The organism is Aequorivita vladivostokensis, assembly GCF_000952855.1.
GTDB lineage: Bacteria > Bacteroidota > Bacteroidia > Flavobacteriales > Flavobacteriaceae > Aequorivita > Aequorivita vladivostokensis.
This window is the reverse complement of sequence record NZ_JSVU01000005.1, coordinates 115,094-172,764: the sequence shown is the minus strand read 5'-3', so window position 1 is coordinate 172,764 and position 57,671 is coordinate 115,094. Positions and strand designations below refer to the sequence as shown.

The window sequence follows — 57,671 nt, the reverse complement described above, 5'->3', positions numbered from 1 at the left end:
TAACCATCGCCACCACGCGCCCGGAAACCATTTTGGGTGACACCGCGATCTGCATAAATCCAAATGACGAGCGTTTTGCTCACCTGCGCGGCAAAAAAGCCATCGTTCCGGTTTGCAATCGTGTAATTCCAATCATTGAAGACGAATATGTTGATGTGGAATTCGGAACAGGGTGTCTAAAAGTTACACCTGCCCACGATGAGAATGATAAAATGCTGGGCGATAAGCACAATCTTGAAATTGTAGATATCCTGAATGATGACGGAACCCTAAACAGTTTCGGTCTGCATTACGAAGGAAAAGATCGTTTTGTGGTTCGCAAGGAAATTGTAAAGGAACTTGAAGCAATGGGCGTGGTTTCAAAAATTGAAAGCCATATGCACAAGGTTGGGACCAGTGAAAGAACCGGCGCTGTGATAGAACCAAAACTGAGCGATCAGTGGTTTCTTAAAATGAAGGAGCTTGCGCAACCTGCTTTGGATGCCGTGCTTGAAAAAGATGTAAACTTAGTTCCCGAAAAGTTCGTTAACACCTATCGCCACTGGATGGAAAACGTACGCGATTGGAACATCTCCCGTCAATTGTGGTGGGGACAGCAAATTCCTGCCTATTTCTATGGCGACGGAAAAGAGGATTTTGTTGTTGCGGAAACTATTGAAGAAGCGGTAAAATTAGCGCAAGAAAAAACAGGCAATGACCAATTAAATGCTACCGACTTAACCCAAGATCCGGACGCTTTGGACACCTGGTTTTCATCTTGGTTATGGCCTATTTCAGTATTTAATGGAATTTTAGAGCCAGACAACAAAGAAATAAATTACTATTACCCAACCAATGACCTCGTTACCGCGCCCGAAATTCTTTTCTTTTGGGTTGCCCGAATGATTATCGCAGGTTATGAATACCGAAATGAAAAACCGTTTACAAATGTGTACCTAACGGGAATCGTGCGCGATAAGCAGCGTAGAAAGATGAGCAAATCGCTGGGTAACTCGCCAGATCCAATTGATTTGATGGATACCTACGGAGCCGATGGCGTTCGTGTGGGGATGCTTTTGAGCTCACCTGCGGGGAATGATTTAATGTTTGACGAAGACCTTTGCAAACAGGGGAGTGCCTTTGTGAACAAAATCTGGAACGCTTACCGTTTGATTGATGGCTGGGAAGTTGATTTGGAAAAGGAGCAATCGCAAAGCGACATCATTGCCCTAAAATGGTACCGCAGCAAATTCCAAAAAACGCTTGCCGAGATTGAAGACTATTACAGCAAATACCGCATCAGCGATGCCTTAATGGCAACCTATAAATTGGTTTGGGACGATTTCTGTTCGTGGCTTTTGGAAATGGTAAAACCGCCTTTCGGAGAAAAAATTTCAGAAAAAACTTATTTGGAAGTGATTTCAGTTTTGGAAGATAATTTGAAAATATTGCACCCTTTTGTGCCATTCATTTCAGAAGAAATTTGGCAACACATTACCCAGCGCGACATTTCCGAAGCTTTGATAATTTCAGAATGGCCAAAACAGGAAGCTTTTGATGAAAAAATAATAAAGGATTTCGAATTTGCTTCCGAAGTAATCTCAGGGATCAGAACCATTCGGAAAGAGAAGAATATTTCCTTTAAAGATACGATCGAACTTTCGGTGTTGAACAACGACAATGCTTCCAAGGAATTTGATGCCGTAATTTCAAAACTCGGCAATATTTCAGCATTGAATTACATCTCAGAAAAACTTGACGGGGCATTGACTTTCCGTGTAAAGAGCAACGAATATTTTATACCGATTGCTGGGGCGATTAACGTTGAAGAAGAAATGGCAAAGCTTTCCGAAGAATTGAAATACACCGAAGGTTTCCTAAAAAGTGTGCAAGGTAAACTGAAGAACGAACGCTTTGTGAGCGGCGCGCCGGAGCAAGTAGTAGCTTTGGAAAGACAGAAAGAGGCGGATGCGCTTGCAAAGATTGAAACTTTGAAGGCAAGTTTGGCGGGACTGAAGTAAACTCTGAAGACGTTAAAATCTCTTAATTTATTCTAAATCCAGGTTAATTTATTCATTTTCAACTGCATTTGAGTGTAACTTGCCTCAAAACATAACAATCATGGACCAAGCAAAGTATGAACAAATGCAGTCGATGCTCCACAAATTGGAGGACATTAAAAACAGCCAAAAAAGCATCATCGACAAGATTAACCACGTGATTACCGACTTATTTCAACATCCCGATAAAGACCTTGAAAAAGCAATGGAGGGCGCACATGAACGCGCTTCAGAAAATGTGGAAAAGATTAGGGAGGCTATTGAGGAGTACGAGATAAAATTCAACAAAGCCCAGCAGGCCTGATTACTTTCGGTATAAAAAGTATTGATTAACGGCCTCAATGTAGAGTTGTTTGGCCTCGTCCTCGGTAAGACCGCGCGTTTGGAAAAGTGCGTTGGTCTTAAATGCCGAGATATGCGGCTTTCCGCCACTGGGAATATCGGCATCATTCGTTGCCCGTTTGTAGTAGGCGTATAACCGCAATAGTACATCTGCGGGAAAAGGTTCCGTGTGCTCATTGATGCTCTTCACGGCATTTCTAAATGCTATATCAAGCTCTTCTGAAGTCATTATTTTTCGGCAATTATTGAAATTCCACCTTTAACTTTTTGGTTTAAGGCTACTTTAATTTTTGCATCCAGCGGCAGAAAGATATCCACGCGCGATCCAAATTTTATAAAACCACTGTCAGAAGCCTGTTCTACCTCTTGGCCCGCTTCGGCGTAATTTACGATTCGTTTGGCCATGGCGCCGGCAATCTGTCTGAAAAGCACATCTCCAAACGTTTCGTTATTTACCACTACCGTGGTGCGTTCGTTTTCCTCGGAAGATTTTGGGTGCCACGCTACCAAGAATTTACCCGGGTGATATTTGCTATAAACCACCTTTCCGCCAACGGGATAGCGGGTTACGTGAACATTTATTGGACTCATAAAAACTGATACCTGCAATCTCTTATCGTTGAAATATTCCTTTTCAAAAACTTCTTCAATCACTACCACTTTTCCATCAACGGAAGATAGGACCCGCTCCGGATGCACCAAAAAGTTTCGCTTTGGATTTCTGAAAAATTGGAGTACCAACAGCAAAAGAATAATCAACGAAATAATAATTCCTCCGCGAATGGTTGGGTTTTCAACAAACACATTCGCCAAAAGACTAAGCGCGATAACGATTACGAGCGCAATAAATATAATTTTGAATCCTTCTTTATGAAACATTGTCAACAATTAATAAAAATGCATAAACAAATGGGCTGGCGTAAATAATGCTGTCAAGCCTGTCATATAAGCCACCGTGGCCCGGCATAATAATTCCACTGTCCTTGACTCCTGCCTGCCTTTTGAATTTTGATTGAATCAAATCGCCGATGGTGCCAAATATAGACACAATAACTGCCATGACTATCCAAACCCATAGTGGATACTTTTCAGCATCCAGCGGATTGTAACCTTCCAGTACTTTAAAGATAATAAATCCTGCCAAAAGAGCGCCAGCCAATCCGCCCACAAAACCTTCAACGGTCTTTTTGGGAGAAATGCGCTCCAGCAGTTTATGTTTTCCAAATTTTGAACCGATGAGGTAGGCAAAAGTATCATTGCTCCAAACCAATATAAAAACCGCAATAATTATTTCTGGCATAAACTCGCCGTCTATATTCATTACAGGAATAAGAGTGAGAAAAACAAAGCCACTAATAATGTAGAATATCACGGTAATGTATTTTTTCTTCTCAAACATTGGGATTTTGCTTGTCCACAATACGTCTTTCAACAAAAAAAGATTGACGAAGCCACTTAAGATCAAAAGAAGATAAACAGCATTATCGGCAAAAACGTCATAGCTCAGAAAGTAAAAGGCGGCCGCAAGTAGAAAATAGGCAAGATAGCTGGTAAGGTGCACCAGTTTTAAATATTCGCTTAAAGTAATGATTGCCAAAACAAAGAAGAGCCCCATAAACCATTCGCGCGAAGTAAACATTGCAAAAATGATAATCGAAATGTATAATACGCCCGAAAGGGTCCGTACGAGAATTTCCTTCATATTATAAGTCTTCCAGTAGCAACAAATATAGGTTTTTTGTGCTACTTCCATAACTCATAAAATCCTTTTCTTTTTCGGTTTCAAAGTCTTGAATGGTAGTAATGTTACTGGGAATGGAACCGGAACTTTGGTTTTTAATAATCCGCAAACCTTCACTAATGGTATCCACAATTTGGCTGGTGGTAGCAAAAATAATAACATTGAAGGGAAGCTCCTTCAACTTCTTTTCCTTTATTTGGTTTGACGAAAGTAATATGGAGCCGTTATTCGAGACCAAGGATTCGCACGTGGAAAGGAAAAATTTTGAGTCTGTGTTTTTGGTGAAGTTTAGATTGAAGCCGTCAAATTTTTTGGTAAGCATATCGTTCACGCAAAAAACGTCCTGTTCATACCAATCATTCTCAAGCATTATATTATCAAAAGCCTCGGTAACCTCTTCCCAATTTTCACAGTAAATAAATTTGCCCCCGTTGTTCTTAAAATTATAGGTGAATTTTTCGTCAATGGGAAGTTTTTGTTCTGGGTAATAACTGCTGTGTTCGGCTTTTTCGGCACGTTTGGCCTTCTCTTCCGATTTTTTGTAATTAGGGTTTAAAAGTCTTTTGAATAGACTCATTAATAATGAATTGAGGAGTTCATATTTGCGTTAAACTTCAAATATATAAAATCTATACTGAAGTATTGTTACGGGCCAAACAAAGTTTAAGCACGAAACCAAAAATGGCAACATTAGCTAGTTGCCACTCTGGGTGCCTCTTCTGGTTTTTCGAAAGGGCGGTCGCCAAATATCTTCTGGAGATTGTCCTTAAATATCACTTCTTTTTCAAGAAGAACATTTGCCAATTCGGTCAATTTGTCCTTGTTTTCTTCCAAAAGCTTCACGGCGCGTTGGTACTGTCCTTCAATTAACGCTGAAATTTCCTTATCGATCAGTTCGGCAGTTTTCTCACTATACGGTTTTGAAAAGTTATACTCAGACTGTCCGCTACTATCATAATAGGTAAGGTTTCCTATTTTTTCATTTAGGCCATAGATGGTCACCATTGCGCGGGCTTGCTTTGTCACTTTTTCCAGGTCGCTCAATGCTCCGGTTGAAATACGGTTGAAAATCACCTTTTCCGCAGCGCGTCCCCCAAGGGCGGCACACATTTCGTCAAGCATCTGCTCTGGGTGGATAATTAATCTTTCTTCGGGTAAATACCACGCAGCTCCCAGCGACTGTCCACGAGGCACTATAGTAACCTTTACCAAAGGCGCAGCGTGCTCAAGCATCCAGCTAACGGTTGCATGTCCCGCTTCGTGAAACGCAATGGCTCGCTTCTCGTCCATGGTCATTATCTTGTTCTTCTTTTCCAGACCGCCAACAATTCTATCCACGGCATCTAAAAAGTCTTGCTTTCCAACAGATTTTTTACCGTTTCGGGCGGCAATCAGAGCTGCTTCGTTACAAACGTTTGCAATATCAGCTCCAGAGAAGCCCGGAGTTTGTTTTGAAAGAAAGTCTGTATCTAAATCATCATCTTTTTTTATCGGGCGCAAATGCACTTCAAAAATTTCCTTACGCTCACGTACGTCTGGTAGATCTACATAAATCTGCCTATCGAAACGACCGGCTCGCATTAAAGCTTTGTCCAATACATCGGCACGGTTGGTGGCGGCAAGTACAATAACATTAGTATTTGTTCCAAAGCCGTCCATTTCTGTAAGCAGCTGGTTCAGTGTGTTTTCACGCTCGTCATTACTTCCCGAGAAATTATTTTTTCCACGGGCACGGCCAATGGCGTCAATTTCATCAATAAAAATAATTGCGGGTGATTTGTCTTTCGCCTGTTTAAAAAGATCGCGTACTCGGGAAGCACCCACGCCCACAAACATTTCAACGAAATCTGAACCGGAAAGTGAGAAGAACGGTACTTTAGCTTCGCCAGCAACGGCCTTCGCCAAAAGTGTTTTACCCGTACCGGGAGGTCCTACCAACAGTGCTCCTTTTGGGATTTTACCCCCAAGGGAGGTGTATTTCTCAGGTTGCTTTAAGAAATCCACAATTTCTTGAACTTCTTCTTTGGCGCCCTCAAGTCCGGCAACATCCTTAAATGAAGTTTTTACATCTGTTTTTTCGTCAAAAAGCTTGGCTTTTGATTTTCCTATATTGAAAAGTTGTCCTCCAGCGCCACCTCCAGCACCTGAAGACATTCTTCGCATGATGAAAATCCAAATAGCGATAATAATTACGAAGGGCAGGATGCCCATTAAGATATCACCCCAAACATTATTGTCTGTTTCAAAATTTAGCGGAGTAGATAATCCATTTTCTGTTTTAATCTGCTGAAAATCCTCTTGGAAAAGCTGTAGGTCGCCAAATTCAAACTGATAATCGGGATCGTTCGGCCCTGGTTCCAAAAAGGAAGGGGCATTGGTTTTGCTGGAATGGATTTCCTTTTTTTTGGCTTCATCGGTAAGATATACCTTCGCAATTTTCTTATTGATGACATCCACTTTTTCAACGTCCCCATTTCTCAGAAACTCTTCAAACTTTGCTTGATTCGTTTTCTCGGGTTGCGACCAACTTCCACCCCCAAAGATTTGGATACCGAAAAACAATAGAATTATTGCCGCGTAAATCCAGTAATAGCTAGGTTTCGGTCTTTTCGATTCGTTCTTTTTATTTTTATTTTCTTCGGCCATAAGGCAATTTTCTTTTTTTAATGTGTTGTTTCTATTTTAACCGATTTTGCATCGCCCCAAAGCCCCTCAATATCATAAAACTCGCGAATGTGCTTTTGGAAAACATGCACTACCACGTGCACATAGTCCATAAGTATCCACTCCGCGTTGTCGCTGCCCTCAACGTGCCACGGTTTTTCCTTAAGTGCTTTGCTTACTGATTTCTGAACGGAATTTACAATGGCATTCACCTGGGTATTACTGGTACCATTGCATATTATAAAATAGTCACAAACGGTATTTTCTATATCTCTTAGGTCAAGAATTTCTATATCATTTCCCTTAACATCTTCAATCCCTCGTATTATTTGAGCAATAAGTTGATCTGTTCCTGCTTGTTTTTTCTGCATTAATTATTTTTCTTTTCTATTGTGCAAAGTTATTACTTTTTTGTTTCTTGAAGCGCCTTAAAAGGCGTAATACTAAACATAATTATCGTTTTGAAGATAATCAAACTTAATGCCATCGATTCTACCAATACGTACTTAAAGCAATTGGCAAAAGAAACGCAATTGCCAAACCCCAGTGTTGTGGTGGCCAAAAGACAATTTGCGGGGCGTGGCCAAATGGGGAATGGGTGGCTCTCCAAGGAAGGCCAAAGCCTTACGTTTAGTGTGTTTCAAGCTTTTGATAAGCTACATATAGAAATGCAATTTGGGGTTTCTATGGCAGTTTCTTTAGCTCTATTGAAGACGCTTCAAAGTCTAAATGTGCCCAAATTAAGTATTAAATGGCCAAACGACATATTGTCAGCCAATAAAAAAATTGGCGGTATTTTAATAGAGAACGTATTGACGGGAAACACTGTTAAATATGCGATTATAGGAGTGGGAATCAATGTGAATGAAACCGACTTCCACGAACTGCCACAGGCTAGTTCAATGAAGCTTGAAACAGGTGAGACATTCCAGCTCGAAGAATTGCAGGATGTACTTCTGAGAAATATGCTCGAAAAACTAAAAAAACTCTCAACTTTCGATTTTTCAGAAATGAAATTCAACTACGAGGAAAATTTATTCCAAAAGGGAAAGGTTTCAGTATTTGAAACTTCCGAAAATTCACTTTTCAACGGAATAATAAAAGGCGTGTCTAATATCGGCGAGCTTTTGGTGGATACCGAAAATGAAGGCTTACGAAAATTTCAGTTGAAAGAAGTAAAACTAATTTATTGAAATTGAAAACGAAATAAAAAACTTTCCCTTCACTCACACTTGCGGGAGAAAGCTGAAGTTTGTTTAAACTTGCTCCAAATTGGATGCCAACGTATCTATAAATTTTGAAATAGGCCCTTTTACCATCATTGCCATCATCGCGTTGAATTCGCCTTCAAAAAGGAGTTCCACGGTTGAAGAATTTTCGGAAACCTCTTCAATATTTCCTGTTAACGTAAACGGAATTTTATCGCTGATTGCGCCCAAAACTACTTTGTTTGGCTTTTCAACTTCTTTTACTTCCAACGCTATTTCGGGCATGCCCTTTAAGGCAAATACAAAAGCATTTTCTCTGATCACTTCAAATTTGCTGATGTTCTCGGGCATCAATGTTTCGAAATTCCTTACATCGGCCAAAAAATCACAAAGTTCTGCTGCGGATTTTTGGGTGGTTACTTTTTTGCTGTTTAGTTTCATTTATGAGTTTATGAGTTTATGAGTTTAGAAGTTTATGAGTTTAGATGTGCTGGATACTGCGACTGAACACTGCGACTGAACACTGAACATTATTGCCCCCAAACAGCAGGATTCTCCCGCCATTCAGAAAGTAATTCAGCTTCTTCAGAATTGATATATTTAGATTTTTCGGCCTCTTCCAGCAAAATTTCATAATTGCTCAAAGTGTTTAACGCAACATTCGCCTTTTTGAAATTTTCTTCAGAAATATTAAAACCGTAGCTAAATATCGCAAGCATTCCCTTAACGTTGGCACCTGCTTCCTTTAAGGCCTCGACGGCCAACAGACTGCTTTTGCCAGTACTTATAAGGTCTTCCACAACAACAACATTTGTATTTTTTTCCAAATGGCCCTCAATTTTATTTTGGCGGCCATGACCCTTTGCCTCGGGACGCACGTAGCAAAACGGCACGTTCAAATAATCGGCAACCAAAGCGCCAATTCCTATCGCACCCGTGGCCACACCGGCAATCATTTCGGGCTTTCCGTAGAGTTCCTCAATTTGTCTGGCGAGGTTCTCACGGATGTAATTCCGAATCATAGGGTAGGAAAGGGTGATGCGATTGTCGCAGTAAATTGGAGATTTCCATCCCGATGCCCACGTAAAAGGGTTTTGTGGTTGCAATTTAATTGCATTAATTTGCAATAGTAAGGCAGCGGTTTTTTGCGCCGTTTCTTTGTTTAATATCATTGTACAAATGTATAAAGTTTTTGTAAAAGATATTCCCATTATTCTTTCAACGGAAAAAAATATTGGGGAGCATTACACTACCATTCCTTTAAAACAGGCGCGTTTTAAGAAGTTGGTAAAAAAAATAAACAACGGCGAGCTGCTCTATGTGAATCTTTATCACAAAAATGCGGAAAAACTTGAGCGTTTTCTTCGAAAAAAAATAAAAGTCGTGGAAGCCGCTGGTGGACTGGTCTATAACAGCAAGAAGGAAATACTTTTTATACGAAGAAATAAAAAGTGGGACCTCCCAAAAGGCAAAATAGAAAAAGGAGAAACCCATCGAGAGGCAGCCGTTCGCGAGGTTATCGAAGAAACAGGGGTGAAGGATCTCGAAATCCGCGATTTTTTGATGACTACGTACCATGTTTTTACCCGCAATGATAAATTCCGGCTAAAAATAACCTACTGGTACGAAATGTTCAGCGATTATGATGGGCCGCTAATTCCCGAGCCTGAAGAGGGCATTAAAAAAGTTAAATGGAAAGATTTTGAAAAATCCCAAAGGGCCCTGCAGGATTCCTATGAAAATATTAAGTTGCTTTTTCCGAAAGAATATTTAACCACCCACCCGAACGATCGGATACCGAAGGTGTGATTTTTCGTAATAGGGCGATTGCTTGTGTATCCAGTCCAGCTGCGCATACCAATTATTCATAAATGCAGGATCGCTCATCTTTTTGCGTTCAAATTCTTTTTTGATTTCGGGGTTTTCGTTCAGAAAATTTTCAGCCATATCTTCCCACACATAGGGAGAAAAACCTTCTTTTTGTTGAAGGATTGCGTCGAAAAAGTTCCAATTGAAAAATGAATCGGGAGCTGAAGGTTCCAAAGTTTCCAAAAGATAACGAACCCCGGGCTGCTGGGTTTTCACCAAAATATCACCTTCTTTTACTGAAACATTTTCCGTGCTTTTTCTTACTTCTGTTTTAAAATGAAGGTAATGTCCCTCGAACGGATTTTTCACCGTTTCAAAATTTTTGGTGTGATAAACTTCTGCAGTAATTGTAGTGTCCTTTGAAAATTCTGAAAATTCAATATCGTTCAATTTCAAAAGTTCGATAATATTCCAATACCCTTTCGGAACAATATATGCCGCAGGAATCGTTACGGAATCCGTCGCCTTAAAATGATTATAATAGGTTACATCTTTGATAAAAGGTTTGTCGCGGAAATATTTCAAACGGTCCGCCCCCGTAATGGTGCTCGGCACCATTTTCCCCTCGTAACCTTTGAATTTTAATGTTGAAGTTTTTGAGGAATCCACTTCCCAAGAAATTGGGTAGTAGCTTCCAACTTTATATTTTTCCACCGCATTTTTCCGAAGGTTTTTTATTGTTGAGGCATCCGCATCGGCAATTTTTATAAAACTTTTCATCAATTGATATGTACCTTCGACCCTTTGTTTATAGGGCTTTAGCATATGCGTTTCCGCCGTGAGTCCCAAAGTATTGAATAGCGTAGTGTAACCAGAGGCATAGCGCGGCGAGTCCATAAATTGGGCAAAGCCCTTTTCCGGCATTTGGTTGAACACGTTTACATAGGGCGTCATGTCACAGCTTTTTTGCTGAAGCGAATCCTCCAATTGCGGCATAAACGAAGTGTGAAGATAGTTGCCCAAGCCTCCGCCCAATTTGTCATGCTGCGTAAAAAGATGGGTTAGCACATATTGATAATCGGCGCCGTTGCTCACGTGGTTGTCAATAAACAAATCTGGGTTTAGCCAATGAAATATTTCAGCAAAAGCCCGAGCATTTTTTGTGTCATTTTTTATAAAATCACGGTTTAAATCATAATTTCTCGCATTGCCACGAAAACCATACTCTTCGGGGCCGTTTTGATTGGTGCGGCTGGTGCTGTTTCTATTTAAAGCGCCACCAATATTGTAAATGGGAATGGTTGCTATGATTGTATTTTTTGGCGCGGGGATTTTATTCTCGGCAAAATCGCGAAAAAGCAGCATCGTGGCGTCAATGCCGTCGGGCTCGCCGGGATGGATGCCGTTATTTATTAACAGCAAGTTTTTATCGTTTTTCTGATATTTTTGAGTTTTAAGGTTTTTCTGGTCATTTTCGGGATTGAAAACCACAACATGCAACGGATGGCCACTGTCCGTATGGCCAATTTCAAATATCGAGATAGTCGGAAATTCAGCCGCCAGAGTCTTGTAAAAGTGAATGGTTTGTGAATATGTTGCGGTTTGTTTTCCATTCGATTTTTCAAAAGGGATGGTATATTGTGCGTGTATAGTTACAAGTGGAATTAGTATAAATCCAAGTAAAAGGTTCTTCATAAATTTTGTTTTAGGCAAATATATAATACAATGTCTGAGGTTATTTAAGAAAAAAGCCATTAAAATGTCAGGTTAAATGTTAAATCTCTATTTATGCTATAGATTAAATATTTGATAATGAGGTACTTAGATGGTGTTATTGAGAATTTTTCCCTTTCGAACGAACCCAAGCTTGTAGTTGTTGAATGTATTCACTAACTTTGGTACAATTATTAATAATTTAAAAACCTAAAAACATGAAAAAAATTACATTATCGTTAAGTATGTTGCTTATCAGTTTCGCAGCATTGTCACAATCTTTTGAAGCTGTATCAAACAGTGTTGCAACTCAAACAAACAGAGATATATCTGCTGTTTTATGGGATCAGCCTTCAGTAGGTGGAAGTGGTATTATTTCTGATTATTCAAGTTTAGAAGACATCGGAGTTTATTCAACTGATGATTTTGAATTGACCGCTAATAATTCCATCTCTACTATTACAGTTTACGGTTTTCAGAATGCCGGAACATTATCAACATTAATAACTGGATTTGATGTGTATATATATGCCAATTCTGCTACAAACACGCCAGATAGCAACCCATCCATTCCTGGTACTGGACTTCTTGAAATCGTTAACCTTGATCCTACTCCAGGTGGTGCACTTACCATTACTGAGGATGCAGGTAGCGTTACTTTCAGTGTAGATGTAACAGCTGCTAACGGAGGTACTTTCAGCTTGCCTGCAGGTAACTATTGGTTAGTCGCTTTTCCACGTTTAAATATTGCCCCAGTTTCTGATGGTACCAACAGATGGAATTGGTACGATGCGGGTGTTCCTGGAAACGGTATAAATGAGGCTCACTTAATTGATCCAGATGATGTTTTTGGAGCTGGAGCAACCGAGTGGACTTCTCTTACTGATTTAGGTGTAACTTTTGCTAGTGTTGCATTTACAATAGAAGGTGACGTTCTTGGTGTTAATGAGAACATTGCTAATTTAGTTTCTGTTTTCCCTAATCCTGCAACTAGTATTATCAACATTAAGAAAGCGTCTACAATAGATGTTTCTAGCGTTGATCTATTTGATGTATTGGGTAAAAAAGTTGGAGCTTCGTACAACAGTAACAATGGAACTGTAGATGTTTCTGGTCTTGCTCAAGGTGTATATGTATTGAGAGTAAATACAAATGCTGGAACACTTACTCAAAAAATTGTTAAGCAATAATAAGTACCTTATTAATTGAATATCGAAAAGGCTCCAATTAAAATTGGGGCTTTTTTTTATTCTGAAATTAAATACATTCGGCAATAGTAGTTTGTTTCATACTATCCATTGGTTCAAAAGAAAATCCCCCAGACAAAATAGATGTCTGGGGGATTTTCCTTTTTAATAATATAGAGTTTCTCTAACCGTTCATCGAGATAAGAAACTCTTCATTGTTCTTGGTCTGCTTGATACGATCATTGATGAACTCCATAGCTTCCACTGGGTTCATGTCAGCAAGATACTTCCTAAGTACCCACATGCGCTGTATTACGTTTTCATCAAGCAACAAATCGTCGCGACGCGTACTTGAAGAGGTAAGGTCAATTGCAGGGAAGATTCTTCGGTTTGAAATCTTTCTATCCAACTGAAGCTCCATATTTCCTGTTCCCTTAAATTCCTCAAAAATAACCTCGTCCATTTTAGAGCCGGTTTCAGTCAACGCTGTAGCGATGATACTTAACGAACCGCCATTTTCAATATTACGCGCGGCACCGAAGAAACGCTTCGGTTTGTGAAGCGCATTGGCATCCACACCACCACTCAATATCTTACCACTGGCAGGTTGCACGGTGTTATAAGCTCGCGCCAATCGCGTGATGGAGTCCAAGAGAATCACCACATCGTGGCCACATTCCACCAAACGCTTTGCTTTGTCGATTACGATATTGGCAACGCGAACGTGCTCGCTGGCTTCTTTGTCGAAGGTTGAAGCTACCACTTCGCCACGAACGTTTCGTTGCATATCGGTAACTTCCTCTGGACGTTCATCAATCAAAAGGACAATTTGGTAAACTTCAGGATGGTTTGCCGCTATTGCGTTTGCAATATCTTTCAGCAACATGGTTTTACCCGTTTTTGGTTGCGAAACAATCATACCCCGTTGTCCTTTTCCGATAGGAGCAAAAAGGTCAATAATACGGGTGGAAATGGTGCTTTGCTTATCGGCAAGGTTGAATTTTTCCTGTGGGAAAAGCGGCGTTAAATGTTCAAAGGAAACCCGATCGCGAACCACATTAGGGTTCAGGCCGTTAATTTTGTTCACCTTTATTAAAGGGAAATATTTTTCACCTTCTTTTGGCGGACGCACTTCGCCCAAAACCGTATCTCCGGTCTTTAACCCGAAAAGTCGAATCTGCGATTGCGATACATAAATATCATCGGGAGAGGAAAGGTAGTTGTAGTCGCTGGAGCGCAGAAAGCCGTAGCCGTCCTGCATAATGTCCAGCACGCCTTCGCTTTCAATGATGCCGTCAAACTCATAGTCCGGTTCACGGTAACGGTTGCGGGAGTCTTTGTTTCCGTTGCTTTTGTTGTCGTGTACGTTGCCGTCCTTCTGTTTGTGGTTTTGATGTTTTTGGCGGTTGTCAGAATTGTTGCTGTCGTTGCGCTGGTTTTTCTGACGGTTGTCGTTGCTGCTGGAGCTAGACTTTTGGTGTTGCGGTTTTTTATCGCTCTCTTTCTTATCCTTCCTGTCCTTATCGTTTCTATCGTTACTGGAACGCTTGTCATCCGCAGGTTTCTTCTTATCATCATCACTTTTCTTGTCGCGATGTTGTTTCTGAGGCTGGTTTTTCTTGTTTTTAGATTCCGTTTTGTGTGGACGGGGTTTCTGTTCTTTGGCAGGATTTTCATTTGAAGAAGCGCTTTTTTCTTCTTTCTTGGTTTCGGGTGCCGATTCCTCGGCTTTAATCACTGCTTTAACCGCTTTTGGGTTAGTAGCTTGGTAATCGAGAATTTGATATACCAAGTCCAATTTTTTTTGAGTGCGATATTTCGGCACGTTAAGCTCTTTGGCTATTTCCTGAAGTTCAGGTAGCTTTTTTTCTTTTAATTCTGAAATTTCAAACATGTAGAATATACTGTTGTTAATGTTGATACAAATGTGTTCCTTTTGAGAAGGTAAGTACGTTGAAAATTTTTTCGAAGACTAAGTAACCTTGATTGAGTTGGTTACGAATTGTTACTGCAATAATACAACAATAAATTAAAAACCACCGGTATTTTTTTTAAAAAGAAACAGTATTTTTGCTGCAGAATAGATTTTTGTAAAAAATGATCCAACGCATCCAAACCATTTATTTAGTCGTTTCTGCCATTGTAATTGGAGCTTTATTTATGTGGTTTCCGGTGGTGATTGGCACTGATGGTTCTGTAATTATGGAACGGAGTGAGCCCTTGATTTTTGGCCTGATATTTATTTCGATTGCGTTGGCAATAATTTCAATTTTAAGTTTCAAAAAACGGCAGTTGCAGTTTGTGCTCAACCGTTTGAACATCATATCAAACTTTGTATTACTGGGAGTTTTCGTTTACAGGTTGCTAACTTTATCCGGAGAGACTATTGTTTCAGAGAAGGGTATTGGGGTGCTTTTTCCCATCATTTCTATCGTATTTTTAGTGCTGGCCAACAAGGCCATAAAAAGGGATGAGGACCTCGTAAAATCTGTTGATCGTTTACGATAAACCGATCTTGGTATATTAGTGCAAGACCCCCGGAGTATGCCAACTTCGGGGGTTTTTTGTTTCTAAAATCCCCAATGCAAAATTCCAAATCCCAAATTCTGGAGTCAACCAATCAACGAATCAACGATTCCCAATTCCCGAATCAACGATTCCCAAATTCAATAACCTCCAGATTCTGGATTTTTTCCCCGTCAATCTCAAAACGCAGCATCGTGCGTACCTTTTGAAAACCGTGCTTTCCCACGGCCCCGGGATTCATATGGAGCAAGCCCGTGGTTTTATCGGGCATCACTTTCAATATATGCGAATGGCCACAAATAAAGATTTTTGGTGGATTGGAATAAATTTCCTGTCGGATTGACGGATTGTACCTTCCCGGATAGCCGCCAATGTGCGTAATCCACACCTCAACCCCTTCGCACATAAAACGGTTGTGGAGTGGAAATTCCATACGGGCTTCCGTGCTGTCAATATTACCGTAAACTGCTCGCAACGGCTTTAGTTTTTTGATTGCATCGGTAACCGAAAGGTCGCCAATATCGCCGGCGTGCCACACTTCGTCAGCCTGTTTTACGTAGCTCAGTATTTTTTCGTCAATATAGCTGTGGGTATCGCTGAGAAGTAGGATTTTTTTCAAAATGGGCTGTTTGGTTGTTAAGTTACTAAGTTATTGGGTTATTAAGTTATGACTTGTTTTCAAATTTAAACAACTTTTAAATCAAATAGCGCAAACAAACCTCTCGGCTCCTCAATTTTTAAACTTTTAAACCCATAAACTCCTAAACTAAAATCGTAATTTTGTCAATTCTGAAAAAATCCAAGTGCGATATTTTATTGAAATAGCCTATAACGGAAAAAATTATTTTGGATGGCAGCGCCAGCCCGAACAGATTAGCGTGCAGCAGGTTTTAGAGGAGACCATTTCAATTTTGCTTCGGAAGGAAATAAAACTCACCGGAGCGGGAAGGACCGATACCGGCGTACATGCCAAACAGCTTTTCGCACATTTCGATAGTGATGAGATTGAAAATTCTGATGACTTTATTTTTAGAATGAATTCCTTTCTTCCGAAGGATATTTCAATAAGGAATATTTTTGAGGTAAAGGAAGATGCGCATGCGCGATTTGACGCAGTGGAACGGGAATACGAATACGTTATTTCATTAGAAAAAGACCCGTTTTCACAGGATTTTGCGTTTCAAATAAACAATACGCCAAATGTTGCTTTAATGGACCAAGCCGCTGAAATGCTATTGGCCCATAGAGATTTTCAATGCTTTTCACGCTCGCGGACCGATGTAAAAACGTACAATTGTACCATCGTAAAAGCATTTTGGGAAGCTACGGATAATAGGCTTATTTTTACCATTGCCGCCGACCGTTTTTTGCGAAATATGGTCCGCGCCATCGTCGGGACGCTTTTGGATGTAGGTTACGGAAAGACTACCCTGGAAGATTTTAAGGCAATATTGAAAAGTAAAAGTAGGGAAGAAGCTGGTGCATCCGCGCCGGCGCACGGATTGTATTTGACGAAAGTTGTTTATCCTGAAAGTATTTTTAAAAGAACTGAGAAAAAAGAATAAAGAACAAAGAACAGAGAAATCCCTAATCACAAATCACAAATTAACGAATCCCAAATTAACAAATCCCGAATCACCAATTAACGAATTAACAAAAAACCGTGTCAGAAACCACAGGAAACGCATTCGATTTTAAGCTTTTTAAGCGATTGCTGGCTTTTACAAAGCCCTATCGGCTTGTGTTTTATTTTGTCGCTTTTGCCGCAATCATAATGTCCGGCCTTGCCGTGCTGCGACCCTATCTTTTGAAATTGGCCATAGACAATTCCATGGTTCCAAAAGATGGCGATGGCTTTATGAAGTACATCATTTTAATGGTGGTCGTACTTATGCTGGAAGTGATATTTCAATTCGCCTTTATATTTTACACCAACTGGCTTGGCCAAAGTGTAATTCGCGATATGCGCCAAAAGCTCTTCCGATTGATGATGAGTTTCAAGATGAAATATTTTGATAAAAGTGCCGTGGGAAGATTGACCACCCGCGCCGTAAACGATGTGGAAACCATTTCCAGTATTTTCAGCGAAGGCTTGTTTATGATTATTAGCGACCTATTGAAAATGCTCGTAATCGCGGGGTTTATGCTTTACCAAAGCTGGCGGTTGTCGCTCATTGTTTTTATTGTTTTGCCCTTTATTCTCTATGCCACCCGTGTGTTCCAAAAAGCGATGAAAGTAGCTTTTGAAGACGTTCGAAACCAAGTTGCAAACCTAAATACCTTTGTGCAGGAGCGCATCACGGGGATGAAAATAGTTCAGATTTTCACCCGAGAAAAAACCGAATACGAACGTTTTCAGGAAATAAACAAAGACCACCGAAAGGCTTGGATAAAAACCGTTTGGTACAACTCTATTTTCTTCCCAATTGCCGAAACCGCTGGGGCCGTGGCCACTGGTTTGGTCGTCTGGTACGGCGGATTGAATGTTATTGGCGGAGGCGTGGTTACCCTCGGTATTATTACGGCTTTTATACAATATGCCGAAATGCTTTTCCGACCGCTACGGCAGATTGCTGATAAATTTAATACCCTTCAAATGGGGATGGTTGCGGCGAACCGCGTTTTCGGAATTCTCGATACAAAATCGCACATCGCTGATACCGGCACGGTTGATTATACCAGCACCAAAGGCGAAATTGAATTCAAAAATGTGCATTTCGGGTATAATGAGGATGAAGAAGTAATAAAGGGAATTTCCTTTAAGGCAAATCCCGGTGAAACGGTTGCCATTGTAGGTGCTACCGGAGCCGGAAAAAGTACGATTATCAATCTCTTAAACCGATTTTACGAAATAAACAGCGGTGATATTTTGATTGACGGTATTTCTCTGAAGGATTATAAATTGGCGTCACTTCGGGGGCAGATAGCTGTGGTTTTGCAGGATGTATTCCTCTTTGCCGATTCAATTTTGAACAATATTACGCTGAACAACCCAAACATTTCTGAAGAAGAAGTAATAGCAGCGGCAAAGGAAATTGGTGTCCATAAATTCATACAATCGCTTCCCGATGGCTATCATTATAATGTGAAGGAACGCGGCAGCATGCTTTCCTCGGGGCAGCGACAGCTCATTTCATTTTTGCGCGCCTATGTTAGCAAGCCCAGCATTTTGGTTTTGGACGAGGCCACTTCTTCTGTAGATACCTATTCCGAGGAATTGATTCAAACGGCTACTGATAAAATCACCAAAGACCGAACTTCAATAGTAATCGCACATAGATTGGCCACCATTAAAAAAGCCGATAAAATTATAGTGATGGATGCTGGTAAAATTATGGAGGAGGGCACGCACAAAGAATTGTTGAAAGTTGAAAATGGTTTTTATAGGAATCTTTACGAGGTGCAGTTTATGGCAGAGGAAGCTATTTAATTTAGCTCAAATCCTTCTTCAAAATTTTCAACAGTTCATCCGTATCCTCGAAAAGTACAAAATCGCCATCCTTTAAATATGAAATCTGACCGTTTTCTTCGGAAACAACCAAACACACGGCATCGGTTTTTTCAGTAATACCAACGGCTGCGCGGTGCCGAAGTCCAAAGCGCAACGGTATCTTTTTGTCATTTGAAACGGGCAGAATAACCCGGGTTGCCGTAATTCTATTTTCTTCAATAATCATAGCGCCATCGTGCAAGGGGCTGTTTTTAAAAAAGATGCTTTCAATAATGGGCTGGTTTACTTCAAGGTTCATTTCATCCCCAGTATTTTTTACAAAATCCAGACTATTGTTGCGCTGGAGAACGATTAACGCTCCGGTGTGCGAAGCGGACATTTTTTTGCAGGCGGCTATAATTCCCTGTAAATTGGTTTTAAGACCGCCGTCATTTCCAGAGAATTTAAACTGTTTCAGAAATCTTCGGCGGGCGTTGAAATTCGTTGAACCCAACATCAACAGAAATTTTCGTATTTCGGGTTGAAAAACCACCACCAAAGCAAACATACCAACCCCCAAAAAACCACCGAGAATCTTGCTCAAAAGCTCCATTTCCAAAAGTTGGGTAACCACGTAAATGGCGTAAACAATGATAATACCCACCAAAATATTGATGGCAACGGTGCCTTTCACCAAATTATAGAGGTAATACAGCAGGAATGCCACCAGCACAATGTCCACAATATCTATAATCCGAATGTCGAGAAAATCCAAGGGTGTGCGTTTTTTTGTAAAAGTAGTTTAAAAATTGATTCTTTTGAAACTGTTGTTTCTATTGATGCTATTGTTTTTTTGGGTTAATTTTATCGCTCATACCTCATCCCACAAACCTCACTCCTTAATTTTACACATTCAACCGCTTCCTTTACATCGTGTACCCGAAGAATTTTTCCTTCTTTTAAAAGCGCGATGGTGTTGAGCGAAGTGGTGCCGTTTAAAGCATTTTCCGCAGAAGTTTCCAGTGTTTTGTATATAAAGGATTTTCGTGAAACGCCTACCAAAATGGGAACATCCAAATTCTGAAAAAGCTCCAAATTATTTAAAAGTTGAAAACTTTGTTCGCGGGTTTTTGCAAAGCCAAAACCGGGGTCGGCAATAATATCGTTGATTCCTACTGCTCGGGCGAGCGCGATTTTTTCGGCTAAATCTTTTAAAACTTCGAGAGTCACATTTTTATAATCGGTAAGTTTTGCCATCGTTTTTGGCGTGCCGCGCATGTGCATCAAAACGTAAGGAACTTTCAACTTTGCAACGGTTTTGTGCATTTCGGCATCCAAAGTTCCGCCGGAGACATCATTTACAATCGCTGCTCCGGCTTCCACGGCTTTTTTTGCAATCTCGTTTCGGAAAGTATCTACGGAAATCAACGCTTCGGGAAATCTTTTCAGAATACATTCAACGGCTTCAACAGCCCTTCTAATTTCTTCGGTTTCTGAAATTTCCTCAGCGCCCGGCCGAGTGCTGTAACCGCCAACATCCAAGAACGTAGCACCTTCGGAAAGCATTCTTTCGGCCTGCTTTAAAATTTCCTTTTCTGAAAACGTTTTTCCGCCGTCATAAAACGAATCGGGCGTTACATTAATGATGCCCATCACTTTGGGTACGGAGAGGTCTATAAGGTTGCCGCGGCAATTAAGGGTCTGCAATTCTTTAAATTTTAGTTTTCAAAATTCGGCTTTTTTAATGGAATGTGCCGATTCCACAATAACTTTAAGCGTTCAACTTTGAACTTTGAACTATTTAAGCGAAATTTACGCAAAATCTTACACATCACTAATGGCCGATACTTCAAATCAATACAACGACCAGATTGAAAAATGCAGGGAACTGTTTATCAAGAAAATGCACGATTACGGAAGTGCGTGGCGCATTCTCAGGCTTCCGTCCCTTACCGACCAAATTTTTATAAAGGCACAGCGCATCCGTGGTTTGCAGCAAAATGCGGAGCGAAAAATTGAAGAGGACGAAACGAGCGAGTTTATCGGGATTGTAAATTATTCCATAATGGCGCTTATTCAATTGGATAAAGGCGTGGTGGAGCAGCCCGACCTGTCTTTGGAAGAGGCCACCCAACTTTATGATGAGCAGGTTGCGAAAACCAAACAGTTGATGATGGACAAAAACCACGATTACGGCGAGGCGTGGCGTGATATGCGGGTAAGTTCGCTGACGGATTTGATTCTTCAGAAATTACTGCGCGTAAAACAAATTGAAAACAATAGCGGCAAAACCCTAGTTTCGGAAGGGATTGATGCCAATTATCAGGATATGATAAATTATGCGGTTTTTGCGCTGATTCATTTAGAAGAAAGAAGATAGAATAAAGAAAAAAGACTTAGAAGGGATGAAAATATTAGTAGGAATATCACGAATAATTGTTGGAGTACTTTTTATAATCAGTGGATTGATAAAGCTGAACGACCCCGTTGGCTTTTCATTTAAGCTGAAGGATTATTTCGCACCCGAAGTTTTGGATCTTGGGTTTTTGGTGCCGTATGCTTTGCTGATTGCAATACTTGTCGTCATTTTTGAAGTGCTGCTGGGCGTGGCATTGCTATTGGGTTACCTCAAAAAATTTACCCTTTGGGCCTTGTTGCTGATGATCGTATTTTTCACATTTCTCACATTTTATTCAGCATATTTCAACAAGGTAACCGATTGCGGCTGCTTTGGCGATGCCATAAAACTCACGCCTTGGGAATCTTTCACAAAAGATATCGTGCTCCTCATTTTGATTTTGATACTTTTTGTAGGAAGAAAATATATTCAGCCTTTTTTCACAAAAGGGATACGCAGTATTCTCATATTTGCATCTTTCGTTTTCTGTCTCGGGATTACCTATTATGTTTTGTTGCATCTCCCGATTATCGATTTCCGTCCGTATAAAATTGGCGCGAATATTGAGGAAGGAATGACCGTTCCCGAAGATGCGCCAGGCCCTATTTATGAATATAAGTGGAAATTCAACATTAATGGCGAAGAAAAGGTTATCACTACAAACGGCGAATATCCACAGGTTGACGGCGAATTGATAAGTACTGAAACCGAAATGATACAGGAGGGCTACACCCCGCCAATCCACGATTTTACGATGGAAAGGGATGGTGAGGATTACACCGAACAATTTCTAAATGAAGAAAATTTAGTGGTTGTGATCGCATACAGTTTGGGCAATACCGAAAAGGACGGTTACATTCCTATAAAAGAGGTGACCGATAAAGCCTTAAAAAATGGTTATAATGTGATTGGCCTTTCGGCTTCTTCACAGGAAATGACCGAAGCTTTGACGGAAAAATATAAGTTGAATTTCAAATTTTACTTCTGCGATGAAACTACACTGAAAACCATCGTGCGCAGTAATCCGGGAATTTTGGAATTGGACAACGGAACTATAAAACAAAAGCTTCACTGGAACGATGCCCAAAAATTGCAGCTTCCCGTAGTTGAAAATGCAAAGCCCAAATTGGACCTTTCCTTAAAACAGCGTTTGGACAGCATTGCGGTGCTCGACCAAAAATACAGAAAGTTGATGCAGACGAATTCTTTGGAAGAAAGAAAGAAATTGGGGGAAAGTATGGGCCTTTCCGAAGCTGAATACAGCGGAGATCTTTCACAAATGCAAAGAGTTTTGGATAGTGTAAACATGGTTTTTATTGAAAAATATTTTATTCAAAAAGGCTATCCGGGCAAATCTGTAGTTGGTGAAGAATCAAGTCTTGTTGCGTGGAATGTGCTACAACACAACCCCGATAAAATCCCACTTTATTTGCCGTTGGTAAAAAAAGCTGCCGAAACTGGCGAAATACCCAAAACCTCCGCCGCAATGATGGAAGACCGCTATTTGATGATGGAAGGGAAACCACAAATTTATGGCACGCAAGGAATGACCTATGACGATGCCCGGGGCTCATTTATATGGCCCATTGAAAATCCTGAAACGGTAAACCAAAGAAGAAAAGAAGCAGGTTTTGAAGAAACTGTTGAGGAATATGCCAAAATACTTTTCGGCCAAGATTTTGAATACAAACCTCTTACCATCGACCAAATTAAGAAGTAGCCAAAGCCAAAGCTATAAATAATAACAATAAGTAATAAAAAATAGAAAAGTGGGGAGTTACATACTTCAAAAATTGGGTTATGCCTTGCTCACGTTGTTTGGGGTTGTGACCGTGATTTTTCTGCTTTTCACAATCCTTCCCGGCGACCCCGCGCGCATGATGCTCGGCCAAAACGAAACCGCGGAACAACTTGCCGTTGTAAAAAAGAAATACGGTTTTGACCAGCCTGTTTCGGTGCAATATGTACGGTATTTGAATGATTTGTCGCCCATATCCTTTCACAGTAAAAATCCAGACGATTACACCTTTCTTTCCGAGGGAAAATACAATGCGGCAAAATTATTCTCTGCCGGAAATACAAACGTGGTTTTAAAAACGCCCTATTTGCGCGAATCCTTTCAAAAGAACGGAAAAGAGGTTAGCGAGGTGATAGCGGAAACACTTCCAAATACCTTTATTCTCGCGGTTTCAGCAATTGTTATCGCAATGATAATTGGGGTTTTCCTCGGAATTATTTCCGTGCTTTTTAAGGATGGGTTTATCGATAAAGCCATTCAATTGGTAAGCACGTTGGGGATGAGTGTTCCCTCATTTTTCAGTGCGATTATCTTTGCGTGGATTTTCGGTTTTTTGCTTCACGAATACACAAATTTGAATATGACGGGAAGCCTGTACGAAGTGGACGATTTCGGAAACGGCAAATACATTCAATGGAAAAATTTAATACTTCCGGCCATTGTTTTGGGCATCCGGCCGTTGGCCGTTGTGAGTCAGTTGATGCGCAATTCATTACTTGAGGTTTTGAACCAGGATTATATTCGCACCGCAAAAGCGAAGGGACTTTCCTATTATCAAATTATAAAAAAACATGCACTTAAAAATTCATTGAATCCGGTAGTTACGGCCATTTCGGGTTGGTTTGCAAGTATGCTGGCGGGAGCAGTTTTTGTGGAATACATTTTCGGGTGGAACGGACTGGGAAAGGAAATCGTCAACGCCCTGAACACGCTCGATTTGCCTGTAATTATGGGAGCTGTAATCGTAATAGCCACATTGTTCATTATAATCAATATTTTTGTGGATATAATTTACGGTTGGCTCGATCCGAAAATCAGTCGGCAGTGATCAGTAAGCAGTAACCAGTCTTGTAGGCTTGCGATTTATAGCGTGCCCATTAATCAGTAGATAAAACAATTTTTTATGAAAACACTAATTGCCTTACTTTTATTTGTAGGCTTTGCACAAGCCCAGCAAATATCCTTTTCCGAAGCTGCATTGAACGAAAAGTTTCTTTCTGAAAATAATGTGGAAATAAGCTTTTCAGAAATACTTCAACAGTACAAAGGGAAAACCGTATTTATAGACATTTGGGCCAGTTGGTGCAAGGACTGTATCGAGGGAATGCCGAAGGTGCAAAAGCTGCGTGAGGAAAACTCGGAAGTTGTTTTTCTTTTCCTTTCCTTGGACAAGGAAATCGAAAGCTGGAAACACGGCATTGAAAAATACGGCGTTGTGGGCGAAAACTACTTTATCCCCGCAGGGTGGAAGGGCGATTTTTGTTCTTCCATAGATTTGGACTGGATTCCCAGATATATGGTTGTGAATGCCGAAGGCGAAATCAGCCTTTATAAAGCCATTGAAACTAATGATAAAAATCTTTTAAAAGTATTGAAATGAGAAAAAAAATAGTAGCTGGAAATTGGAAAATGAACAACGATTTGGCCGAAACCGAAATGTTTTTGGTCGAACTTAAAAAGCAGGTATTTCCGGAAGATGTAGTGGTTATGATAGCGCCGCCGTTTACGAGTTTGAACCATACCTTCCGGTCCTTGCGCGAGCATCCTGTAGCGCTTGCCGCACAGAATATGCACCAGAGCAATGAAGGCGCTTTTACGGGTGAAATTTCCGCAAAAATGCTGAAAAGTGTAGGGGCAAGCACCGTTATTTTGGGCCACAGCGAGCGACGTGCGTATTTTAACGAAGACAGCGCCATATTGGCCGAAAAAGTGAATACGGCGCTCGAAAACGAAATGACCATTATTTTCTGTATCGGTGAGGAATTGGATGATCGAAAAAAGGGAAGCCATTTCGAATTGATAAAAACGCAACTTTCCAAGGGTCTTTTCCATATTGCTGACGAAGCTTGGGAAAATATCATTATTGCTTACGAACCCGTTTGGGCAATAGGAACTGGTGAAACCGCAAGCCCAGAACAGGCTCAGGAAATGCACAAATTCATAAGAGAGGCCATTGCGGAAAATTATTCAAAAGCAATAGCCGACAAAGTTTCAATTCTCTACGGAGGAAGTGTAAAACCCGACAATGCTTCGGAAATCTTTGGGCAGGATGACGTTGACGGAGGTCTTATTGGCGGAGCTTCGCTAAAGGTTGAGAGTTTTATGAAAATTGTAAATTCCTTCGAAAAGTAAATACACAATTAATCTAAAGCACCAGAAAACTAAATCCCAAATCCCAAATTCCAAATTCCAAATCCCAAGTTTGAGATTTGTTTTTTGGTTTTTTGGAATTTATTTGGGATTTGGCACTTGTAATTTCGAATTTTTAAAAAACTATGAATTATATAGAATACATTTTTAAAGTGAGCCCGCTCCAACCAGGTACCGAAATCCTGATTGCCGAATTGGGATACGTCGGTTTTGAAAGTTTTGTTGAAACCGAGGAAGGCGTTACGGCCTATATTCAAAAGGATGATTGGAACGAGCATATTTTGAAAGACATAAATATTCTCGATTCTGACGAATTTAAAATTGAATATACCTTTTCAGAAATAGAACAAATCAACTGGAATTCTGAATGGGAAAAGAACTTCGACCCCATTGAAGTTGACGGAAAATGTACCGTTCGCGCGCCATTTCACCCAAATAAAAATTTTGAATACGAAATAGTAATCGAGCCGAAAATGTCCTTCGGAACGGGCCACCACGAAACTACCTTTATGATGCTCCAGTTTATTTTGGAAAACGATTTTAAGGGGAAAACGGTGCTCGATATGGGCTGCGGCACGGCGGTTTTGGCAATTTTGGCAGAAATGCGCGGCGCTTCAAAGCTGGATGCCATTGATATTGACGAGTGGTGTTTTGAGAATTCATTGGAAAATATTCAAAGAAACGATTGCCAAAATATTTCAGTGTTTCTGGGCGATGCCTCGCTGCTGAAGGAAAAAAAATATGACGTGATTATTGCCAACATCAACCGAAATATTCTCTTGAACGATATGGAGGCCTACCGAAACTGTTTGGATAAGGGTGGGGAACTTTACCTAAGCGGATTTTATAATGAGGATTTGCCAATTATTAAAGAAGCTTGCAATAATCTGGGTTTTACCTTCGTTGAAAACAAGGAGAAAAACAAATGGGTTGCGGCTAAGTTTAAAATTTAGTAAATTTCATTTGTATTAGGAATTTTACAAACGATAGTATGAGTACCAGAGAAAAAATCCAAGAAGAGGTAGAGGTTGCAGAAAAGGAGAGCAATCTCAATGAAATTGTGCTTTACAACGATGATGTAAACACGTTTGATCACGTTATTAATAGCCTAATTTTCGCTTGCGAACATACCCCAGAACAGGCCGAGCAATGCTCGATTATTGTGCATTATAAAGGAAAATGTACCGTGAAAACAGGAGAATTTAACGAATTAAAACCGCGCTGTACGATGCTGTTGGAAGCGGGATTGAGCGCAGAAATAATTTAAAACCACTCAAAGTACAAGCCTGAAACGATTACCGCTATTATTAAAATAATCAATACAGTAATAATAAAACCTGCGCCGAAGCGGGTTTTTTTATTGTCCTGAAGAATATAGTCTCTTTCTTTTTCGTTGTCGGAGTCCTTAACTATTTTGGTCATTTTTTGATGGTTTTAAAATGTCCAAAATACTTAAAAAAATTGAAGTTTTTATAAAAATCAAAGCATAAAAAACCACGTATCTCAAAAACCTGGTTTATCGCTGAGGGATCTTGCGGGGATTAACTAAACATGGTTCCTGTAAACCTCCGCTTTGAAAATTACAAAAAGAATCACTTCGCGAGTTTAAAAAAAAGAAGCGAGCTTCATTTTTGAAACTCGCTTCCGTAATTCACCTTTTTTGTGATTTATTTGTGACCTTGCCAGGATTCAAACCTGGAACCTCCTGAGCCGTAATCAGGTGCGCTATTCAGTTGCGCCACAAGGCCATTATTTCAGATTTTTTAAAACTTCGCAGTTTTTGCGGTCTTGCCAGCCCCTACGCTTCGGGGAAACCTGGAGCCTCTTGAGCCGTAATCAGGTCTGCTATTCTCCCGATAGCTATCGGGATGCGCCACAAGGCCATTATTTCAGATTTTTTAAAACTTCGCAGTTTTTGCGATCTTGCCGGCCCCTACGCTTCTGGGAAACCTAGACCTTCCCGAATCGAGTTCGGGATGCGCTACAAAGCCGAATTAATTTCGCTTTAAGCGGGTGCAAATATATTTCTTTTTAACTTGCAAGGCAAATTAATACCTGCAAAAATATGGATTTAACTAAATATATTCGAAATATTGAAAACTTTCCCAAGGCTGGCGTCCATTTTAAGGACATCACTCCATTGCTTGGCGATAGCGAGGCCGTTGCCAGTTGCGTTGAGCAATTAGTGGTTTTAATTGGGGATAAAAAAATAGATAAAGTTGCAGCTATAGAGTCACGCGGCTTTTTCTTCGGAACACTTTTGGCACAAAAGCTAAATGCTGGCTTCGTGCCCATCAGAAAACCGGGGAAGCTTCCCTATAAAACCAGAAAAGAGCCATACCAATTGGAATACGGGCTTGATGCACTTGAAATTCATGAAGATGCGATTAAAAAAGGAGAGCGGGTGCTGTTGCACGACGATGTTTTGGCGACAGGCGGAACGGCGCGCGCTGCGTGTAATTTAATTGAACAATTGGGCGGAGAGATTGTGCAGTGTAATTTCCTGCTCGAACTGGAATTTCTAAAGGGGATCAACAAACTTAGAAGCCATCCCGTGCAATCTTTACTGAAATTTTAATCCAAAGCGTTTTTTGTGACCCACAATTTATAGGCAAAGATGGCCATTTGAAGTTTTGAGGCCTTCGATAGATCCACTCCCTTTTTTGTAAAACTAGGAAGCAGCTTGCTATTTACTTTTGAAAGGAATTTGAAAAATTTCTTCTTCATATTTATTTAAATTGAATATGAATGTAGGCATTTATCGATAAAAAGTTTTTAAAGTGATGTTAAAACCTATTCGGCACTTTTCATAATTGTGTGCTGTTTATCTACCGCCAACGTGATGTTTTTTATGCCTTCCTTTCCATTGCCAAAAGTTGAAGTAGAAACAGAGCCGTTTCTGTTGTCGATTGTAATGGAAATATGTGTTATTTCGTTCTTATCATTTCGCTCCAGATTATTGTACTTGAATGAAATATCCGCAGCATCGTAGCTCTTTTGAAGCTCCAATAGCTCTAAATCGGTAGTGTTTTTGGTTATCACGTTTGGAGAGCCTTTAAAGTCCATGGTACTTTTGGTTATTGCTCCATTTGCCTTGTTCAGGCTATCCCTTCGGTTTTGCATGCGCATTTTCATTTCGGCCCGTCTTTCCGCCATTTCCTTTTTCATTTGTGCTCTTCTTTCTTCCATGGCGCGGCGTTGGTCATTATAATTTTTATCAGAATCGTCCAAATCCCGTTTTCCACTTCCTTGGCTAATAAAGGCCTGATTCGAGCTGCCGGCGCTTTTAATGGAAATCCGGCTTCCTTCAGAAACTATTACAATATCATTGATGGGATGCTCGCTGCTCACGCTATAATTTCCTGAGTTGTTATTACCGTCCTTATACCGAATGGTAATGGCAATAATTTCGTTTTTGTCATTATAAACCACGTTAGAATAATCAAACCCCAATCCGTTGGCCTCCATCTGCTCCTTAATATTCTGTAGTTCCTCAAGCGTTGTCATTTTTGTAATTACCAGCGTAAGCTGTTTCCCTGGCATTAGCTTATTCTGAATATTTCGCGCTTCGGTATTATGACCAAAAGATGGAAAAGCGAAACAGGATAATGCCAAAATAGAAAAGACTGAAAGATTTTGAATCACTTTTTTGATATGTGTTTTCATAAGTATATCTAAATTAAAAAATGTGTCTTGTAAAAGAAAATGGGAACCGTGGGCACAGTAAAATTTCGGGGATAGCAACAAATATACAACAAATTCTTTTTTGCATTTAGTATCTTCGCGGGCATTACTATTTTCTATGGATTATCTTTTAGTATTTTTTGGATTGGTATTATTAGTGGTTGGCGGTGAATTTTTGGTCCGTTCTTCAGTGGCACTTTCCTTTAAACTTCACCTTTCAAAAATGGTGATTGGGCTCACGGTGGTTTCATTTGCAACTTCTGCCCCAGAACTTTTGGTGAGCCTGCAGGCCGCGCTTAATGGTTTTTCTGATATTGCCTTAGGAAATGTGCTGGGCTCAAATATTGCGAACATTGGGTTGGTATTGGGGATCACGGCGATTATCTCGCCACTGGCCATAGATAAGGATTTCTATAAATTGAATTGGCCGGTGATGATGATTCTTTCCGTGGCGCTGTACTTTATTTTGAAAAGTGGCATGCAGATTTCCCGATCCGAGGGGATTGCGCTTTTGCTTATGCTTTTTGTCTATTTATGGATTTTGATACGAAGAGCCAAAAAACAGAGAGGCACACAGCCTGTTGACGAAGGTATAGACGAGGGTTTGTCCAAGGCTTCCAATTTTAAAATAATTCTTTGGTTATTGATAGGAGGCGTCGCTCTTTATGCCGGAAGTGAGTTTTTGGTAGGTGGGGCCGTTTCCTTGGCAGAAAATTTCGGTGTTAGTGAGCGTGTAATAGCCGTAACCATGATTGCAGTGGGCACGAGCATCCCCGAACTTGCAGCGTCTGTAATTGCCGCCCTAAAAAAGGAAAAAGCTATTTCTTTGGGAAATCTTATTGGTTCAAATATCTTTAATATATCATCCGTATTGGGTATTACCGCCATAATTCAGCCCATAGCCGTTAAAAGCAACGAGGTGCTTACCAATGATATTTTTTGGATGATTGGCTTTGCCGCGGTCTTACTTCCATTGGCGTTTCTTCCCAAATCATTTCAACTAGGCCGAAAAAGAGGAATTGTATTAGTCGTGGCGTATGGAATTTTTATTTCGATGACCATTATTTCTTAAGCGGGAAGTATTATTTGGAAATATAGGAATGGTTTTGCCATTTAAATATTTCATTTGGTGTTGTATTGTTAGTTGAAGCGCTATCTAAAGGGGGTCTTTCACCACTCATTTCAGTTATATTTTCGGATAGATTTTATTTTGTAGGAAAAAAGGGCTGTTTTCCTACGTTTTAATGACTTTGCTATGGCTTTGCTATGGCTTTGCTATGGCTTTGCTATGGAGTATCCGTGGGGAGGAGTTTTAGGTGACCCGTCCTTGACCCGTCCTAAAATAACTATACAGGTTAAAGAATAAATCCTGATATAGTTATACAAATGTAACTGATAATCCTAAAAGGACTATACATCTGTTTTTTCATAGTTAAAATACTTATTATAGTTCTTCCATCTTTTGTACAGGTTGCCTGATTGCAGATGCGCTTGATTGGGCGTTAAATAGTCACAACTTGTGTGTGGCCTTAGTTCATTATAGGCTTTGATGCTTTTCCCTATTTGTTGATTGGTCTGCTCAAACCCCAAGAAACTACTGTATAGATTGAACTCTGTTTTAATGATCCCATTGACTCTTTCTGCCAGTGCGTTCTCATAAGGGTCACCGTTCTCCGTCATACTGATGGCTATATTATTTTTCAATAATACGGCTACATAATTATGGGAACAATATTGCGAACCCCTGTCGGAATGGTGGATAAGGGATGCATCGTACATTCTGTTATTGATGGCCATTCCCAGGGCATCTATGCAACCTTCCGCCAATAGGTCTTGGCGGAAGCTGTACCCCATTATCTTTCTGGAATAGGCATCCGTTATCAGGCTCAGGTATCCCCACTGATTGGTTAGCCGAATATAGGTGATGTCACTGACCCAGAGCTGTTCCGGTCTTGACACAACGAGCCCCTTGACCAGGTTTCCATACTTTCTCATCCAGTGTCTTGAGTCGGTGGTCAATGCCTTTCTTTTTCGCTGTCGCACGAGCAACTTATGTTCCGAGAGAAGATCGAACAGATAGTCCCTGCCCAGAGTTATTTTATGCGGCATCAGTCTGTCCTGTAATATATAGTGCAGTTTTCTTGTTCCCAGCCGCGGCAGGTCCTTCCTTACGGCCAGCACTTCTTGGAGAATGATATCCTCTTTGACCACGGCCTCCTCTTTTCGCCATAGAAAATCGTAATAAGCGTGCCTTGTCTTGCCAAACAGTCGGCATAAAACGGCTATTCCGGATTGCGGAAAATCCTGTTTCATTTTCATCACTGCTTGGCACCAGACTTTTTTCTGATGTCGATCTTGAGCTGCTCCTCGGCCACATCTATCAGGGTGTTCAGGGCCTTTATCTTGAGCTCTGCCTGTTGCAGTGCGTTCTGCAGGGCAGCTTTCTCTGGGTCTTCGGGGGATGCTTTTTCTCTGGCCATCGGCGGGGTATTTTCAGTACAAATCTCGACTTTTTCTGATCTATATTCTAATAACCAACCCCTTATGGTTCTTCCCGATCTGATACCGTAGGCTGACTGGGCCTCCTTAATGGTCATCCTTCCCTGTTCGAGGGCCGTAACTATGGTACGTTTTTGGAGGTTCGTATAGCTTCTGCGCTTAAGGTTTTCCCGGTAATGAAGGGATCCGTATTGTTTCATCCAGGCGCCCAATGAGCTCTTGACCCGTCCTAAAATAACTATACAGGTTGAATAATAAATTTTGATAAATTTATATGTATAAGGACAAAGTATGAAAGAAACATAATGGGTTTTGTGAATTCAAGGATACAAATATCATATTCCTTAACATGAATAAAACGTAATTGACCCCTAAAAACTATGGGTGTTTATAATTATATTGACAGTTTTGTGTAAATAAATAATAAAATTTAGGGGGTGCGTATGTGTTTTTTCTATTTTTGCCAAGTCAAACTCTAAAATCCAAATATGTCCACTTTACGATTTCATGCCATCAAGGAAACTTTTAACCGAGTGCCCGTTCCAGTTACCGAACCCGATAGACGTTCCGATATCTTCGGAAAAAATGTTTTTAATGAAGCTGCCATGCGGCAGTATCTTACCAAGGACTCCTTTAAAAGTGTTATGGACGCCATCGAGAACGGCTCCAAGATTGAACGCCACATAGCTGATCATATCTCTACGGGTATGAAGGAATGGGCGATTGCCAAAGGTGCCACGCATTACACCCATTGGTTTCAACCGCTAACAGGCGCAACCGCTGAAAAACACGATGCATTTTTTGAAACGATGGAAAATGGTCATGCAATTGAAAAATTTGGTGGCGGGCAGTTGGTACAGCAAGAGCCGGATGCCTCAAGTTTTCCCCACGGCGGCATCAGAAATACTTTTGAAGCCCGTGGATATACAGCTTGGGATCCCACTTCGCCTGCCTTTATTTACGGCACTACATTATGTATTCCAACGGTATTTGTGGCGTACACTGGCGAGGCTTTAGATTTTAAAACGCCATTGCTACGCGCCCTGCAGGTTGTAGATGTCGCGGCAACTGCAGTGGCTAAATATTTTGATAAAAACGTTGTCAAGGTAATTGCTACACTTGGCTGGGAGCAGGAATATTTTTTGGTAGATAGTGCTTTGGCTTTGAGCCGTCCGGATATTTCTTTGGCGGGAAGAACTTTGTTGGGCCATTCATCAGCAAAGGGACAGCAGTTGGACGATCATTACTTCGGCTCCATCCCGGCTCGTGTATTGAATTTTATGCGCCATTTGGAAACCGAGTGTATGCTTTTGGGTATTCCCGTGAAAACCCGTCATAATGAAGTAGCCCCAAATCAATTTGAATTGGCGCCTATTTTTGAGGAAACCAACTTGGCAGTAGACCACAATTCCTTATTAATGGACTTGATGAATAAAATTGCCGACAAGCATAATTTCAAGGTCTTGTTTCACGAAAAACCGTTTGCCAATGTAAATGGAAGTGGAAAGCATAACAATTGGTCGTTGGCTACCAACACTGGCGTCAATCTTCTTGGGCCGGGCAGTACTCCAATGAAAAATCTCCAGTTCCTTACATTCTTTATTAACACACTTAAAGCCGTTAATGAACATGAGGAGTTATTGCGTGCTTCCATAGCCAGTGCGGGCAACGATCACCGCTTGGGAGCGAATGAGGCTCCACCTGCAATTATTTCGGCCTTTATCGGTTCGCAACTGACTGAAGTTTTGGATGAACTGGAAAAGGTAACTAGTGGTAAACTTTCGCCTCAAGAAAAAACAGACCTTAAATTGAACGTGGTAGGGAAAATCCCGGAGATTCTTTTGGATAACACAGACCGAAACCGAACCTCACCCTTTGCGTTCACGGGAAATAAGTTTGAGTTCCGTGCCGTTGGTTCTACCGCTAACTGTGCCAACCCGATGACCGTCCTTAACGCTATTGTGGCAAAGCAACTTATTGACTTTAAAAAGGAAGTAGATGCTCTTATTAAGGATAAAAAGATGAAGAAGGATGACGCCATCTTCAATGTATTAAAGGAATATATCAAGGATTCAAAAAGAATTCGCTTTGAAGGTGATGGTTACGGAGAAGCCTGGGAAAAGGAAGCTGAAAAACGCGGTTTGAGCAACCACAAAACTACTCCCACTGCACTAAAGGCGAAGGTTTCAAAAAAGACAATTGCACTTTTTGAAGAATTGGGAATAATGAGCAAAGTGGAGCTCGAGGCCCGATATGAAATAGAAATGGAAGATTATGCCATGCGAATTCAAATTGAAGGCCGTATTTTGGGTGATATTGCTCGAAACCACGTTATACCTACTGCCATCCGCTATCAAAATATTTTGATAGAGAATGTACAAGGGCTTAAGAATATATATGGGACAGATTTTAAAAAATTCGCCGGCGAGCAGATGCAGCTGATTGAACAGATAAGTGAACATATCGCAAAAATCAATAAAGGGATTACCGATATGATAGATTCGCGAAGAAATGCGAATAAAATTGAAAATGCCGAGAAAAAAGCTTTTGCCTATTGCGATGAGGTGAAATCGTTTTTCCAAGTCATTCGTTATCACTGTGATAAGTTGGAATTGCTTGTGGATGACGAGCTATGGCCATTAACCAAGTATAGAGAGCTTCTTTTCACGAAATAAAAATTAACTTTTATTTAACTTTTCAAAATTAAAGACCGTTCAAATGTTTTTGGACGGTCTTTTTGTGTATTTGAAACCCTTAACACCTTCTTACCTTGAAAGCGCTTTCTTACAGTTTTCTGCCTAATATTTTTAAGGTTCAGGGGTTCGTTTTTTTTAATGAATTAGAGTTTCTACATTTGAAAAAATAAAAATCGGAGCGGTATAAACTCTGTTTTTTTAATCATTATTTGATCGGTATCTCCCCAACGCCGATAGAGACTTTTCAATCAAAAGTCTATTTCTAAAATTTTAAAAAAATTAGCACAATTCTCAAGGGATACGTATGTCTTCTAAGGAACGGACTGTGCGGTATTATGAATTTTATTGAATCTAAATATTAACTCAAATTTAAATTTTAAGCATTTATGAAAAAAGTAGTATTCAGTGCAGCAGCACTTATGTGTGGAACACTTATGTTCGCACAATCAAATGTAAGCGATGTAAATCAAGATGGTAATAGCAATGATGCCCAGATTGTACAGAGCGGAGGTGGCAATGACAGCGAAGTTATTTCTACAGGAAATAGAAATGCAGCAACCGTTACCCAGTCCGGTACCATCCACAACTCTATTGTTGAGCAGCGTGGAGATGACAATGCCAGTACCGTTACTTCTATTGGCAGAAACAATAATTCCAAAGTGGGCCAAGTAGATGAGCGCAATACAAGTGTAGTTCTTCAGCAAGGTGGTAATAATAACTCTTCAAGGGTTAGCCAAGGTCAGATTAGCAGTAATGGAACTGTAAGCAGAACCGGGCGAGACAACACAAGTGATGTTTCACAAGATGGAAATAGTAACAAATCTGTAGTAGAGCAATGGGATTCCAATACCCTTGTAGGTGAATTCAACGGATCTACCGTATCACAATTGGGTGATCGAAATGATAGTAAAGTAAGACAAACTGGCGACAATAATACTTCGGGTGTTTCGCAGGATGGAAATGATAACATTAACGATATTCTTCAAGATGGTGACCAAAACCAAAGTACTGGAAGCCAAATTGGGAATGAAAACAACTCTTCTGTAAGTCAATCCGGAAGCCTTCACAGCTCCACAGTTGCACAGGATGGAGATTCAAACACTGCTAATCTTGTACAAAGCAATGGGATTGACAATAATTCTGAAGTAAACCAAACTGGTTTTAGAAATCATACCAACACTAATCAAAATGGTGATAATCACGAATCGACAATAACTCAAACTGGAGATAGAAACGGTGCAGGAGTTTCACAATATGGGTCTTATAACCAGAGTAATACAATTCAAACCGGAAATGATAATGGTAGTTTAGTAGCACAGGCTAGAACTGGAAACGACAGTGAAGTTTCGCAGGAAGGAGATGATAATAGCAGTAACGTGAGACAAAATGGTGGAAATTATAATTCTTCAGATGTAGATCAAAATGGAAGTGACCATGTCTCTGTTGTTAATCAAAATGGTACAGAAAACATTTCGATTGTTAGTCAGCAATTAAACCGCAATAATAGTGATGTGCAGCAGGTGGGAACTAGAAACGAATCAAATGTTGATCAAAATGGAAATGATAATACAGGGATTGTAAATCAGTTAGGAAACGACAATAAGGCTACCATGAGCTCGGAAGGGAATAGATTTAAAAATGATATTACCAAATATGGTGTTTGGAGAACTCCTGGAGCATCAGGCACAATGATGGCAAAAGGAATTACGCAAACGGGTGATAATAACATAGGAACTATTACGCAAGTTGGTTATACAGGCGTAACGTCCGGTTCTGGTAGTGCAGGTATTGGACAATTAGGAAATTCAAATAAGGCAACTATAACTCAAACCAATCTTTTGGCACATGCTTGGAGCGGTTCCAATGCAGCTTTTGTTGATCAGATTGGCGATATGAATGAGAGTGTACAAAATCAAACAGGTCGTGCGGGTACAAGTTATTTCAGACAAGCAGGAAACAATAACTATGGAGAATCTCAACAAGCGAGTCAATCTCGAGCTACTTTAGAACAAGAGGGTAACAGAAATAGCTCAATCCAGATACAGGGGGCAGAAAACATGCAAGAATCAGATACATATCAGCTTGGTGATGATAACATAGCTACAAGCGAACAAAGTGGAGGAAATACTAATCATTCTAAAATCTTGCAAGAAGGTGATTGGAATACAGCAGGAGTAAGACAGCTAGGCGCGACAAATACATCAGATGTTTCACAAATGGGAGATCTAAACATGAGTGATGTTATGCAAAATGGTAATAGCAATATGAGTACTGTTGGTCAAACTGGCATGAGCAATATGAGTACCGTTAACCAATTGGGTGATATGAATACCTCTACGGTAACTCAAAACTAATAACTGCATAAACAGTAGAAATAAATTTCTGCAATTTAAAAGAGTGTGGAGCGCTGTCACTAAGCGTTCCGCACTTTTTGCTTTTAGAATAATTTTTGGCAAAAGGATTTTTATGTAAGAGTTATGGCCTATTCCTTTTTTTGACTCCGTATATTAAGGTATTTAATTGAAGACAAGTGTTTTAGAAAACAGCTAAGGAAAGTTTCCGTTTGAGTAGGTAATTTATCTTTTGTGATTTAAGTGTAAAAACTTCTGCCCAAAAATGAAGAAATATATTTTTAACAAAAAATTAACATTATCTGTTAAATTCCCATTTTTTGCAGTTCATCGGTAATTTTAAGTTTTTTGTCTGATAAATTTGGAATTGGTGTGAGGGAAAACCCTTTTTCAAAAGGGGGGAATCCCCCTTTTTAGTGCAACTGGCTGTTACTTAGTTGTGTATTAATATTTTTTATTGCATCTTTGGGTTGTGGTTAAGTGGTAGCAATATCACAAACCCATCTCCTCAAAATTGTTAAAATAGCAAATCTATCCCCTTAGTAATTGAACCGCTTGGTTTTTGATCAATATTGGTTCGCAAATTTAAAGTATCCCTTTTTCTAAACTGTGTTTTAAATACATTTTAAAACATATCCCCTTAATAGCTATAAATCATTATGTAGTGATTTATAAATTATCCAAGGAACTATTTCCTTGCTCAAAACTGAATATTTTTTTAACCAAATATTAATCTTTAAACTATTTAATTATGAAAAAAGTAATTTTAGGCGCTGCGGCGCTAATGATTGGCGCGATTGGTTTCGCTCAGTACACTCCAGACGCTCCCGGTGCAGCTGGAACAATTGGAAACAATTCCTCTTCAAGCACAGCAAATACGGGTGAGTCTATTCAAAATGGTGATAACCAAAAAGTGAAAGTTCGTCAAGTGGGTACGGAGCAATCCGCGGCTTCATATCAAGATAACGGTGCAGGTATAGGATCGAATCAAGCCTTTATTAAACAGATAGGTAGTGTAACTGGAACTAGTGGATATCTAAACAGAGCTGAAGTTCATCAAAAAGGTTCGACTAACGAATCAACTCAATTACAAGAAGGGGACAATAACAGTTCACTTGTCAATCAAGGTATGACTGATATGGCTAGTGCTGATAACAAAGTTTGGGCTAGGCAAGGAACCAATGAGCAAGCTGAAAATAATAGTCTTGAGGTAAATCAAGATGGTGATCGTAACGAATCGCGTACCTTACAGACATACGACAATAGTGAGGCATTAGTAAATCAAATGGGGGATGATAACGCAGCCGATATAAAACAAAGAGCGTTTAGCAATGGCACAGAAGGTCATGCTGCTGAAGTGAACCAAGATGGAGACCGCAACCAAGCCTTAATAGATCAAACTGGTCTAGGTGCACGTAATGAAGCTACCACAATCCAGTTTGGTGATGACAACAGTTCATACCAAATTCAAGTGGCAACTAGCAGTACTGCTGGAGAAGGTAACAATGCTTTAGTTACTCAAGGAGATGGCTCTACCACTACTCAAATTGAAACAGATCTTTGGACTAATGGATTATTAACGGTAGATGATATTGATAATGGTTCATTTAATCCTGGTTCTGATGGATCTATTGCCCGTCAGGAGCAATATGGTACTAATAATGCAGTAGAGGCACAACAATTTGGTGAAGACAATCAGTCTTACCAAATTCAAGGTAACTTCCTTTCAGGAAGTAGCGATGGAAACCGGGCTCTTGTAGTACAGAACGCGTATGGAAGTCCTGCTGGAGGAGGAAATAATGCTGCTCAAGTGCAATTAGGTGATGACAACGATGCCGCAATAGGTCAGAATGGAAATGATCATACTGCTTTGCAAGTTCAAATAGGTGCAGACAACGTTGCGATGTCAACCCAAAGAGGTCAAAATAACAATGCTAATGTATGGCAATTTGGAAATGATAGTTGGGCTACTACCGCTCAAAGAGGTGAATGCAATAATGCATTTATTACTCAATATGATGGACAAAGCTACAGTGTAGAACAAAATCTTGCGGACGGTATGCCATTTGGTCATAACCAAGCAGATATACTTCAACAAGGACCTAATGGTACACAAGTTGACGGTCTTTACGAGTGTGATCTGCCAGATGTTGATCCAGGAACATACTCTCCAATTGGAGATTTGGGCTTAACAGATATTTGCCCTGGTTGCTAAGCCGCTCTCGGTAAAACATTTATCTAAATTAAAAAGGAGGGCAGGTAATGCCCTCCTTTTATAATAAAATTAATATCTTTAACACAAGGTTATGTTTTCCGTTCAAGAGTAAGATATTATAATTGTGACTATGCGGAATACCGTTAAAAACGGATAATTTAAAATTGCAAATTATGAAAACAACAAAAAATATTCTCTTTGGGGTTCTAACGTCGATTCTTATGATACCGGCTGTTTGGGGCCAAACTTATAAAGGAGAAGAAAATAATAACAATGGTGATGAAAAGGTTGTCAGCGCTGAGAACATGTCGCCCCAGGTGTTAGCAAATCTTGGAATCATTTCAACTCCCAATCCAAAAAATGCGCTCATCGAAGGAAATTCTGTTTATGTGCGTCAAATAGGGGATTTTAATACTACGCGTATTGTAACAAGGACAAATGCAAGTGAAATAAATCTTCTCCAAAATGGGGATTATAATGATACAAATTTAGATTATACCGCTAACACTGCCGTAGCCGAACTTGTTCAGAATGGAAATAATAATAAAATTAAGGATTTTGTGAATAATCCAAATGCCGATATTTCGCTAGACTTGGTACAGGATGGAGACTATCTTAACTTTGAACGTGACGGTGTAAATGAATTGACAAAGTCTTTAAAATTTAGACAATCGGAAGCTTCCCCAACAGTTATAGTTAGAAGTTTTTATTAAATGAGTAAATGCTCCATATATATACCTGCCCTCAAAACTTTCTTGGCACTTGCCGTTATGCTTTGTACTTGCACAGGCATGAGTGCCCAATTTTACAATAAGGAATACGTAGCCAAAATTTATGTAAAAAAGGAAAGCGAGTTCTTCACTTTTGCCGCCACCGCGGAAAATCTTACCCCTACGGATATAAATTTGAAATACGATTTTAGCGTTTATAGCGCAGACAAAAATAATAATGTATCGAGAAGCAACCAGACTGATCTCTTTTTCCTTAAAGCTAATGAAAAAAAGGTGCTATCTACAGTTGCAGTAAATTACAGCATAGAGGATAAAATTACCATAGTCTTGGTTCTCTATGATAAAGATGACAAACCAGTGGGCCAGGACCGTATAGAACTTATCTATGAAAACGGCTATCAAAAACTGGCCAATGAGGAAGCATTGGTACCACAAGCTGCGATTAGCCAAGATCAAGCCGCTCCCCAAGATGGATATATTATGGACGGATTGGTAGTGGAAAATACACTTACGAAGGCAGGTCGTGATTTTTATAAGTATTTTTACTCCGAATATTACAATCGTGGAATCCAGACTAAAAAGAATATTGTAATTGAAGAAGTGCCCGGACGCATGCGCAGTACCAGAATTTCGGTAAAAATAAATGATCGATTGCTATGGCAGTTTTTTTCACAACCTAAAAAATCTTTTTTACAAAGTATGGCCATCACGGCGCTAGATCGTTGCATTGCCCACTTGCAACAATTGCAACAGCAAAAAGACAATACATTAACTCGATATTAATATGAAAATATTCAAACTACTTCTTTCTATTGTATTGCTATTTATGGGAACCGTTGGGTTTGCCCAGCAATTTTCTTATAAACCTTTAAATCCTGCTTTTGGCGGCGATACTTTTAATTATAATTGGTTATTGAGTTCTGCTACCTCCCAAAATAAATTGACAGCACCTGCAAATGAGAGAGATCAGCGGTCTGAATTGCAACAGTTCGGGGATAATTTAAATAGACAGTTGTTAAGCCAAATATCCCGTCAATTATTGCAACAGCAACTAGGCGGTTTAAATTTTAATGAGGAAGGAACCTTTACCTATGGTTCACTTAATGTTGAGATTTTTCAATCAGACGAAGGACTGGTTATAAATATATTAGATACCTCCACGGGGGAGGAAACCCAAGTAATTGTCCCAAATTAAACTACATTCATGAAGATCTTTTTAAAATCACTTTCCTTGTTGGGAGTTTTAATGTTGTCGTCCTGTGGAGCCTATTTTAACCAGCCCATGTTTCAAGAGGCGGCCAGGACCGGGGAATTTTCAAAATCTACTTCCACTTTATTAGACTTACCTCCGGCTGCCCAACCATTGGAAGTTGCGGTGTATAATTTTAGCGATCAGACCGGACAGTATAAAGCTGTTGAGAACGGTAGTACTTTTAGTACCGCAGTTTCACAAGGAGGTACAACCATGCTAATCAAAGCTTTGGAAGATTCCGGTTGGTTTATTCCTATTGAACGGGAAAACTTGAGCAATCTTTCCACCGAAAGAAATATTATTCGGAACACCAAACAGGAATATATAAAGAACCTAAACCCCAATGAACCTCCACTGCCGCCCCTTTTATATGCCGGTCTCTTGCTTGAGGGGGGAATAATTTCTTACGACACAAATATTATTACGGGCGGAATTGGGGCTCGTTATTTTGGGCTGGGTGGCTCTGCAAAATATAGACAAGATAGAATAACGGTTTATTTAAGGGCTGTTTCCACCAGCAATGGAGAAATTTTGAAAACTGTGTATGTTTCAAAAACCATTCTTTCACAAGCAATTGATGCCAGTTTTTTTCGTTTTGTTAAATTCCAAAGGCTATTGGAGGCGGAGACTGGTGTAACCCAAAATGAACCGGTACAATTGGCTATGAAGGACGCTATTGAAAAAGCGGTGCACGACCTTATAATTGAAGGTATTCAAAAACAATTCTGGAGTACTCAAGGGGGCAAGGAAGTCAACGACCAATTGGTTTCAGATTATCTTGCTGAAAAAGAGAAGGATGAGTCCACCTTGCTTTTTGATCGATTGCAGGTTGGCAGGGAGGCCAAAAACGCCCTGTCCATTTCCCTGGGAGGCAATTTGCCAGACAATGACTATAGCACTCAGGAACTTGGATTTTTAGCCCGATTGGAATATAAAAAACATTTTGGCCGCTATTTTAATGCAAACCTGAAAGCTTCTGCTTTCAGGATTGATAATGGACGGCAGTATAGAAATGTGTTTGCGAGTGCAGATTTAAATGGCGAGTTTGCGTTATTGCCTAATGATAAATTTACTCCCTTTATTTATGCTGGTTCTGGGGTAATAATTGCGCTATTGGATCCTAGAAATGACAATGCTTTTGACACTGGAGAGCCTTTTTTTAAAGTTCAATACGGGATGGGTCTGGAATATTTTATTTCCAAAAAGTTTGGAATAAAAGTTTTTGGAGAACACAATCTGGTTTTTACCGATAAACTGGAAAAGGCAGTCCAAGGAAAAAGAAACGACTTTTATTACAATTTTGGAGTGGGCCTCAATTATTACTTTAAACTATAATTCAAAATAGATAAGATGAAAAAATATATATTCTTAGTTTTTGCAAGTTTCTTCCTAATCAACTTTGGATGTAGTGAAGATACTATAGATGTGGTGCTTACCGGTAATATTTCTGGGAAGGTTACAGACAAGATTACTGGTGAGGCACTTGAGAATGTAAAAATCACGACCAACCCGGCGTCAACTACGGTTTTTACGGATTCGGTGGGAAGATTCCGATTGGTAGATGTTAAGGTCGACGATTATTCCGTTCAAGCGGAGTTAGCTGGTTATGCAGCTGGCTTTGAATCTACAACAGTTCAAGAAGGAAAAACGGCTGCCGTGTCCTTTGAATTGAAGCTTGCCAATTCAGATAACAATCCGCCGTCGGTGCCAAATCTCGTAACACCCGAAGATGGAGCCGTAGAACAACCTTTGGCAGTTCAATTTATTTGGGAAGCCTCTGATCCTGAAAACGATGAACTATCCTATAGGTTAGATTTGAGAAATGGAAGTACTGATGAAATGCAGATTTTTGAAGTAGGCCAAGATACTACGTTTACGGTGAGCAATCTGCAATTGGCCACAAAATATTTCTGGCAAGTTACAGTTACCGATGATACTAATGATCCGGTAAGTTCAATAATAAGTGAATTTAAAACAATTACATTTCCCGACAATCCATTTATTTTTGTGAGAAAGAACAATGATAATTTAGTAATCTATTCCGGAGCAGAGGATCCTACCACTGGAACGGGTCAAGAACCGGATTTTAATGTTTTACAGCTTACTAGTGAAAACGTGAATAGTTTTAAACCCCGAAAAAGCAATATTCTCAATAAAATAGCATTTTTAAGAAATTCGGGAGGAAGTACACATATTTTTACGATGAATTTTAATGGGACTGGTATAACTCAAATTACATCGCAAAGACCTATAGCAGGTTTCCGTACGGAGGAATTGGAATTCACTTGGGCACAGAATGATAGCAAGATTTATTATCCCCATTTCGATAAATTATATTCAGTAAATTCCGATGGAAGTGGTTTTAGGTTGGAATATACAACCACTGATGGTGCATTTATTTCAGAAGTTGCTGTACCTCAATTTGATGATGATTTAATAATGTTGAAGACCAACAACTCCAGTGGTTATGATGTACGTATATATACGGCAAGATTATCCACACAGGCTGAAGAGAATATTATCTTAGAAAATGTGAACGGTGCGGCTGGTGGAATCGACATTTCTGCGAATGGAGATATGGCGTTGTTTACTTGGGACTTGAGTGGATCTGAAAACAGTTCGTACAGGATATTTGAGAGCCGTATATTTCTTCACCCCATAGGTAGCCCAGATCCTTTAATTCCTTTGGAGACAGATGTTTTGGAAGGTGAGAATGATCTGGATGTGAAATTTTCGCCTTCGGAAGGAGCCGTCATTTTTACACGAAAACGAAATAATTTTGGAGCCACTCCGGCAATTTATTCCTATATATTTGATGAGAACCAAGAAGATCAATTACTATTCACCGAAGCATTTATGCCCGATTGGGAATAAGCGATAAAAAATTATAGTTAAAACCTTGAAAGCCCACCTTTGTGGGCTTTTTTTTAATCCGTACTTTTGTGCCTTAATATTTCGCAATGAGCAAAGATATTTCAAAACGATACGCGCAACGTGGCGTTTCAGCAGGAAAGGAAGATGTGCACAACGCCATCAAAAACGTGGATAAAGGACTTTTCCCAAAGGCATTCTGCAAGATTGTTCCAGATTATCTAACTGGCGATGCAGATTATTGCCTGATCATGCACGCCGATGGGGCCGGTACCAAATCCTCTCTGGCTTATGCATATTGGAAGGAAACGGGCGATCTATCGGTTTGGAAAGGAATTGCCCAGGATGCGCTTATTATGAATATTGATGACCTGCTATGTGTGGGTGCCGTTGATAATATTATGCTTTCGTCAACCATTGGCAGAAATAAAAATTTGATTCCCGGAGAAGTCATTTCAGCAATTATAAATGGTACCGAAGAACTGATTTCTGAAATGAAGCAATACGGCGTAACCATCTATTCAACGGGTGGGGAGACGGCAGATGTGGGCGATTTGGTGCGGACTATAATTGTGGATTCCACCGTAACGGCGCGTATGGAACGAAAAAATGTAATTGACAACGCCAATATTAAACCGGGCGATGTGATTGTAGGTTTGGCGTCCTTTGGGCAGGCTTCCTATGAAAAGGAATATAACGGAGGCATGGGCAGTAATGGGTTGACATCTGCCAGACACGATGTTTTTGATAATTATTTGGCCAAAAAATATCCTGAAACTTTTGATGCCGCTGTTCCCAAAGACCTTATTTATTCGGGTTCCAAAAAACTGGACGACGCAGTTGAAAATAGTCCATTGAATGCGGGAAAATTGGTTCTTTCGCCCACCCGTACGTATGCGCCTATTATTAAGAAGATTCTTTCCCGTTTTTCAAATACGGAAATCCATGGAATGGTGCATTGCAGTGGCGGCGCGCAGACCAAGATTCTTCACTTTGTGGAAAACCTTCACATTATAAAGGATAATCTATTTGAAATTCCGCCGCTTTTCAAACTTATTCAGGCAGAAAGTGGAACGGATTGGAAGGAAATGTACCAAGTATTCAATATGGGGCACCGGATGGAGCTTTACGTTTCCGAGGAAATTGCCGATACCATTATTGAAATTTCAAAAACTTTTGATGTGGACGCGCAGGTTATCGGTAGGGTGGAGGCTTCAGAAAAGAAAAGGCTTACTATTCAATCTACAATGGGAACCTTTGACTATTGATTTTTTCACGTTTAGGTTTTTTCAAGTTTGTTTATGCAAATTTTGTTTTGGTCAGATTTTCACTATCCAAAGAGATTGGCCAAGCCGAAATTATATCGGGGCATATTAAATTTGTAAGCCTATTTCATAAAGAAAACACTTCACAAAATAGAAAAGAGTACCACGGGTCTCATTTCGGTTAAAAATTGTAAATTTGCAGCCATTATAAAATTTATATGTTAGACAGGCTTCAAATAATAAAACAGCGTTTTGACGAGGTGAGCGACCTTATTATTCAACCAGATATCATCAGCGACCAAAAGCGATATATCCAGTTGAACAAAGAGTACAAGGACCTGCGGGTATTGATGGACAAGCGCGCCGAGTTTCTGGAACTTACAGATAATATCAACGAGGCCGAAGAAATAATAGCCGACGGCAGCGACGCCGAAATGGTGGAAATGGCCAAAATACAACTGGAGGAGGCCAAAACCCGATTGCCCAAGCTGGAAGAAGAGATTAAGTTTCTGTTGGTTCCAAAAGACCCCGAAGATGCCAAGAATGCCGTGATGGAAATCAGAGCAGGAACGGGTGGCGATGAGGCCAGTATTTTTGCGGGCGACCTTTTCAGAATGTACACCAAATACTGCGAGGGAAAAGGCTGGAAGACCAACGTGATAGATTTTAACGAGGGCACCAGCGGCGGTTTTAAGGAAGTGCAGTTTGAGATAGAGGGAGAAGACGTTTACGGAACGCTTAAGTTTGAAGCAGGCGTGCACCGCGTGCAACGTGTGCCGCAGACGGAAACCCAGGGCCGTGTACACACCAGTGCTGCAACGGTAATGGTTTTTCCAGAAGCTGAAGAGTTTGATATTGAAATAAATCCCAAAGATGTTCGAGTAGATTTCTTTTGTTCTTCAGGACCGGGCGGGCAGTCTGTAAACACTACCTATTCTGCCGTGCGATTGACGCACGTGCCTACAGGAATTGTGGCGCAGTGCCAAGACCAGAAATCGCAACATAAGAATAAGGAAAAGGCCTTTCGGGTGCTGCGTTCACGTTTGTACGATCTGGAACTTGCAAAAAAGCAGGCGGAAGACGCGCTAAAACGTGGCTCGATGGTTACCAGTGGCGACCGGAGCGCAAAGATACGGACCTATAACTATCCGCAGGGGCGGGTTACGGACCACCGTATCAACCTGACGCTTTACAATCTTGGCAATATTATAAATGGTGACATTCAGGAAATAATTGACGAACTGCAATTGGTAAGCAATACCGAAAAATTAAAGGAAACAGGCGAAACTTTTTAAAGTTTCATATAGTATAAAATTCTCTCCATCGGGGAGATGGTGATAGGCAGAGGGAAATATGACAACAGAAAATTTAATCTCAGAAATAAAAAGGAAGCAATCCTTTCTTTGCGTTGGTCTTGATGTGGAACTGGAGAAAATTCCTGAATTTCTGCTAAAAGAGGAAGATCCTATTTTTTCCTTCAATAGAGCGATTATTGACGCCACGCACCAGTACGCAGTTGCCTATAAACCGAATACTGCCTTTTATGAAGCCTACGGGTTGAAAGGTTGGAAATCGCTGGAGAAAACCATCAATTATTTGAACGTAAACTATCCTGAAATTTTTACCATTGCCGATGCTAAGCGTGGAGACATTGGTAATACATCTAGCCGCTACGCAAAGGCTTTTTTTGAGGATTTGGGATTTGATTCGCTAACCGTTGCGCCTTATATGGGCAAGGATTCGGTGGAGCCTTTTCTTGCTTTTGAGAATAAGCACACAATTCTTTTAGCCTTAACTTCCAATGAAGGCGCTTTTGATTTTCAGACCAAAAAAGTGGACGGCGAAGAAATTTACAAGCAGGTATTGAAAACTTCGAAAGATTGGAAGAATAGCGAAAACTTAATGTATGTGGTTGGTGCTACCAAGGCGGAGTATTTTGCTGATATTCGTAAAATTATTCCGAATAATTTTTTATTGGTTCCCGGTGTAGGGGCACAGGGCGGCAGCTTACAGGAAGTCTGTAAATATGGGTTGACTGAGGATGTTGGTTTGCTCGTAAACTCTTCACGTGGAATAATTTATGCTTCAAAAGATGCCGATTTTGCCGAAGCTGCAGCAAGGGAAGCTGAAAATATGCAGCTGGAAATGAAAGCCATTCTCGATGGAATTCATTGATCAATTAAATAGAACCGTAACTCTTCCTAAAACTCCATCACGAGTTATTTCATTGGTGCCTTCACAAACTGAATTGTTGGTTGATCTTGGCTTGCGTGAAAAAATAGTGGGTATTACCAAATTCTGTGTTCATCCTTCCGATCTTAAGAGTGAAAAGACGGTTGTAGGTGGAACGAAACAGGTCAATTTCAATAAAATAAAAGCCCTGCGCCCCGATATTGTAATCTGCAACAAGGAGGAGAATACTGAAGAACTGGTAGGCGAACTTAGCAGGATAGCGCCCGTTTGGATTAGTGATATAGTTACAATTACCGATAATAACAGGATGATTGAACAATTGGGACAGATATTTGATGTCGTTTCAAAAGCCTCAGAAATTGTCTCTAAAATTGATTCGGAATTGGCTTTATTCAGGAATTATATCAAAGGGTATTCTGAAAAGAGGGTGCTTTATATAATATGGAAAAAGCCTTATATGGCGGCTGGTCGTGGAACCTTTATTGATTCCCTGTTGAAGGAAAATAAGTATTCGAATATTTTCTCAGTAAATGCCGGACGCTATCCGGAAGTTAAACAAGAAGATTTTCTTAAAGCGGATATAATCTTACTTTCCACGGAGCCGTATCCATTCAAGAATGTGGATGTGGTAGAGATGACTAAGAAATTGAATAGAGAAGTGAAACTAGTAGATGGAGAGTTTTTTAGCTGGTACGGATCCCGATTGATGAAAGCCTTTGACTATTTTAAGAGCTTACATTAGGCATGCTACTTATCGGCCTGTCTGTAGGATAAATAATTGATTTCCTGAAAAAGTTTATCAGCTTGTTGGTGGGCTCGAGCACTTTTCTCTGGATCCTTTGATGATAATTCGAAAGATTTACGCATTAAGAATCGGTACCTTTCCTTTAATTGTTCTATCCGGGATTTTTTTCTAAACCAATTAAACATAACTATTTATTTACAGTTACAAAGATAACCCAGCAACTTGTAAGGTCATATTAACGAGAGGTTAATGGTTTCATAAATAATGGTTTAATCCTGCAGCGCAAAGACCTGCCGGAGTAAAGTTGTGGTTCTAGCTGAAATGTTATTTCGAATATCTTTTTCTTCAACACTTATCATTTTATATACTCCCTGCAAGGCTTCTGTAGTAACGTAATCTGTTAGGTCGGGATTAACTCGTGTAACAAATGGAATGGAATTGTATTTGGTGATTATATTAGCCCAAATTTGATCTGCTCCCACTTTTGAAAATGATCGCTCAATTACGGGGTTGAATTTTGCATAAAGTGCTCTGTTTGTACGTTGTTCCAAATAATTTGTAGCGGCATTGTCGGGACCCAATAGAATATTCTTAGCGTCGGTGAAAGTTATCTGTTTGACTGCCGTGACAAAGATGGGAGTTGCTTCTTTCACCGCATCTTCAGCAGCTCGGTTTAAGGCCTTTATGCCTTCGTCGGCTAAACTTCCCAGACCTATATCTCTTAGTCCTTGATCCACTTTTCGAAGTTCTTCAGGTAACATTATTTTTACTAATTGATTTTTATAAAATCCATCCTTTTGGGTAAGTTTGGTAACCTGTTTCTCAATCCCCATATCAAGAGCCTGTCGCAACCCGCTGGCTATTGTACTTGGATCCATGCCCATGCCGGTTTCTGTGGGCAAGGTGTTTACCACTTGCTGTAGTTCGGCACAAGAAATAAATAGAGAAAGGGAACTTAATAATAGGAGTTTCTTGAATAGCATAGGAATAAAATTATATTTTCAAATATAAAAAAGCCCTTCAACAATGAAGGGCTTTTTCTAGCAAAAGGAATTTAAATTCCTTTTATTTTAAAACTTTAACTGTTTTAGTGGCATTTCCTATAGTTACCTGTACTAGGTAAGCACCAGAAGATAAACCGCTCATGTCAACTTTAGGAGAGATAGCTCCAGGATTAACAGTAAGCACAGTTTTGCCCAAAACATCGTAAATTGTTACATTGTCAACGGCATTCTTTGAACTAATGTTCAATACATCTTTTACTGGGTTTGGATAAACACTAAATGCAGTTTCGCTGATGTCATCAACACCTAATAAACCAAAAGCAGTTACAATATCATCAACATAATAGGTGGAGAATTCACTAGGAGCATAAAAATCAATACCTCCTAAATAAGGAACGGTTAAGTCATTAAAGAAAGTTCCTGCGGGAATCGCTTCAGTTCCATCAACCCACATTTCGAAAGTTTGAGCATCCATATCAAAAACCATTCTCACTGTGAACCAGGCATCGTGTGGAAATGTCCAAACAAATGATGCATCACCAGTTTGGCCTTGTCCAGGAGTCATATTGTCAGGATTGAAATATAGATCAGGACTCAAAAATGAACCGGGAGATTGATCTCCTGGGTTGATTGTTCCCTGAATGTTGAAATATCCTTCGTTGCCAGATGGAACGTAGTAGCTGAATTGAACAGTGTAGATACCAGAATCTGGCTGACTATCAAAAATGTATAATTGATCCTTACCAGCTGGCGCGCCAACTTCATCAATTTTTAAGGATTGTGTGCCTGAGCTTGCCTGTTCTACTGTTACTATACCGTCCTCTGGTCCACCTTCATCACCAGACCAAGTTTTCCATAATGGTGATTGAGCCGAAATAGGGCCAAGAGAATAACTTTCTAGGTCATCAGTCTGATCGATCTGAGCATAGGATGACGAAAAACTAAAAGCACCAATTGCAAGTGCCAAAAAGTAAATTTTTTTCATAATGTTAAGTTTTTAATTGTTTAATATTGATGATGCAATATACAAAAATATTGAAGGAATGCAATCTGTTTCTTATTTTTTTTATATCATGAATAGTAGCGTAATGCGTTATGTTCGCTGTGTTTTAACTAAATTTGCACTTCACATTTAAGGAATTAAAAAAAATGGAACCTATAACGCCCTATAAACCAAAATTTAAAGTTAGAATAGTTACCGCGGCATCACTTTTTGACGGCCACGATGCCGCCATCAATATTATGCGCCGAATTATCCAATCTACAGGGGTTGAGGTAATTCATTTAGGACACGATAGAAGCGTTGAAGAAGTAGTGAATACTGCAATTCAGGAAGATGCCAATGCAATAGCCTTGACTTCCTATCAAGGAGGGCATAACGAGTACTTTAAATATATGTATGATCTTTTGCAGGAGAAAGGCGCGGGACATATAAAAATTTTTGGCGGCGGCGGCGGAGTTATCCTGCCGTCAGAGATAAGAGAATTGATGGATTATGGAATTACACGCATCTACGCCCCAGATGACGGCCGTAAGATGGGATTACAGGGAATGATAAACGATTTGGTAGAACAATCTGATTTTCCCATAGGCGATAAATTGAATGGAGAGCTCAAAAATATGGAGAAGAAGGAATTTGGCGCAATTGCGAGAATAATTTCCGCGGCCGAAAACTTTCCCGAGGTTGCAAAGGAAACACTTGACAAAATTCATGTAAAAAATAAAAATGCAACTACTCCGGTTTTAGGGATTACCGGCACCGGAGGTGCTGGAAAATCTTCACTCGTCGATGAATTGGTGCGAAGATTCTTAATTGATTTTCCGGAGAAAACTATCGGAATAATTTCCGTGGATCCTTCTAAAAGAAAAACTGGCGGGGCCTTGTTGGGAGATCGAATTCGAATGAATGCCATCAATTCCCCACGGGTTTATATGCGCAGTTTGGCAACACGCCAAAGCAATCTTGCGCTTTCCAAATATGTAACCGAGGCCATTCAGGTTCTAAAAGCTGCAGAGTATGATCTTATTATTCTGGAAACTTCGGGAATTGGACAGAGTGATACTGAAATTATTGAGCACAGTGATGTTTCCTTATATGTTATGACGCCGGAATTTGGTGCGGCCACCCAACTTGAAAAGATTGATATGCTCGATTTTGCCGATTTGGTCGCAATAAACAAATTTGATAAACGCGGTTCGCTGGATGCCCTGCGTGATGTTAAAAAACAGTACGTACGCAACCACCAATTGTGGGATGCCTCACAAGATGATCTCCCGGTCTATGGCACCATTGCGTCCCAATTTAACGATCCGGGAATGAACAAGCTCTACAAGGCCGTAATGCAGCAACTTGCCGAAAAAACCGATACAGATTTAAAAAGTGATTTTAAGATTACGGAGGAAATGGACGAAAAAGTGTTTGTGATTCCTCCCTCACGCACACGATATCTTTCGGAAATTTCAGAAAATAATAGGGCGTACGATAAAAAGGCTTCGGAACAGGCCGAAGTTGCCCAAAGACTTTATGGAATTTTTAAAACTATTGAAACTATTTCAGGAAAAAAACCTGAATTGGACAAGGCGGGAATTGTTTCGGAAACCATTGTCAATTCAGAAAAAAATAAAGACCTATTAAAACTGTTGCTCGCTGAATTTGATCGTGAAAAATTAAATTTAGATCCCTACAATTGGGAAATAATAACAGGTTGGGACGAAAAAGTAAATAAGTACAAAAATCCAATCTATAGTTTTAAGGTCCGCGACAAGGAAATAAATATAAAGACCCATACCGAATCACTTTCGCACACACAGATTCCAAAAGTTGCCCTGCCAAAATATCAGGCTTGGGGCGATATTCTAAAATGGACCCTTCAGGAAAATGTGCCGGGCGAATTTCCATACACTTCCGGACTTTATCCCTTTAAGAGAACGGGGGAGGATCCAGCCCGCATGTTTGCCGGCGAGGGTGGACCGGAGCGTACCAACCGTCGTTTCCATTATGTGAGTATGGGGCTGCCGGCCAAAAGGCTCTCCACGGCATTTGATAGTGTAACTTTATATGGAAATGATCCAGATCTTCGCCCCGATATCTATGGTAAAATAGGTAACGCGGGGGTTTCCATCTGCTGTTTGGACGATGCCAAAAAGCTTTACTCCGGGTTCGATTTAAGCCATCCAATGACTTCGGTTAGTATGACTATCAATGGGCCCGCACCAATGCTTCTGGGCTTTTTTATGAATGCGGCCATTGACCAGAATTGTGAGAAGTACATTTCAGAAAATGGTTTGGAGGAAGAAGTAGAAAGGAAAATTTCAGCTATTTATAAGAAAAAGAATATTGCCCGCCCTAAATACCATGGCCAGTTACCCGAAGGCAATAATGGCTTGGGCCTCATGCTACTCGGGGTTACCGGCGATCAAGTTTTGGATACTGAAGTCTATAACAAGATTAAATACGAAACCTTACAACAGGTTCGCGGTACGGTCCAGGCAGATATTTTAAAGGAAGACCAGGCCCAGAATACCTGTATTTTTTCCACCGAGTTTGCACTGCGGCTTATGGGCGATGTGCAGGAATATTTTATCGAGAAAAAAGTTCGAAATTTTTACTCGGTATCCATTAGCGGCTATCACATTGCAGAGGCTGGCGCAAACCCCATAACCCAATTGGCATTTACCCTCGCTAACGGTTTTACCTACGTGGAATATTATTTGAGCAGAGGAATGGACATCAATGAATTTGGCCCGAACCTCTCATTCTTTTTCAGCAACGGAATTGATCCGGAATATGCCGTAATTGGCCGGGTGGCACGAAAAATTTGGGCAAAGGCCTTAAAGGAAAAATATGGCGCAAACCCGCGTGCACAAATGTTGAAATATCACATTCAAACTTCCGGGCGCTCGCTCCACGCGCAGGAAATTGATTTCAACGATATTCGGACTACCCTTCAGGCTTTATATGCCATTTATGACAATTGTAATTCCCTTCATACAAATGCGTATGACGAAGCGATTACAACCCCCACCGAGGAGAGCGTTCGCCGTGCAATGGCAATTCAACTTATCATTAACAAGGAGCTCGGGTTGGCCAAGAACGAGAACCCAATACAAGGATCTTTCATTATTGAAGAACTTACAGATTTGGTTGAAGAGGCTGTTCTAAAGGAATTTGATAGTATTACGGAACGCGGGGGCGTTTTGGGCGCTATGGAAACTATGTACCAGCGCAGTAAGATTCAGGAGGAAAGCCTGTATTATGAAACTTTGAAGCACAATGGCGACTTCCCAATAATTGGGGTGAATACGTTCTTAAGCAGCAAAGGTTCGCCAACCGTGCTTCCTGCGGAAGTGATTCGTGCAACCGAGGAAGAGAAGCAGGTTCAGATTGAAACATTGAAAAATCTTCATAAGATGTATGCCGATATTGCAAATGAGAAAATTGAAAAAGTGAAATCGGCCGCCATTCATAACGAAAATATGTTTGAACAGTTAATGGAAGCCACTAAAGTTTGCTCTTTGGGCCAGATTACGGAGTCCTTATTTGAAGTAGGAGGACAATATAGACGAAATATGTAGCGAAAAGTTTTTTAAACACGACAAAAATACATATCTTTGCGTCAAATGTCGTGATTATGAAAAAGTACCAAAACCCTTCCGATGTAAATTTGGTGAAAGAACCAGAGGTTTTCTATTTGCTCGACAACCCTTTTGACAGAATAGTCGGCGTTTTAGGAGGCGTGGGGCAGGTGGGCCAGGCCGTAAATAGTGATATTGACCTTATTACCGTTACCCGGAAGGGTCTGCCCAAGAGTGTGGTTTATTCTATATGCGAGGTATTGGGTATCTCCATGGATCGGCTTAGTGATTTGCTGCACATTTCGCACCGCACATTACAGCGCAAGGCAGATGATGACCTCTTGGGGGTTTCGGCTTCCGAACAGCTTTTTGAGATAGCCGAAATGGTCTCAGAAGGTATAGTCGTTTTTGAAACACTCGAAGATTTTAGAAACTGGCTCCATTCCAGACCCTATATTTTTAAAGGGCAGCAACCCTTAGACTTTCTCGACACAAGGTTTGGAATTCAATATGTAAAAAATGTACTTGGCCGCATTGCCCACGGTATTCCTTCTTAATTGTGCGAATTTTTAGAATTTCCAAAACCGAATATATTGACGATCTTTCTGGCGAGGGCGCCAGAGTATATGGTGGTAGGTGGAACTTGATCGGTGATCCCGTAGTCTATTTTTCCCAGAATCTTTCCTTGAGCTTGTTGGAAATTATCGTACACGTTGAATTTGCAAAATTGCCCGTGGGCTATTCTTTTCTGGAAGTGGAAATTTCAGATAAATTTATAAAACCAATTCAATCCTTGGATTTCATTAAACCGAAATGGAGCTCTGAAGAAGCCGCAAAAAAAGTGCAGATGTTGGGGTCCTCTTGGCTCAAGCGGCACGAGAGCTTGGCGCTCCGCGTGCCATCGGCCATTTTGGAAATGGAGCATAATATTTTGATAAACCCACATCACAAAGATATCGGGAATATAAAGATTATTAAGAAAGGAACTTTGGATTTTGACCCGCGGTTAATTCGATAACGTTTTCGGGCTAATCCTCTTCGTCATCCATATCTTCGTCAAAACTGTCTTCCTCGAAGTCATCGTCAAAAAACTCTTCGGGGAAATTATTTGGGTCAAAAGGAATGTCGTCATCGGGATCGTGGTCGTCATAATTTATGCCGGGCGGATTGAACAGCCCCCAGCGGTCAATAATATAATCCCAGGGATCGAACGTTTTTACCCATTCAGCAAAGAGAATGCGCAATTCATCCACTTCCTTTCGCAGTAGGTCCAGATACTCAGTATCCTTAAAGCCTGTCATCTCTATTCCATGAGTGTCGGTAACAAGCTCTCGCGCCGCTTTTCTAATTATGGCGGCATTTTCCATTTTAAGATCGTATTGTTCCACGACCTCGGCACCCATAATCTTGGCGGGGATTATCAAGGAATTTTCCATTAAGTAGGCAAGGCTGTGGTTCAGTAGCTGCTTTTCACCCTTTCGCTTGAATTTTAAATCGGTTTTTTCAACAGATTTTACCAAATGCCGGACCAATTCCGAAATTTCCTCGGCCTTCTTATATATGGGCAATTTTTTGGTCCGTTCAAACCTTTCGCGGGGATCGGGATTATCGTCGTCTTCAAACATATTTATTGCAAAGCTGTTCCACGAAAATACGAAATGAAAATGATGCAATGACTAAAACTATGGGCTAAAGTGTCAGCCTCCAGGTGTGTTGGAGCTTTCTAAATCTTTTTAATTCTTTTCGCAACAAGGGTAGAAAATCCTTTCCATTGCTATTCACTCTTTCCAGACGTTCACAATTTTTATAAAGCAGATTGGAAAGCCGCATCACTGAAGCAGCATATTTGTGTTTTTCTTCTGAAAATTCCCCGCTTTCTGCTTTCAAAATTTGAGGGCCCAAGGATATGGATTGTTGCACAATATCTCCTGTAAAATAAATACCTGGATCCTCCTGCCCGTTTCTTTGTAAGTGTGCCAAATCGTGACCAATATAGGTAGCAATATTTCTTGAAAGAGAGAAAATCTCAAGGGCTTTATTATAAATTGCAGAGTGCGAATTATTTCTGAAAGCTTGCGGTGCCATTGTTGTACTTAACTATTTTTTTAGAGTGAACCAAATTTACTTACTACGCCTCACTTTGTACAATCGATATTAAAGTAAAACTTTATATTTGCTTTAATTATTATTTAAATTTAAAAAATAACTTTAACATGAGCATCGATTCTTTAAATTGGAAAATACTCAATTGTCTTCAAAAAAATGCACGGCAACCCAATACCGAAATAGGAAGAAAGGTCGGTATAAGTTCACCGGCAGTTTCGGAACGGATAAAAAAAATGGAGGACTCTGGAATCATCAATGGCTATTATACGGTCGTTTCACCTTTTGAGGCGGGTTATCAGTTTAAGGCCATAATCACATTGCGCGCCTTTATGGGGAAATTAAAACCCTTCCTTGAAATTGTAAAAACCTATGATGAGGTGTTAAATTGTTACCGAATTACCGGCAATGAGAATATTGTAATGGAAGTAGTACTAAAAAACCAAAAACATTTGGAAGCATTTATAGACCAACTGATAGTGTATGGCGAAACCAAAACACAGATTGTCCTTTCGCACGTGGTTAAAAACAATGAAATAAAGCCATTGAAATAACTATGCAGTGTTAAATATGTTATAATTGGATTCATTTTAAGAATTCTTGTGCCGCCCGTATGGTATCTTCGTTCAAGATTCTTTCCAATTTAAAATATTATGAAAAATTATACTTTCCATTTTTTAGTAGTTACTATTCTTTCGGCGCTTTTGGGGTTTACAGGCCTGGAATTTCCGGGAGCGACAGTAGTTAGATTGATATGTTTATTTGCGGGGATCGGCCTGATGATTTCGTGTTTGGATGCGGTTATTGTTTCGCGTAAACAGCGTCGCGCCAAAAAGAAACCCCAAGTATAAGGCAATTTAAATATTTCCCGTTTGCGATTTTTTCAGTAAAAAGTAGAGCCAAATGGTTAATCCGGCTATCAACAGCAGAAAGGCCGAGAAAAATATCCAAGTATTAAAATAACCAAAATTATCTACCAAATTCATCCCGCCATTGTGCCCAATCAAGTGCGCAAAGCTGAAGCTCATACTGTATAGCGCCATATAACTTCCCTTTCTTCCTTTGGGCGACATTTCCAATGCAAGCGCGTTTGAGAATGGAAACCCGATCATTTCGCCAAGTGTCATCAATAGCATGGCGACTACCAAAATTCCTGCCCAATCGGTCATATTTAGTACCAGAAAACTCAACCCTAAAAAGAAGATTCCCCAAAAGGTGGCCATCGTTTTTGAAATTTTCTTTCGGTCGAGCCAGGCAATCAGCGGCATTTCAAAGATTACAATCGTGGCACCATTTATAAATAATAGCCACCCAATAACGTCTTCCGTGAGGAAATGCACCTTTTCATAAAACACTGGCATTACCGAAAAATACTGGACAAACGCTAAGCTGTAGGCAATCATGATAAAGAAAAAAACCAGAAAATATTTATTGAAATAAGGAGGTCGGCCCTCTTTTACAATAATGGGTTTTTCGTCAGTACTTTTTAGTTTTTTCGGTTTCAAAAGTAGAAATACGCCGAAGGAAGCAAGCATGCAGGTAAGCCCATCAATCCAGAAGAGTGCCGTATAGTTGATGTGGGCGATAATCAATCCTCCAACTAACGGCCCTATTGAAAATCCAAGATTTATTGCCAAGCGAATCAGTGCTATGCCCCGGGTTATATTTCCGGGCTTAGAGTATGCGTCTGCTGCTACAAAAATGGCGGGCCGTCCTGCATCTGCCATCAAAGTCAATAAAAATATACCTATGCAGAATCCGTAAAATGTATTGATATATTGAAGCAGGATAAACCCCACCCCACCCAAAAAGAGACTGGAAAGAAGTGTTTTATAAAACCCGATAGAATCTGTTAATCTACCGCCAATATAGGTGCCCACCAAGGAGCCCAGCCCAAAGCACGACATAATCCAGCCCACTTGTGGCAGATCGAACCCTTCAACATTTATGAGATATAAGGATAGAAACGGAATTACCATTGCCCCCGCGCGGTTAATGAACGTAACCAAGGACAATAGCCAAATCTCCCGGGAGAGTCCCCGAAAGTTTGCTAAATAATTGGAATAAATTTTTTTCATCTTTGGTTGGTATCATAAAAGTAAAACGTCCCGGTTTTGGCCGGGACGTTTTTATATAGTATAAACCTATTGTTATATAGTCAATACATACATCGCCGGCACTTCTGGTGTGAAATGACCTGGTTTTTGCGGCAGGTGTATGTTCTATTTGTCATTTTTAATGGAATTGATTTTCAAATGTAGT

The 57,671-nt window shown here is 40.2% G+C and carries 58 protein-coding genes and 1 tRNA gene (1 of these 59 cut by a window edge); 34 read left to right on the top strand and 25 right to left on the bottom strand.

All coding sequences use genetic code 11. From position 1 onward, the window contains the following. Positions 1-2,000, top strand: the 3' portion of a protein-coding gene (locus MB09_RS09695) for a valine--tRNA ligase (RefSeq protein WP_045080697.1). The gene continues 631 nt to the left of window position 1, outside the view; the window shows 2,000 of its 2,631 coding nt (coding positions 632-2,631); its start codon lies beyond the left edge, outside the window; the stop codon is at positions 1,998-2,000. Between the two features lie 100 nt (positions 2,001-2,100). Then, positions 2,101-2,343, top strand: coding sequence for a hypothetical protein (locus tag MB09_RS09690; RefSeq protein WP_045080696.1), 243 nt, complete (start codon positions 2,101-2,103; stop codon positions 2,341-2,343). On the opposite strand, the gene MB09_RS09685 is transcribed toward MB09_RS09690, so the two are convergent. From MB09_RS09685 to rsfS, 6 genes are all read right to left on the bottom strand, one after another. Next, entirely contained in the window at positions 2,344-2,610 is a 267-nt protein-coding gene (locus MB09_RS09685; RefSeq protein ID WP_045080695.1) for an acyl-CoA-binding protein, read from the bottom strand. Then, positions 2,610-3,260, bottom strand: a complete 651-nt coding sequence (locus MB09_RS09680) for a phosphatidylserine decarboxylase family protein (RefSeq protein WP_045080694.1) — start codon at positions 3,258-3,260, stop codon at positions 2,610-2,612. Before MB09_RS09680 ends, MB09_RS09685 begins: the two co-directional genes overlap by 1 nt. After that, a complete protein-coding gene (locus MB09_RS09675; RefSeq protein WP_045080693.1) occupies positions 3,250-4,083 on the bottom strand; it encodes a phosphatidate cytidylyltransferase in 834 nt (277 codons plus the stop codon). Before MB09_RS09675 ends, MB09_RS09680 begins: the two co-directional genes overlap by 11 nt. Before the next feature lies 1 nt (position 4,084). Continuing rightward, positions 4,085-4,699 (bottom strand): LUD domain-containing protein, encoded by a 615-nt coding sequence (locus tag MB09_RS09670; RefSeq protein WP_045080692.1) that lies wholly within the window; start codon positions 4,697-4,699, stop codon positions 4,085-4,087. A gap of 113 nt (positions 4,700-4,812) precedes the next feature. After that, positions 4,813-6,768, bottom strand: coding sequence for an ATP-dependent zinc metalloprotease FtsH (ftsH, locus tag MB09_RS09665; RefSeq protein WP_045080691.1), 1,956 nt, complete (start codon positions 6,766-6,768; stop codon positions 4,813-4,815). Positions 6,769-6,785: 17 nt separating this feature from the next. Continuing rightward, positions 6,786-7,157, bottom strand: a complete 372-nt coding sequence (gene rsfS / locus MB09_RS09660; RefSeq protein WP_045080690.1) for a ribosome silencing factor — start codon at positions 7,155-7,157, stop codon at positions 6,786-6,788. A gap of 90 nt (positions 7,158-7,247) precedes the next feature. Here rsfS and MB09_RS09655 point away from each other — a divergent pair, with 90 nt between their 5' ends. Next, positions 7,248-7,979: a biotin--[acetyl-CoA-carboxylase] ligase gene (locus MB09_RS09655; RefSeq protein WP_045080689.1), complete on the top strand. Its 732-nt coding sequence runs from the start codon at positions 7,248-7,250 to the stop codon at positions 7,977-7,979. A gap of 63 nt (positions 7,980-8,042) precedes the next feature. Here the strand turns inward: MB09_RS09655 and MB09_RS09650 are convergent, their stop codons facing one another. Together MB09_RS09650 and pyrE are read right to left on the bottom strand one after the other, a co-directional pair. Beyond that, on the bottom strand, positions 8,043-8,435 hold the full coding sequence (locus MB09_RS09650; RefSeq protein ID WP_045080688.1) for a hypothetical protein: 393 nt from the start codon (positions 8,433-8,435) through the stop codon (positions 8,043-8,045). Positions 8,436-8,524: 89 nt separating this feature from the next. Next, positions 8,525-9,166, bottom strand: coding sequence for an orotate phosphoribosyltransferase (pyrE, locus tag MB09_RS09645; RefSeq protein ID WP_045080687.1), 642 nt, complete (start codon positions 9,164-9,166; stop codon positions 8,525-8,527). 7 nt (positions 9,167-9,173) lie between these two features. On the opposite strand from pyrE, the gene MB09_RS09640 reads away from it, so the two are divergent. Continuing rightward, positions 9,174-9,803 carry an NUDIX hydrolase gene (locus MB09_RS09640; RefSeq protein ID WP_045080686.1) on the top strand — a complete coding sequence of 210 codons (630 nt, stop codon included), beginning with the start codon at positions 9,174-9,176 and terminating at the stop codon, positions 9,801-9,803. Here MB09_RS09640 and MB09_RS09635 read toward each other — a convergent pair. Continuing rightward, entirely contained in the window at positions 9,765-11,498 is a 1,734-nt protein-coding gene (locus tag MB09_RS09635; RefSeq protein ID WP_045080685.1) for a M14 family metallopeptidase, read from the bottom strand. The two genes, MB09_RS09640 and MB09_RS09635, sit on opposite strands and share 39 nt — an antisense overlap. A gap of 236 nt (positions 11,499-11,734) precedes the next feature. Between MB09_RS09635 and MB09_RS09630 the strand changes: the two genes are divergently transcribed. Continuing rightward, positions 11,735-12,706, top strand: a complete 972-nt coding sequence (locus MB09_RS09630) for a T9SS type A sorting domain-containing protein (protein WP_045080684.1) — start codon at positions 11,735-11,737, stop codon at positions 12,704-12,706. Positions 12,707-12,887: 181 nt separating this feature from the next. Here MB09_RS09630 and rho read toward each other — a convergent pair whose 3' ends face one another. Then, on the bottom strand, positions 12,888-14,597 hold the full coding sequence (rho, locus tag MB09_RS09625; protein WP_045080683.1) for a transcription termination factor Rho: 1,710 nt from the start codon (positions 14,595-14,597) through the stop codon (positions 12,888-12,890). Between the two features lie 203 nt (positions 14,598-14,800). Here rho and MB09_RS09620 point away from each other — a divergent pair, with 203 nt between their 5' ends. Continuing rightward, positions 14,801-15,211 (top strand): DUF4293 domain-containing protein, encoded by a 411-nt coding sequence (locus MB09_RS09620; RefSeq protein WP_045080682.1) that lies wholly within the window; start codon positions 14,801-14,803, stop codon positions 15,209-15,211. A gap of 142 nt (positions 15,212-15,353) precedes the next feature. Here the strand turns inward: MB09_RS09620 and MB09_RS09615 are convergent, their stop codons facing one another. Then, positions 15,354-15,848 (bottom strand): metallophosphoesterase family protein, encoded by a 495-nt coding sequence (locus MB09_RS09615; RefSeq protein WP_045080681.1) that lies wholly within the window; start codon positions 15,846-15,848, stop codon positions 15,354-15,356. Positions 15,849-16,032: 184 nt separating this feature from the next. Between MB09_RS09615 and truA the strand changes: the two genes are divergently transcribed. After that, on the top strand, positions 16,033-16,794 hold the full coding sequence (truA, locus tag MB09_RS09610) for a tRNA pseudouridine(38-40) synthase TruA (RefSeq protein ID WP_045080680.1): 762 nt from the start codon (positions 16,033-16,035) through the stop codon (positions 16,792-16,794). Between the two features lie 98 nt (positions 16,795-16,892). Beyond that, a complete protein-coding gene (locus MB09_RS09605; RefSeq protein WP_045080679.1) occupies positions 16,893-18,659 on the top strand; it encodes an ABC transporter ATP-binding protein in 1,767 nt (588 codons plus the stop codon). Between the two features lies 1 nt (position 18,660). Here MB09_RS09605 and cdaA read toward each other — a convergent pair whose 3' ends face one another. Both cdaA and folP read right to left on the bottom strand, forming a co-directional pair. Next, positions 18,661-19,434, bottom strand: coding sequence for a diadenylate cyclase CdaA (cdaA, locus tag MB09_RS09600; RefSeq protein WP_045080678.1), 774 nt, complete (start codon positions 19,432-19,434; stop codon positions 18,661-18,663). Positions 19,435-19,523: 89 nt separating this feature from the next. Next, complete coding sequence (gene folP / locus MB09_RS09595) at positions 19,524-20,366, bottom strand: dihydropteroate synthase (RefSeq protein WP_084709079.1); 843 nt, start codon at positions 20,364-20,366, stop codon at positions 19,524-19,526. 130 nt (positions 20,367-20,496) lie between these two features. On the opposite strand from folP, the gene MB09_RS09590 reads away from it, so the two are divergent. The 7 genes from MB09_RS09590 to MB09_RS09560 all read left to right on the top strand — a co-directional run bounded on the left by MB09_RS09590 (position 20,497) and on the right by MB09_RS09560 (position 26,492). Then, positions 20,497-21,039, top strand: a complete 543-nt coding sequence (locus MB09_RS09590) for a DUF1599 domain-containing protein (protein ID WP_045080677.1) — start codon at positions 20,497-20,499, stop codon at positions 21,037-21,039. Between the two features lie 25 nt (positions 21,040-21,064). Beyond that, positions 21,065-22,777, top strand: coding sequence for a BT_3928 family protein (locus MB09_RS09585; RefSeq protein ID WP_045080676.1), 1,713 nt, complete (start codon positions 21,065-21,067; stop codon positions 22,775-22,777). Positions 22,778-22,826: 49 nt separating this feature from the next. Continuing rightward, complete coding sequence (locus MB09_RS09580; protein ID WP_045080675.1) at positions 22,827-23,903, top strand: ABC transporter permease; 1,077 nt, start codon at positions 22,827-22,829, stop codon at positions 23,901-23,903. A gap of 75 nt (positions 23,904-23,978) precedes the next feature. Continuing rightward, a complete protein-coding gene (locus MB09_RS09575; protein WP_045080674.1) occupies positions 23,979-24,455 on the top strand; it encodes a TlpA family protein disulfide reductase in 477 nt (158 codons plus the stop codon). After that, a complete protein-coding gene (gene tpiA / locus MB09_RS09570; RefSeq protein ID WP_045080673.1) occupies positions 24,452-25,207 on the top strand; it encodes a triose-phosphate isomerase in 756 nt (251 codons plus the stop codon). Before MB09_RS09575 ends, tpiA begins: the two co-directional genes overlap by 4 nt. A gap of 143 nt (positions 25,208-25,350) precedes the next feature. Beyond that, on the top strand, positions 25,351-26,178 hold the full coding sequence (prmA, locus tag MB09_RS09565) for a 50S ribosomal protein L11 methyltransferase (RefSeq protein ID WP_045080672.1): 828 nt from the start codon (positions 25,351-25,353) through the stop codon (positions 26,176-26,178). 38 nt (positions 26,179-26,216) lie between these two features. Beyond that, a complete protein-coding gene (locus MB09_RS09560) occupies positions 26,217-26,492 on the top strand; it encodes an ATP-dependent Clp protease adaptor ClpS (protein ID WP_045080671.1) in 276 nt (91 codons plus the stop codon). On the opposite strand, the gene MB09_RS16180 is transcribed toward MB09_RS09560, so the two are convergent. Together MB09_RS16180 and MB09_RS09555 are read right to left on the bottom strand one after the other, a co-directional pair. Further along, entirely contained in the window at positions 26,489-26,647 is a 159-nt protein-coding gene (locus MB09_RS16180; protein ID WP_165586695.1) for a hypothetical protein, read from the bottom strand. The two genes, MB09_RS09560 and MB09_RS16180, sit on opposite strands and share 4 nt — an antisense overlap. Positions 26,648-26,899: 252 nt before the next feature. Then, positions 26,900-26,973 (bottom strand) — tRNA-Arg (locus MB09_RS09555). A gap of 317 nt (positions 26,974-27,290) precedes the next feature. Here MB09_RS09555 and MB09_RS09550 point away from each other — a divergent pair. Further along, positions 27,291-27,803 carry an adenine phosphoribosyltransferase gene (locus MB09_RS09550; protein ID WP_045080670.1) on the top strand — a complete coding sequence of 171 codons (513 nt, stop codon included), beginning with the start codon at positions 27,291-27,293 and terminating at the stop codon, positions 27,801-27,803. Here MB09_RS09550 and MB09_RS09545 read toward each other — a convergent pair. Both MB09_RS09545 and MB09_RS09540 read right to left on the bottom strand, forming a co-directional pair. Then, positions 27,800-27,952: a hypothetical protein gene (locus MB09_RS09545; protein ID WP_045080669.1), complete on the bottom strand. Its 153-nt coding sequence runs from the start codon at positions 27,950-27,952 to the stop codon at positions 27,800-27,802. The two genes, MB09_RS09550 and MB09_RS09545, sit on opposite strands and share 4 nt — an antisense overlap. A gap of 66 nt (positions 27,953-28,018) precedes the next feature. Continuing rightward, the gene (locus tag MB09_RS09540; protein ID WP_045080668.1) at positions 28,019-28,891 is read right to left on the bottom strand and encodes a hypothetical protein; all 873 of its coding nucleotides are present in this window, start codon (positions 28,889-28,891) and stop codon (positions 28,019-28,021) included. 136 nt (positions 28,892-29,027) lie between these two features. Between MB09_RS09540 and MB09_RS09535 the strand changes: the two genes are divergently transcribed. Then, positions 29,028-29,981 (top strand): calcium/sodium antiporter, encoded by a 954-nt coding sequence (locus MB09_RS09535; protein ID WP_045080667.1) that lies wholly within the window; start codon positions 29,028-29,030, stop codon positions 29,979-29,981. Between the two features lie 338 nt (positions 29,982-30,319). On the opposite strand, the gene MB09_RS09530 is transcribed toward MB09_RS09535, so the two are convergent. Both MB09_RS09530 and MB09_RS15490 read right to left on the bottom strand, forming a co-directional pair. Continuing rightward, entirely contained in the window at positions 30,320-31,222 is a 903-nt protein-coding gene (locus MB09_RS09530) for an IS3 family transposase (RefSeq protein WP_045080824.1), read from the bottom strand. Between the two features lie 5 nt (positions 31,223-31,227). Further along, entirely contained in the window at positions 31,228-31,608 is a 381-nt protein-coding gene (locus MB09_RS15490) for a hypothetical protein (protein WP_052671345.1), read from the bottom strand. A gap of 288 nt (positions 31,609-31,896) precedes the next feature. Between MB09_RS15490 and MB09_RS09520 the strand changes: the two genes are divergently transcribed. The 12 genes from MB09_RS09520 to MB09_RS09465 all read left to right on the top strand — a co-directional run bounded on the left by MB09_RS09520 (position 31,897) and on the right by MB09_RS09465 (position 47,724). Beyond that, on the top strand, positions 31,897-34,083 hold the full coding sequence (locus MB09_RS09520; RefSeq protein WP_045080666.1) for a glutamine synthetase III family protein: 2,187 nt from the start codon (positions 31,897-31,899) through the stop codon (positions 34,081-34,083). Positions 34,084-34,490: 407 nt separating this feature from the next. Further along, complete coding sequence (locus MB09_RS09515) at positions 34,491-36,458, top strand: hypothetical protein (RefSeq protein ID WP_045080665.1); 1,968 nt, start codon at positions 34,491-34,493, stop codon at positions 36,456-36,458. Between the two features lie 748 nt (positions 36,459-37,206). After that, positions 37,207-38,670, top strand: a complete 1,464-nt coding sequence (locus MB09_RS09510) for a hypothetical protein (RefSeq protein ID WP_045080664.1) — start codon at positions 37,207-37,209, stop codon at positions 38,668-38,670. Between the two features lie 173 nt (positions 38,671-38,843). Continuing rightward, positions 38,844-39,383 (top strand): hypothetical protein, encoded by a 540-nt coding sequence (locus MB09_RS09505; RefSeq protein ID WP_045080663.1) that lies wholly within the window; start codon positions 38,844-38,846, stop codon positions 39,381-39,383. 78 nt (positions 39,384-39,461) lie between these two features. Further along, a complete protein-coding gene (locus MB09_RS09500) occupies positions 39,462-40,184 on the top strand; it encodes a CsgE family curli-type amyloid fiber assembly protein (RefSeq protein ID WP_045080662.1) in 723 nt (240 codons plus the stop codon). Position 40,185: 1 nt separating this feature from the next. Continuing rightward, the gene (locus MB09_RS09495) at positions 40,186-40,596 is read left to right on the top strand and encodes a curli production assembly/transport component CsgF (RefSeq protein ID WP_045080661.1); all 411 of its coding nucleotides are present in this window, start codon (positions 40,186-40,188) and stop codon (positions 40,594-40,596) included. Between the two features lie 9 nt (positions 40,597-40,605). Continuing rightward, the gene (locus tag MB09_RS09490) at positions 40,606-41,988 is read left to right on the top strand and encodes a CsgG/HfaB family protein (RefSeq protein ID WP_045080660.1); all 1,383 of its coding nucleotides are present in this window, start codon (positions 40,606-40,608) and stop codon (positions 41,986-41,988) included. A gap of 15 nt (positions 41,989-42,003) precedes the next feature. Beyond that, on the top strand, positions 42,004-43,527 hold the full coding sequence (locus MB09_RS09485; protein ID WP_045080659.1) for a carboxypeptidase regulatory-like domain-containing protein: 1,524 nt from the start codon (positions 42,004-42,006) through the stop codon (positions 43,525-43,527). Positions 43,528-43,613: 86 nt separating this feature from the next. Further along, the gene (locus MB09_RS09480; protein ID WP_045080658.1) at positions 43,614-44,792 is read left to right on the top strand and encodes an AIR synthase related protein; all 1,179 of its coding nucleotides are present in this window, start codon (positions 43,614-43,616) and stop codon (positions 44,790-44,792) included. A 215-nt stretch (positions 44,793-45,007) separates the two neighbouring features. Beyond that, positions 45,008-46,084 carry a peptide chain release factor 1 gene (gene prfA, locus MB09_RS09475; RefSeq protein WP_045080657.1) on the top strand — a complete coding sequence of 359 codons (1,077 nt, stop codon included), beginning with the start codon at positions 45,008-45,010 and terminating at the stop codon, positions 46,082-46,084. Positions 46,085-46,142: 58 nt separating this feature from the next. Continuing rightward, positions 46,143-46,964: an orotidine-5'-phosphate decarboxylase gene (gene pyrF, locus MB09_RS09470; RefSeq protein ID WP_045080656.1), complete on the top strand. Its 822-nt coding sequence runs from the start codon at positions 46,143-46,145 to the stop codon at positions 46,962-46,964. Then, positions 46,951-47,724: an ABC transporter substrate-binding protein gene (locus tag MB09_RS09465; RefSeq protein WP_045080655.1), complete on the top strand. Its 774-nt coding sequence runs from the start codon at positions 46,951-46,953 to the stop codon at positions 47,722-47,724. Before pyrF ends, MB09_RS09465 begins: the two co-directional genes overlap by 14 nt. 5 nt (positions 47,725-47,729) lie before the next feature. Here the strand turns inward: MB09_RS09465 and MB09_RS16615 are convergent, their stop codons facing one another. The 3 genes from MB09_RS16615 to MB09_RS09450 all read right to left on the bottom strand — a co-directional run bounded on the left by MB09_RS16615 (position 47,730) and on the right by MB09_RS09450 (position 49,716). Beyond that, positions 47,730-47,912 (bottom strand): Lacal_2735 family protein, encoded by a 183-nt coding sequence (locus tag MB09_RS16615; RefSeq protein WP_045080654.1) that lies wholly within the window; start codon positions 47,910-47,912, stop codon positions 47,730-47,732. An 84-nt stretch (positions 47,913-47,996) separates the two neighbouring features. Beyond that, positions 47,997-48,710 (bottom strand): DUF4197 domain-containing protein, encoded by a 714-nt coding sequence (locus MB09_RS09455; RefSeq protein WP_045080653.1) that lies wholly within the window; start codon positions 48,708-48,710, stop codon positions 47,997-47,999. A gap of 82 nt (positions 48,711-48,792) precedes the next feature. Then, positions 48,793-49,716 carry a T9SS type A sorting domain-containing protein gene (locus tag MB09_RS09450; protein ID WP_045080652.1) on the bottom strand — a complete coding sequence of 308 codons (924 nt, stop codon included), beginning with the start codon at positions 49,714-49,716 and terminating at the stop codon, positions 48,793-48,795. 164 nt (positions 49,717-49,880) lie between these two features. Here MB09_RS09450 and MB09_RS09445 point away from each other — a divergent pair, with 164 nt between their 5' ends. The 3 genes from MB09_RS09445 to MB09_RS09435 are packed head-to-tail and all read left to right on the top strand — an operon-like array spanning position 49,881 to position 54,324. After that, a complete protein-coding gene (locus MB09_RS09445; protein WP_045080651.1) occupies positions 49,881-53,306 on the top strand; it encodes a methylmalonyl-CoA mutase family protein in 3,426 nt (1,141 codons plus the stop codon). Between the two features lie 56 nt (positions 53,307-53,362). After that, positions 53,363-53,863 (top strand): type II RES/Xre toxin-antitoxin system antitoxin, encoded by a 501-nt coding sequence (gene parS, locus MB09_RS09440; protein ID WP_045080650.1) that lies wholly within the window; start codon positions 53,363-53,365, stop codon positions 53,861-53,863. A 2-nt stretch (positions 53,864-53,865) separates the two neighbouring features. Beyond that, the gene (locus tag MB09_RS09435) at positions 53,866-54,324 is read left to right on the top strand and encodes an RES family NAD+ phosphorylase (protein WP_045080649.1); all 459 of its coding nucleotides are present in this window, start codon (positions 53,866-53,868) and stop codon (positions 54,322-54,324) included. A gap of 10 nt (positions 54,325-54,334) precedes the next feature. On the opposite strand, the gene MB09_RS09430 is transcribed toward MB09_RS09435, so the two are convergent. Together MB09_RS09430 and MB09_RS09425 are read right to left on the bottom strand one after the other, a co-directional pair. After that, a complete protein-coding gene (locus MB09_RS09430) occupies positions 54,335-54,931 on the bottom strand; it encodes a hypothetical protein (RefSeq protein ID WP_045080648.1) in 597 nt (198 codons plus the stop codon). A gap of 64 nt (positions 54,932-54,995) precedes the next feature. After that, positions 54,996-55,391, bottom strand: coding sequence for a hypothetical protein (locus tag MB09_RS09425; RefSeq protein ID WP_045080647.1), 396 nt, complete (start codon positions 55,389-55,391; stop codon positions 54,996-54,998). A gap of 128 nt (positions 55,392-55,519) precedes the next feature. Here MB09_RS09425 and MB09_RS09420 point away from each other — a divergent pair, with 128 nt between their 5' ends. Both MB09_RS09420 and MB09_RS09415 read left to right on the top strand, forming a co-directional pair. Beyond that, positions 55,520-55,963 (top strand): Lrp/AsnC family transcriptional regulator, encoded by a 444-nt coding sequence (locus tag MB09_RS09420; protein ID WP_045080646.1) that lies wholly within the window; start codon positions 55,520-55,522, stop codon positions 55,961-55,963. A 99-nt stretch (positions 55,964-56,062) separates the two neighbouring features. After that, complete coding sequence (locus tag MB09_RS09415; RefSeq protein ID WP_045080645.1) at positions 56,063-56,260, top strand: hypothetical protein; 198 nt, start codon at positions 56,063-56,065, stop codon at positions 56,258-56,260. 6 nt (positions 56,261-56,266) lie between these two features. On the opposite strand, the gene MB09_RS09410 is transcribed toward MB09_RS09415, so the two are convergent. Next, on the bottom strand, positions 56,267-57,487 hold the full coding sequence (locus MB09_RS09410) for an MFS transporter (RefSeq protein WP_045080644.1): 1,221 nt from the start codon (positions 57,485-57,487) through the stop codon (positions 56,267-56,269). Positions 57,488-57,671 lie beyond the last annotated feature (184 nt).

Coding starts and splice junctions, on each gene's coding strand:
- MB09_RS09690 (WP_045080696.1), top strand. CDS start 2,101: ATGGACCAAGCAAAGTATGAACAAATGCAGTCGATGCTCCACAAATTG.
- MB09_RS09685 (WP_045080695.1), bottom strand. CDS start 2,610: ATGACTTCAGAAGAGCTTGATATAGCATTTAGAAATGCCGTGAAGAGC.
- MB09_RS09680 (WP_045080694.1), bottom strand. CDS start 3,260: ATGTTTCATAAAGAAGGATTCAAAATTATATTTATTGCGCTCGTAATC.
- MB09_RS09675 (WP_045080693.1), bottom strand. CDS start 4,083: ATGAAGGAAATTCTCGTACGGACCCTTTCGGGCGTATTATACATTTCG.
- MB09_RS09670 (WP_045080692.1), bottom strand. CDS start 4,699: ATGAGTCTATTCAAAAGACTTTTAAACCCTAATTACAAAAAATCGGAA.
- ftsH (WP_045080691.1), bottom strand. CDS start 6,768: ATGGCCGAAGAAAATAAAAATAAAAAGAACGAATCGAAAAGACCGAAA.
- rsfS (WP_045080690.1), bottom strand. CDS start 7,157: ATGCAGAAAAAACAAGCAGGAACAGATCAACTTATTGCTCAAATAATA.
- MB09_RS09650 (WP_045080688.1), bottom strand. CDS start 8,435: ATGAAACTAAACAGCAAAAAAGTAACCACCCAAAAATCCGCAGCAGAA.
- pyrE (WP_045080687.1), bottom strand. CDS start 9,166: ATGATATTAAACAAAGAAACGGCGCAAAAAACCGCTGCCTTACTATTG.
- MB09_RS09640 (WP_045080686.1), top strand. CDS start 9,174: ATGTATAAAGTTTTTGTAAAAGATATTCCCATTATTCTTTCAACGGAA.
- MB09_RS09635 (WP_045080685.1), bottom strand. CDS start 11,498: ATGAAGAACCTTTTACTTGGATTTATACTAATTCCACTTGTAACTATA.
- MB09_RS09630 (WP_045080684.1), top strand. CDS start 11,735: ATGAAAAAAATTACATTATCGTTAAGTATGTTGCTTATCAGTTTCGCA.
- rho (WP_045080683.1), bottom strand. CDS start 14,597: ATGTTTGAAATTTCAGAATTAAAAGAAAAAAAGCTACCTGAACTTCAG.
- MB09_RS09620 (WP_045080682.1), top strand. CDS start 14,801: ATGATCCAACGCATCCAAACCATTTATTTAGTCGTTTCTGCCATTGTA.
- MB09_RS09590 (WP_045080677.1), top strand. CDS start 20,497: ATGGCCGATACTTCAAATCAATACAACGACCAGATTGAAAAATGCAGG.
- MB09_RS09585 (WP_045080676.1), top strand. CDS start 21,065: ATGAAAATATTAGTAGGAATATCACGAATAATTGTTGGAGTACTTTTT.
- MB09_RS09575 (WP_045080674.1), top strand. CDS start 23,979: ATGAAAACACTAATTGCCTTACTTTTATTTGTAGGCTTTGCACAAGCC.
- tpiA (WP_045080673.1), top strand. CDS start 24,452: ATGAGAAAAAAAATAGTAGCTGGAAATTGGAAAATGAACAACGATTTG.
- prmA (WP_045080672.1), top strand. CDS start 25,351: ATGAATTATATAGAATACATTTTTAAAGTGAGCCCGCTCCAACCAGGT.
- MB09_RS09560 (WP_045080671.1), top strand. CDS start 26,217: ATGAGTACCAGAGAAAAAATCCAAGAAGAGGTAGAGGTTGCAGAAAAG.
- MB09_RS16180 (WP_165586695.1), bottom strand. CDS start 26,647: ATGACCAAAATAGTTAAGGACTCCGACAACGAAAAAGAAAGAGACTAT.
- MB09_RS09550 (WP_045080670.1), top strand. CDS start 27,291: ATGGATTTAACTAAATATATTCGAAATATTGAAAACTTTCCCAAGGCT.
- MB09_RS09545 (WP_045080669.1), bottom strand. CDS start 27,952: ATGAAGAAGAAATTTTTCAAATTCCTTTCAAAAGTAAATAGCAAGCTG.
- MB09_RS09540 (WP_045080668.1), bottom strand. CDS start 28,891: ATGAAAACACATATCAAAAAAGTGATTCAAAATCTTTCAGTCTTTTCT.
- MB09_RS09535 (WP_045080667.1), top strand. CDS start 29,028: ATGGATTATCTTTTAGTATTTTTTGGATTGGTATTATTAGTGGTTGGC.
- MB09_RS09530 (WP_045080824.1), bottom strand. CDS start 31,222: ATGAAACAGGATTTTCCGCAATCCGGAATAGCCGTTTTATGCCGACTG.
- MB09_RS15490 (WP_052671345.1), bottom strand. CDS start 31,608: ATGAAACAATACGGATCCCTTCATTACCGGGAAAACCTTAAGCGCAGA.
- MB09_RS09520 (WP_045080666.1), top strand. CDS start 31,897: ATGTCCACTTTACGATTTCATGCCATCAAGGAAACTTTTAACCGAGTG.
- MB09_RS09515 (WP_045080665.1), top strand. CDS start 34,491: ATGAAAAAAGTAGTATTCAGTGCAGCAGCACTTATGTGTGGAACACTT.
- MB09_RS09510 (WP_045080664.1), top strand. CDS start 37,207: ATGAAAAAAGTAATTTTAGGCGCTGCGGCGCTAATGATTGGCGCGATT.
- MB09_RS09505 (WP_045080663.1), top strand. CDS start 38,844: ATGAAAACAACAAAAAATATTCTCTTTGGGGTTCTAACGTCGATTCTT.
- MB09_RS09500 (WP_045080662.1), top strand. CDS start 39,462: ATGAGTGCCCAATTTTACAATAAGGAATACGTAGCCAAAATTTATGTA.
- MB09_RS09495 (WP_045080661.1), top strand. CDS start 40,186: ATGAAAATATTCAAACTACTTCTTTCTATTGTATTGCTATTTATGGGA.
- MB09_RS09490 (WP_045080660.1), top strand. CDS start 40,606: ATGAAGATCTTTTTAAAATCACTTTCCTTGTTGGGAGTTTTAATGTTG.
- MB09_RS09485 (WP_045080659.1), top strand. CDS start 42,004: ATGAAAAAATATATATTCTTAGTTTTTGCAAGTTTCTTCCTAATCAAC.
- MB09_RS09480 (WP_045080658.1), top strand. CDS start 43,614: ATGAGCAAAGATATTTCAAAACGATACGCGCAACGTGGCGTTTCAGCA.
- prfA (WP_045080657.1), top strand. CDS start 45,008: ATGTTAGACAGGCTTCAAATAATAAAACAGCGTTTTGACGAGGTGAGC.
- pyrF (WP_045080656.1), top strand. CDS start 46,143: ATGACAACAGAAAATTTAATCTCAGAAATAAAAAGGAAGCAATCCTTT.
- MB09_RS09465 (WP_045080655.1), top strand. CDS start 46,951: ATGGAATTCATTGATCAATTAAATAGAACCGTAACTCTTCCTAAAACT.
- MB09_RS16615 (WP_045080654.1), bottom strand. CDS start 47,912: ATGTTTAATTGGTTTAGAAAAAAATCCCGGATAGAACAATTAAAGGAA.
- MB09_RS09455 (WP_045080653.1), bottom strand. CDS start 48,710: ATGCTATTCAAGAAACTCCTATTATTAAGTTCCCTTTCTCTATTTATT.
- MB09_RS09450 (WP_045080652.1), bottom strand. CDS start 49,716: ATGAAAAAAATTTACTTTTTGGCACTTGCAATTGGTGCTTTTAGTTTT.
- MB09_RS09445 (WP_045080651.1), top strand. CDS start 49,881: ATGGAACCTATAACGCCCTATAAACCAAAATTTAAAGTTAGAATAGTT.
- parS (WP_045080650.1), top strand. CDS start 53,363: ATGAAAAAGTACCAAAACCCTTCCGATGTAAATTTGGTGAAAGAACCA.
- MB09_RS09430 (WP_045080648.1), bottom strand. CDS start 54,931: ATGTTTGAAGACGACGATAATCCCGATCCCCGCGAAAGGTTTGAACGG.
- MB09_RS09425 (WP_045080647.1), bottom strand. CDS start 55,391: ATGGCACCGCAAGCTTTCAGAAATAATTCGCACTCTGCAATTTATAAT.
- MB09_RS09420 (WP_045080646.1), top strand. CDS start 55,520: ATGAGCATCGATTCTTTAAATTGGAAAATACTCAATTGTCTTCAAAAA.
- MB09_RS09415 (WP_045080645.1), top strand. CDS start 56,063: ATGAAAAATTATACTTTCCATTTTTTAGTAGTTACTATTCTTTCGGCG.
- MB09_RS09410 (WP_045080644.1), bottom strand. CDS start 57,487: ATGAAAAAAATTTATTCCAATTATTTAGCAAACTTTCGGGGACTCTCC.